Origin of the sequence: Absiella sp. AM29-15 (assembly GCF_003434225.1) — a bacterium.
Classification (GTDB): Bacteria; Bacillota_I; Bacilli_A; order Erysipelotrichales; family Erysipelotrichaceae; genus Hoskinsella; species Hoskinsella hominis.
Map to the genome: position 1 here is coordinate 115,344 of NZ_QVFL01000001.1, position 57,671 is coordinate 173,014.

General features: G+C 33.9%; 65 protein-coding genes and 1 riboswitch (2 of these 66 cut by a window edge). Of the genes, 25 read left to right on the forward strand and 40 right to left on the reverse strand.

From position 1 onward, the window contains the following. A protein-coding gene (locus tag DW761_RS00565; protein WP_117516099.1) for a sugar O-acetyltransferase crosses the window boundary here: on the forward strand, positions 1-337 show its 3' portion. Its footprint begins 248 nt before the window's first position; the window shows 337 of its 585 coding nt (coding positions 249-585); its start codon lies off the left edge, out of view; it ends in the stop codon at positions 335-337. A gap of 115 nt (positions 338-452) precedes the next feature. Here DW761_RS00565 and DW761_RS00570 read toward each other — a convergent pair whose 3' ends face one another. From DW761_RS00570 to DW761_RS00630, 13 genes are all read right to left on the reverse strand, one after another. Continuing rightward, positions 453-1,376: a transketolase family protein gene (locus DW761_RS00570; protein WP_117516100.1), complete on the reverse strand. Its 924-nt coding sequence runs from the start codon at positions 1,374-1,376 to the stop codon at positions 453-455. Next, a complete protein-coding gene (locus tag DW761_RS00575; protein ID WP_394336544.1) occupies positions 1,369-2,133 on the reverse strand; it encodes a transketolase in 765 nt (254 codons plus the stop codon). Before DW761_RS00575 ends, DW761_RS00570 begins: the two co-directional genes overlap by 8 nt. Positions 2,134-2,205: 72 nt before the next feature. After that, positions 2,206-3,210: an aldose epimerase family protein gene (locus DW761_RS00580; RefSeq protein ID WP_117516102.1), complete on the reverse strand. Its 1,005-nt coding sequence runs from the start codon at positions 3,208-3,210 to the stop codon at positions 2,206-2,208. A gap of 21 nt (positions 3,211-3,231) precedes the next feature. Then, positions 3,232-3,924, reverse strand: coding sequence for a D-lyxose/D-mannose family sugar isomerase (locus tag DW761_RS00585; RefSeq protein WP_117516103.1), 693 nt, complete (start codon positions 3,922-3,924; stop codon positions 3,232-3,234). Continuing rightward, complete coding sequence (locus DW761_RS00590; protein WP_117516104.1) at positions 3,921-4,988, reverse strand: aldose 1-epimerase family protein; 1,068 nt, start codon at positions 4,986-4,988, stop codon at positions 3,921-3,923. The genes DW761_RS00585 and DW761_RS00590 overlap by 4 nt, the downstream gene beginning before the upstream one ends. Positions 4,989-4,992: 4 nt before the next feature. Continuing rightward, positions 4,993-6,471 carry a xylulokinase gene (gene xylB, locus DW761_RS00595; RefSeq protein ID WP_117516105.1) on the reverse strand — a complete coding sequence of 493 codons (1,479 nt, stop codon included), beginning with the start codon at positions 6,469-6,471 and terminating at the stop codon, positions 4,993-4,995. Beyond that, on the reverse strand, positions 6,471-7,955 hold the full coding sequence (locus DW761_RS00600) for an L-fucose/L-arabinose isomerase family protein (protein WP_117516106.1): 1,485 nt from the start codon (positions 7,953-7,955) through the stop codon (positions 6,471-6,473). Before DW761_RS00600 ends, xylB begins: the two co-directional genes overlap by 1 nt. Positions 7,956-8,141: 186 nt before the next feature. Further along, the gene (locus tag DW761_RS00605) at positions 8,142-9,008 is read right to left on the reverse strand and encodes a ketose-bisphosphate aldolase (RefSeq protein ID WP_117516107.1); all 867 of its coding nucleotides are present in this window, start codon (positions 9,006-9,008) and stop codon (positions 8,142-8,144) included. A 4-nt stretch (positions 9,009-9,012) separates the two neighbouring features. Further along, positions 9,013-10,059 carry a zinc-dependent alcohol dehydrogenase gene (locus DW761_RS00610; RefSeq protein ID WP_117516108.1) on the reverse strand — a complete coding sequence of 349 codons (1,047 nt, stop codon included), beginning with the start codon at positions 10,057-10,059 and terminating at the stop codon, positions 9,013-9,015. A 22-nt stretch (positions 10,060-10,081) separates the two neighbouring features. Further along, positions 10,082-10,912 (reverse strand): PTS system mannose/fructose/sorbose family transporter subunit IID, encoded by an 831-nt coding sequence (locus tag DW761_RS00615; protein ID WP_117516109.1) that lies wholly within the window; start codon positions 10,910-10,912, stop codon positions 10,082-10,084. A gap of 1 nt (position 10,913) precedes the next feature. Then, positions 10,914-11,663 carry a PTS mannose/fructose/sorbose/N-acetylgalactosamine transporter subunit IIC gene (locus DW761_RS00620; RefSeq protein WP_117516110.1) on the reverse strand — a complete coding sequence of 250 codons (750 nt, stop codon included), beginning with the start codon at positions 11,661-11,663 and terminating at the stop codon, positions 10,914-10,916. Positions 11,664-11,675: 12 nt separating this feature from the next. Further along, positions 11,676-12,152 (reverse strand): PTS sugar transporter subunit IIB, encoded by a 477-nt coding sequence (locus DW761_RS00625; protein ID WP_117516111.1) that lies wholly within the window; start codon positions 12,150-12,152, stop codon positions 11,676-11,678. A 17-nt stretch (positions 12,153-12,169) separates the two neighbouring features. Beyond that, positions 12,170-12,574, reverse strand: a complete 405-nt coding sequence (locus DW761_RS00630; protein WP_117516112.1) for a PTS sugar transporter subunit IIA — start codon at positions 12,572-12,574, stop codon at positions 12,170-12,172. A 378-nt stretch (positions 12,575-12,952) separates the two neighbouring features. Here DW761_RS00630 and DW761_RS00635 point away from each other — a divergent pair, with 378 nt between their 5' ends. Continuing rightward, positions 12,953-14,113: an ROK family transcriptional regulator gene (locus DW761_RS00635; RefSeq protein WP_117516113.1), complete on the forward strand. Its 1,161-nt coding sequence runs from the start codon at positions 12,953-12,955 to the stop codon at positions 14,111-14,113. Between the two features lie 40 nt (positions 14,114-14,153). Here DW761_RS00635 and DW761_RS00640 read toward each other — a convergent pair whose 3' ends face one another. The 4 genes from DW761_RS00640 to DW761_RS00655 form a co-directional block, all read right to left on the reverse strand. Further along, positions 14,154-14,639, reverse strand: a complete 486-nt coding sequence (locus DW761_RS00640; protein ID WP_117516114.1) for a PTS sugar transporter subunit IIA — start codon at positions 14,637-14,639, stop codon at positions 14,154-14,156. A gap of 255 nt (positions 14,640-14,894) precedes the next feature. Beyond that, on the reverse strand, positions 14,895-16,118 hold the full coding sequence (locus DW761_RS00645) for an MFS transporter (protein ID WP_117516115.1): 1,224 nt from the start codon (positions 16,116-16,118) through the stop codon (positions 14,895-14,897). Positions 16,119-16,222: 104 nt separating this feature from the next. Then, positions 16,223-17,434 carry a helix-turn-helix domain-containing protein gene (locus DW761_RS00650; protein WP_117516116.1) on the reverse strand — a complete coding sequence of 404 codons (1,212 nt, stop codon included), beginning with the start codon at positions 17,432-17,434 and terminating at the stop codon, positions 16,223-16,225. Further along, positions 17,431-17,661, reverse strand: a complete 231-nt coding sequence (locus DW761_RS00655) for a hypothetical protein (protein ID WP_117516117.1) — start codon at positions 17,659-17,661, stop codon at positions 17,431-17,433. Before DW761_RS00655 ends, DW761_RS00650 begins: the two co-directional genes overlap by 4 nt. Positions 17,662-18,036: 375 nt before the next feature. On the opposite strand from DW761_RS00655, the gene DW761_RS00660 reads away from it, so the two are divergent. Further along, the gene (locus DW761_RS00660) at positions 18,037-19,032 is read left to right on the forward strand and encodes an NAD-dependent epimerase/dehydratase family protein (RefSeq protein WP_117516118.1); all 996 of its coding nucleotides are present in this window, start codon (positions 18,037-18,039) and stop codon (positions 19,030-19,032) included. Positions 19,033-19,081: 49 nt separating this feature from the next. On the opposite strand, the gene DW761_RS00665 is transcribed toward DW761_RS00660, so the two are convergent. From DW761_RS00665 to purD, 3 genes are all read right to left on the reverse strand, one after another. Beyond that, entirely contained in the window at positions 19,082-19,891 is an 810-nt protein-coding gene (locus DW761_RS00665) for an SDR family NAD(P)-dependent oxidoreductase (RefSeq protein ID WP_117516119.1), read from the reverse strand. Positions 19,892-20,092: 201 nt separating this feature from the next. Then, on the reverse strand, positions 20,093-21,763 hold the full coding sequence (locus DW761_RS00670; RefSeq protein ID WP_117451286.1) for a formate--tetrahydrofolate ligase: 1,671 nt from the start codon (positions 21,761-21,763) through the stop codon (positions 20,093-20,095). A gap of 12 nt (positions 21,764-21,775) precedes the next feature. Beyond that, positions 21,776-23,008, reverse strand: a complete 1,233-nt coding sequence (gene purD, locus DW761_RS00675; protein ID WP_117516120.1) for a phosphoribosylamine--glycine ligase — start codon at positions 23,006-23,008, stop codon at positions 21,776-21,778. Positions 23,009-23,063: 55 nt separating this feature from the next. Next, a riboswitch (purine riboswitch) is annotated at positions 23,064-23,166 on the reverse strand. 611 nt (positions 23,167-23,777) lie between these two features. Between purD and DW761_RS00680 the strand changes: the two genes are divergently transcribed. From DW761_RS00680 to DW761_RS21290, 4 genes are all read left to right on the forward strand, one after another. Continuing rightward, positions 23,778-24,056, forward strand: a complete 279-nt coding sequence (locus DW761_RS00680; protein WP_158553719.1) for an AbrB/MazE/SpoVT family DNA-binding domain-containing protein — start codon at positions 23,778-23,780, stop codon at positions 24,054-24,056. A gap of 4 nt (positions 24,057-24,060) precedes the next feature. Next, positions 24,061-24,426, forward strand: a complete 366-nt coding sequence (locus DW761_RS00685; protein WP_117516122.1) for a type II toxin-antitoxin system PemK/MazF family toxin — start codon at positions 24,061-24,063, stop codon at positions 24,424-24,426. Between the two features lie 391 nt (positions 24,427-24,817). Then, positions 24,818-25,000 carry a type II toxin-antitoxin system HicB family antitoxin gene (locus DW761_RS21285; RefSeq protein ID WP_233512989.1) on the forward strand — a complete coding sequence of 61 codons (183 nt, stop codon included), beginning with the start codon at positions 24,818-24,820 and terminating at the stop codon, positions 24,998-25,000. A 43-nt stretch (positions 25,001-25,043) separates the two neighbouring features. Further along, a complete protein-coding gene (locus DW761_RS21290) occupies positions 25,044-25,205 on the forward strand; it encodes a hypothetical protein (protein ID WP_233512990.1) in 162 nt (53 codons plus the stop codon). A 46-nt stretch (positions 25,206-25,251) separates the two neighbouring features. Here DW761_RS21290 and DW761_RS00700 read toward each other — a convergent pair whose 3' ends face one another. The 3 genes from DW761_RS00700 to DW761_RS00710 are packed head-to-tail and all read right to left on the reverse strand — an operon-like array spanning position 25,252 to position 27,122. Further along, complete coding sequence (locus DW761_RS00700; protein WP_117516123.1) at positions 25,252-26,001, reverse strand: hypothetical protein; 750 nt, start codon at positions 25,999-26,001, stop codon at positions 25,252-25,254. Next, positions 25,998-26,663 (reverse strand): hypothetical protein, encoded by a 666-nt coding sequence (locus tag DW761_RS00705; protein ID WP_117516124.1) that lies wholly within the window; start codon positions 26,661-26,663, stop codon positions 25,998-26,000. Before DW761_RS00705 ends, DW761_RS00700 begins: the two co-directional genes overlap by 4 nt. 12 nt (positions 26,664-26,675) lie before the next feature. Continuing rightward, complete coding sequence (locus DW761_RS00710) at positions 26,676-27,122, reverse strand: LytTR family DNA-binding domain-containing protein (RefSeq protein WP_117516125.1); 447 nt, start codon at positions 27,120-27,122, stop codon at positions 26,676-26,678. Positions 27,123-27,356: 234 nt separating this feature from the next. Between DW761_RS00710 and DW761_RS00715 the strand changes: the two genes are divergently transcribed. Both DW761_RS00715 and DW761_RS00720 read left to right on the forward strand, forming a co-directional pair. Beyond that, entirely contained in the window at positions 27,357-27,812 is a 456-nt protein-coding gene (locus DW761_RS00715; protein ID WP_117516126.1) for a hypothetical protein, read from the forward strand. A gap of 191 nt (positions 27,813-28,003) precedes the next feature. Then, on the forward strand, positions 28,004-28,978 hold the full coding sequence (locus tag DW761_RS00720; protein ID WP_233512991.1) for an alpha/beta hydrolase: 975 nt from the start codon (positions 28,004-28,006) through the stop codon (positions 28,976-28,978). A 21-nt stretch (positions 28,979-28,999) separates the two neighbouring features. Here the strand turns inward: DW761_RS00720 and nadE are convergent, their stop codons facing one another. Genes nadE through DW761_RS00740 form a run of 4 tightly spaced genes read right to left on the reverse strand, consistent with a single transcriptional unit; the run spans position 29,000 to position 32,707 of the window. Further along, complete coding sequence (gene nadE, locus DW761_RS00725; protein WP_117516128.1) at positions 29,000-29,803, reverse strand: NAD(+) synthase; 804 nt, start codon at positions 29,801-29,803, stop codon at positions 29,000-29,002. Further along, the gene (locus tag DW761_RS00730; protein WP_117516129.1) at positions 29,803-31,263 is read right to left on the reverse strand and encodes a nicotinate phosphoribosyltransferase; all 1,461 of its coding nucleotides are present in this window, start codon (positions 31,261-31,263) and stop codon (positions 29,803-29,805) included. The genes nadE and DW761_RS00730 overlap by 1 nt, the downstream gene beginning before the upstream one ends. Before the next feature lie 33 nt (positions 31,264-31,296). Next, the gene (locus DW761_RS00735; protein ID WP_158553720.1) at positions 31,297-31,869 is read right to left on the reverse strand and encodes an isochorismatase family cysteine hydrolase; all 573 of its coding nucleotides are present in this window, start codon (positions 31,867-31,869) and stop codon (positions 31,297-31,299) included. Position 31,870: 1 nt separating this feature from the next. Then, positions 31,871-32,707, reverse strand: coding sequence for an NUDIX hydrolase (locus tag DW761_RS00740; protein ID WP_117516131.1), 837 nt, complete (start codon positions 32,705-32,707; stop codon positions 31,871-31,873). A gap of 163 nt (positions 32,708-32,870) precedes the next feature. Here DW761_RS00740 and DW761_RS00745 point away from each other — a divergent pair, with 163 nt between their 5' ends. From DW761_RS00745 to DW761_RS00760, 4 genes are all read left to right on the forward strand, one after another. Next, positions 32,871-33,362: a GNAT family N-acetyltransferase gene (locus tag DW761_RS00745; RefSeq protein ID WP_117516132.1), complete on the forward strand. Its 492-nt coding sequence runs from the start codon at positions 32,871-32,873 to the stop codon at positions 33,360-33,362. A gap of 291 nt (positions 33,363-33,653) precedes the next feature. Further along, positions 33,654-33,845, forward strand: coding sequence for a spore coat associated protein CotJA (locus DW761_RS00750; RefSeq protein WP_233512992.1), 192 nt, complete (start codon positions 33,654-33,656; stop codon positions 33,843-33,845). A gap of 5 nt (positions 33,846-33,850) precedes the next feature. Continuing rightward, on the forward strand, positions 33,851-34,096 hold the full coding sequence (locus tag DW761_RS00755) for a spore coat protein CotJB (protein WP_233512993.1): 246 nt from the start codon (positions 33,851-33,853) through the stop codon (positions 34,094-34,096). A gap of 3 nt (positions 34,097-34,099) precedes the next feature. Beyond that, the gene (locus DW761_RS00760) at positions 34,100-34,696 is read left to right on the forward strand and encodes a manganese catalase family protein (RefSeq protein ID WP_117451269.1); all 597 of its coding nucleotides are present in this window, start codon (positions 34,100-34,102) and stop codon (positions 34,694-34,696) included. A gap of 150 nt (positions 34,697-34,846) precedes the next feature. Here the strand turns inward: DW761_RS00760 and DW761_RS00765 are convergent, their stop codons facing one another. Continuing rightward, positions 34,847-35,518: an ATP-binding protein gene (locus tag DW761_RS00765; RefSeq protein WP_117516134.1), complete on the reverse strand. Its 672-nt coding sequence runs from the start codon at positions 35,516-35,518 to the stop codon at positions 34,847-34,849. A gap of 106 nt (positions 35,519-35,624) precedes the next feature. Between DW761_RS00765 and DW761_RS00770 the strand changes: the two genes are divergently transcribed. Next, positions 35,625-36,278: a Crp/Fnr family transcriptional regulator gene (locus DW761_RS00770; protein ID WP_158553721.1), complete on the forward strand. Its 654-nt coding sequence runs from the start codon at positions 35,625-35,627 to the stop codon at positions 36,276-36,278. 298 nt (positions 36,279-36,576) lie between these two features. Here DW761_RS00770 and DW761_RS00775 read toward each other — a convergent pair whose 3' ends face one another. Next, a complete protein-coding gene (locus tag DW761_RS00775) occupies positions 36,577-37,977 on the reverse strand; it encodes a PTS transporter subunit EIIC (protein WP_117516136.1) in 1,401 nt (466 codons plus the stop codon). Between the two features lie 18 nt (positions 37,978-37,995). Further along, the gene (locus DW761_RS00780) at positions 37,996-39,456 is read right to left on the reverse strand and encodes a glycoside hydrolase family 1 protein (protein WP_117516137.1); all 1,461 of its coding nucleotides are present in this window, start codon (positions 39,454-39,456) and stop codon (positions 37,996-37,998) included. A 134-nt stretch (positions 39,457-39,590) separates the two neighbouring features. Between DW761_RS00780 and DW761_RS00785 the strand changes: the two genes are divergently transcribed. Continuing rightward, complete coding sequence (locus DW761_RS00785; protein ID WP_117516138.1) at positions 39,591-41,045, forward strand: BglG family transcription antiterminator; 1,455 nt, start codon at positions 39,591-39,593, stop codon at positions 41,043-41,045. 42 nt (positions 41,046-41,087) lie between these two features. Here the strand turns inward: DW761_RS00785 and DW761_RS00790 are convergent, their stop codons facing one another. The 4 genes from DW761_RS00790 to treR all read right to left on the reverse strand — a co-directional run bounded on the left by DW761_RS00790 (position 41,088) and on the right by treR (position 45,369). Then, complete coding sequence (locus DW761_RS00790; protein WP_117516139.1) at positions 41,088-42,713, reverse strand: glycoside hydrolase family 13 protein; 1,626 nt, start codon at positions 42,711-42,713, stop codon at positions 41,088-41,090. Further along, positions 42,700-44,136 (reverse strand): PTS trehalose transporter subunit IIBC, encoded by a 1,437-nt coding sequence (gene treB, locus DW761_RS00795; protein ID WP_117516140.1) that lies wholly within the window; start codon positions 44,134-44,136, stop codon positions 42,700-42,702. Before treB ends, DW761_RS00790 begins: the two co-directional genes overlap by 14 nt. Positions 44,137-44,335: 199 nt before the next feature. Beyond that, positions 44,336-44,668 (reverse strand): hypothetical protein, encoded by a 333-nt coding sequence (locus DW761_RS00800; protein WP_117516141.1) that lies wholly within the window; start codon positions 44,666-44,668, stop codon positions 44,336-44,338. 2 nt (positions 44,669-44,670) lie between these two features. After that, on the reverse strand, positions 44,671-45,369 hold the full coding sequence (gene treR / locus DW761_RS00805) for a trehalose operon repressor (RefSeq protein ID WP_158553722.1): 699 nt from the start codon (positions 45,367-45,369) through the stop codon (positions 44,671-44,673). Positions 45,370-45,596: 227 nt separating this feature from the next. Between treR and DW761_RS00810 the strand changes: the two genes are divergently transcribed. The 4 genes from DW761_RS00810 to DW761_RS00825 are packed head-to-tail and all read left to right on the forward strand — an operon-like array spanning position 45,597 to position 48,309. Then, on the forward strand, positions 45,597-46,532 hold the full coding sequence (locus DW761_RS00810; RefSeq protein WP_117516143.1) for an ABC transporter ATP-binding protein: 936 nt from the start codon (positions 45,597-45,599) through the stop codon (positions 46,530-46,532). Next, complete coding sequence (locus DW761_RS00815; RefSeq protein WP_117516144.1) at positions 46,519-47,421, forward strand: ABC transporter permease; 903 nt, start codon at positions 46,519-46,521, stop codon at positions 47,419-47,421. The genes DW761_RS00810 and DW761_RS00815 overlap by 14 nt, the downstream gene beginning before the upstream one ends. 9 nt (positions 47,422-47,430) lie before the next feature. Continuing rightward, positions 47,431-47,871 (forward strand): LytTR family DNA-binding domain-containing protein, encoded by a 441-nt coding sequence (locus DW761_RS00820; protein WP_117516145.1) that lies wholly within the window; start codon positions 47,431-47,433, stop codon positions 47,869-47,871. Positions 47,872-47,880: 9 nt separating this feature from the next. After that, entirely contained in the window at positions 47,881-48,309 is a 429-nt protein-coding gene (locus DW761_RS00825; RefSeq protein ID WP_117516146.1) for a DUF3021 family protein, read from the forward strand. Positions 48,310-48,338: 29 nt separating this feature from the next. On the opposite strand, the gene recQ is transcribed toward DW761_RS00825, so the two are convergent. From recQ to DW761_RS00845, 4 genes are all read right to left on the reverse strand, one after another. Beyond that, a complete protein-coding gene (recQ, locus tag DW761_RS00830; RefSeq protein WP_117516147.1) occupies positions 48,339-50,150 on the reverse strand; it encodes a DNA helicase RecQ in 1,812 nt (603 codons plus the stop codon). Further along, a complete protein-coding gene (locus tag DW761_RS00835) occupies positions 50,147-50,950 on the reverse strand; it encodes an HAD-IIB family hydrolase (protein ID WP_117516148.1) in 804 nt (267 codons plus the stop codon). The genes recQ and DW761_RS00835 overlap by 4 nt, the downstream gene beginning before the upstream one ends. Before the next feature lie 69 nt (positions 50,951-51,019). Next, a complete protein-coding gene (locus DW761_RS00840) occupies positions 51,020-51,361 on the reverse strand; it encodes a PTS lactose/cellobiose transporter subunit IIA (protein WP_117451238.1) in 342 nt (113 codons plus the stop codon). 363 nt (positions 51,362-51,724) lie between these two features. Next, entirely contained in the window at positions 51,725-52,228 is a 504-nt protein-coding gene (locus DW761_RS00845; protein WP_117516149.1) for a hypothetical protein, read from the reverse strand. Positions 52,229-52,289: 61 nt separating this feature from the next. Here DW761_RS00845 and DW761_RS00850 point away from each other — a divergent pair, with 61 nt between their 5' ends. Then, entirely contained in the window at positions 52,290-52,565 is a 276-nt protein-coding gene (locus DW761_RS00850; protein ID WP_233512994.1) for a helix-turn-helix domain-containing protein, read from the forward strand. A 159-nt stretch (positions 52,566-52,724) separates the two neighbouring features. Here the strand turns inward: DW761_RS00850 and DW761_RS00855 are convergent, their stop codons facing one another. Next, on the reverse strand, positions 52,725-53,141 hold the full coding sequence (locus DW761_RS00855; RefSeq protein ID WP_233512995.1) for a helix-turn-helix domain-containing protein: 417 nt from the start codon (positions 53,139-53,141) through the stop codon (positions 52,725-52,727). Between the two features lie 194 nt (positions 53,142-53,335). On the opposite strand from DW761_RS00855, the gene DW761_RS00860 reads away from it, so the two are divergent. Genes DW761_RS00860 through DW761_RS00870 form a run of 3 tightly spaced genes read left to right on the forward strand, consistent with a single transcriptional unit; the run spans position 53,336 to position 54,891 of the window. Then, entirely contained in the window at positions 53,336-53,581 is a 246-nt protein-coding gene (locus tag DW761_RS00860; RefSeq protein ID WP_117516150.1) for a helix-turn-helix transcriptional regulator, read from the forward strand. Beyond that, positions 53,578-53,991, forward strand: a complete 414-nt coding sequence (locus DW761_RS00865) for a hypothetical protein (RefSeq protein WP_117516151.1) — start codon at positions 53,578-53,580, stop codon at positions 53,989-53,991. The genes DW761_RS00860 and DW761_RS00865 overlap by 4 nt, the downstream gene beginning before the upstream one ends. A gap of 45 nt (positions 53,992-54,036) precedes the next feature. Next, a complete protein-coding gene (locus DW761_RS00870; protein ID WP_199485567.1) occupies positions 54,037-54,891 on the forward strand; it encodes a S66 family peptidase in 855 nt (284 codons plus the stop codon). Between the two features lie 114 nt (positions 54,892-55,005). Here the strand turns inward: DW761_RS00870 and DW761_RS00875 are convergent, their stop codons facing one another. Continuing rightward, on the reverse strand, positions 55,006-56,436 hold the full coding sequence (locus DW761_RS00875) for an RNA-binding domain-containing protein (RefSeq protein ID WP_117516152.1): 1,431 nt from the start codon (positions 56,434-56,436) through the stop codon (positions 55,006-55,008). A 291-nt stretch (positions 56,437-56,727) separates the two neighbouring features. Between DW761_RS00875 and DW761_RS00880 the strand changes: the two genes are divergently transcribed. Both DW761_RS00880 and DW761_RS00885 read left to right on the forward strand, forming a co-directional pair. Further along, positions 56,728-57,267 carry an RNA polymerase sigma factor gene (locus DW761_RS00880; RefSeq protein WP_117516153.1) on the forward strand — a complete coding sequence of 180 codons (540 nt, stop codon included), beginning with the start codon at positions 56,728-56,730 and terminating at the stop codon, positions 57,265-57,267. Then, positions 57,264-57,671 carry the 5' portion of a hypothetical protein gene (locus DW761_RS00885; protein ID WP_117516154.1) on the forward strand. 306 nt of this gene lie beyond the right edge of the window, so 408 of the gene's 714 nt are visible here — the first part of the coding sequence; the start codon lies at positions 57,264-57,266; its stop codon lies beyond the right edge, outside the window. Before DW761_RS00880 ends, DW761_RS00885 begins: the two co-directional genes overlap by 4 nt.

Consider the following 57,671-nt stretch of genomic DNA (forward strand, 5'->3'; position numbering starts at 1 on the left):
GAATTATAATGGTGTCATTCTGGATTGCGCAAAAGTTACCTTTGGGGATAACGTATTTGTGGCACCTAACTGTGGTTTTTATTGTGCTGGACATCCTTTAGATGTTGAACAAAGAAACCAAGGATTAGAATATGCTTATCCTATCACAATTGGAAATAATGTATGGATTGGCGCAAATGTTGCAGTACTCGCTGGTGTTACCATTGGTGATGATACTGTGATTGGCGCTGGCAGTGTTGTAAATAAGGATATTCCATCTGGTGTGATTGCGGCTGGTAATCCTTGTAAAGTGATTCGTAAGATTACAGAAGAAGACAAGAAAAAATATTGGAAATAAAATACAGCAATACAAAAAATCACCTCATTTTGGGGTGATTTTTTTAACTATAATAAGTAAATACTGTCTATCAAAAAGATTTATATTATGTTATGCAAGGAAAATTTGATAATAACTAAATCTCTTTAATTTTTTTCACAATTGCTTTTGCGTCTAGTTCGTATTTTCCTAATAAAGCATCTGGTGTTCCACTTTCTCCAAAGCAGTCCTGCATACCGATCATGACCATCTTCACTGGTTCATTCTTCACCAATACTTCTGCAATCGCACTACCTAAGCCACCAATCACACTATGTTCTTCACAGCTGACGATGACTTCATGTTCTTTTGCCAGTTCTTTGATCAGTTCTTCATCGATTGGCTTGATACATGGCATATCTACCACTGTGACTTCTTTGCCTTCAGCTTTCAATGTTTCATATGCACTTAATGCTTCCTGTACCATCAAACCTGTGGCTACGATTGCGACTTTCTGGCCTTTTCTTAAGACATTGCCTTTGCCATATGTGAACGCTGTATCATCTTGATATACATCTTCCACATTGCCTCGTCCAAGTCTTACATAACATGGGCCTTCGATATCTGCGACTGCTTTGACGATCATCTCTGCCTGCTTAGCATCACATGGATTGAATACCTTCATGTTTGGCATTGCACGCATCAATGCGATATCTTCTACACTTTGATGACTTGCGCCATCTTCACCTACCGTAATTCCTGCATGTGTGGCACATACTTTTACGTTTAACTTAGGATATGCAATACTGTTTCTTACCTGTTCATAAGCTCTTCCTGCCGCAAACATTGCAAAGCTGGATGCATAGACAACCTTGCCACTTGCGGCTAATCCTGCAGCGACACCCATCATATTGCCTTCTGCGATTCCCATATTGAAATGGTGTTCTGGTCTTGCTTTTTTCGCATCACATGTCTTGGTTGATTTGGTCAGGTCGGCATCTAGTACGATCACATCATCACGTTCTACGATCAGTTCAGCCAGTGCTTTTCCATATGCTGTTCTTGTCGCTACTTTACTCATTGCCTTCACCTTCCAATTCTTTTACTGCTTGTGCACACTGTTCTGCATTTGGTGCACTTCCATGCCATGCGGCGTTGTTTTCCATAAAGGATACACCTTTGCCTTTGATCGTATGTGCTAGGATCATCGTTGGTTTTTCCTTTTCTTTCTTCGCTTCATCGAATGCGAAACGAATATCTTCATAATCATGTCCTTTGATGTTAATGACATTCCATCCAAATGCTTTAAATTTTTCATCAATTGGTGTAGGGTTCATGACATCACGGATGTTACCATCAATCTGTAAAGAGTTGAAATCTACGATCGCACATAGATTATTCAAACGATAATGAGCAGCAGCCATAGCAGCTTCCCATACTTCGCCTTCTTCACATTCTCCATCACCTAATAAGGTATAGACTCTATGATCATTTCCATCTACTTTGTTTGCTAATGCCATACCAACAGCGGCAGAGATACCTTGACCAAGGGAACCTGTGGACATATCGACACCATCGACATAGTTCATATTAGGGTGTCCCTGTAGTTTACTGTTGATCTTTCTGAAAGTATTCAGATCTTCCTTTAATAAACCTTTTTCAAATAAAGTGGCATACAGTAAAGGTGACGCATGACCTTTTGATAATACAAAACGATCACGATCGATACCTTTGACATTGTCTTCATTGATATCCATGACTTCAAAATATAATACCGTTAATATATCAGCTGCGGATAAAGATCCACCTGGATGACCACTATTTGCGTTAGCGACCATACGGACGATATTCTCACGAATATGTGCAGCATGTTGCTTTAGTTCTTCTGTTTTCAAATGATATTCCTCCTGTCACTTAAACGTATATTTCGTTATACTATGGAATTCTTCATTCGCTTTTAATAACGTTTCCGGATTCGTTTGTGAATTAATCGCATCTGGCAGGAAAGAAGTTTCTAAACATACAGCACAATGTCCTTCATATGGCTTTTTATTTTTACCTATATGAGCTGGAGTATAACATGGTACATAAAAGTGAAATCCTGGTAAGTCTGTTTCTACAATCAGCTCATGTTTACTATTTTCATCTTTTAAATGAATTCTATGATCTCCATCCTTTGCGAAACGCATATAATGATCGTATCCATTAGCAAAACGGATTTGTTCAATTTCCATATGATCGATATCCGCTCCAATTGTTTTACCCTGACGGAAATCAAAAGGAGTGTTCTCTACTGATAATAATTTACCAGTAGCTAATCTGTTTTCATCATTTTCACCATAATATGTAGCATTACAAGTCAAGATTTGATGTTCCACATTGCCTTTTCCTTCTCCCTGTAATGCAAAATAGGAATGATTAGTAAAGTTTACAATGGTATCTTTATCACTTTTTGCATAATATATAAAGCTAAGTGTATCATCTTCTAATGCCACGTTTACTTTAAATTCTAAATTACCAGGATATCCTTCTTCCATATCCTTGCTTATATATGTAAAACATATGGTGTCATTGTTTATTTCTGCATCAAATATTTTAGAATGAAAACCTGAAGGACCTCCGTGTAATGCGTTATTACCATCATTTTTGGCTAATGCATACTGTTTATTATTTAAACAAAATTGTGCATCAGCGATACGATTTGCACATCGACCAATTGTCGCCCCAAAATAATTCTCAAAACGTTTATATTCATCTAATGTGTCATATCCCAAGACCACATCATCACCACTATCATTATAAACTACAGAAGTAATTGTAACTCCCAGATTTAATATTTTAACAGTAAGTGACTTAGATGTTAGTGTGTATTCTTTTACATGTTTATCGCCTTGATATTGTTCACAAGTTATCATTTTATTATTCCTTTCTGACTTTTATTCAAAAGAAACATAGTCTTTATAATCATTAAAAATCAGATATTTTGGTTCTACATCCTCTTCGACTTCAGGTATTCTTTCCTTTGCCTCATAGAAGCGATTATCTGAGCGATCATCATTTGTCGTGGATACTTCAAAAAGCATGATATCTCCTGTTCCAGGTACCCCCTGCCATTGATGATATTGTCCCTGTTTTAGCGTTACGCTTTGCCCAGGATGCAATACAATCTTATTACCTGCTTTAACAGTTACATATTTCCCATCTAAACTTACAGTTACATCACTATCATCAAAAGATCCATCCTCTTTAGAATTATAAAGGGTTATTTCTAAATCTCCACCACCACGGTTGATAATATCCTCCATTTTCTTCCAGTGAAAATGAAATGGAAGAATCTGACCATCTCGTACAAATAATAACTTCTCGCAATATGGTTTTGAATATGTATCTTGATCAAAAAAGTTTCCATTTCGGAAAGTAAAGATTGTTAAACCAATTCGATTAAAATCTCCACTTCCAAAATCAGTAATATCCCAGCCTAACATATTATCTACGATTTCGCGTTCATCCTGTTCTAGGTTTTTCCAATCTTCTATACTGTATGTTGCAAACGGTGGTAAAGGCAGCATATATTTTTTTGTTGCCTCAATTGTATAATCAATAATTTCATTCATTGTTGAGCGTTTCATAATAAATTTTCCTCCCTTAAATATGTCTTTATTTCTTCATTTCCATTTAATATAGAAACTTCTATTTCATATTCTATTTGTGTTTGTGCTTTCAATACTTTTAAACGGCCTTCATCTCTTTCGATGCTACGGCCATTTACACGGGCATTACATGGTTCTAGTCCTGCCACATAATTTCCTTCTCCAGTAAATTTCCATTGAGTAAAATGATCTAATGTATCCTTTTTATACTTTAAAGTGAATCCGATATTGCGTTTATGATTGATGATGGCAGCCTTACACCATCCATTTGTTTCCTGGATATTATGATAATAAACAGTATCAGGATAATGTGGTGTAGGTCCTAAATAAATGTTATAGGCATCCTCTCTGTTTTTTGCGATATCATCTCTGGGTTCTACGTTTAATGAATTAGCGTAAAATCGGGTATCGCGATCAAGTATAGGATAGCCGATATTAAAGTGATAAAGCATCATATGTTCCATATCTTCAAATCCATCATTTCGGATAATATCATGAATGGTAAATTTGTTTTCTCCAGCTTTTACAAGTATGTGGCGATCTAAAGTAAGATGATAAGATAATGCTTTTGTTTCTTTTACAATCCCATGTATATCAAAATATAAATCATCATCTCTCCACTTTTCACTAACGTGAAACTGTTGTGCAGGTATATTAGAAATTCGACCATGTAATGGTAGTATTTCACCTTTATCTTTTTGGGCAGACCCCATGGATGTTAAGCCGCCACACACTAATAAGCCACCACTAAATGAACGAAGCCAGCCATCTTCATACGCCTCATAATAGGATGGGTGTACATCTTGATTATATGAACGATAGGAAATTGGTAATTCTTTGAAATAGCAACAACCTATATCCATACCGCGACTTTCAATTACTTCAAAACGTAAGCCACTTCCAGAGTTAATTTCACAGATTTTTATTTGTTCCCCACGTCCATCACGTAATGTATAAGATTTGTATCCTGCTGCTACTTTATAATCACCAAAATGACGCATTAATTCTTTTCGAGTAAATTCTTCTCCCAGTATTTTTACCATTTGATCAATCCTCTTTATTCATTTCAGTATATAATGGACGTAGCATTGGATACATTTTTTTGAAATACCGATAGTGTTCTTCATAATTCTTTGCGGATTCTTTATCAGGATGTATAACGTCTTTCACATGTAAAAGTTTTGTACATGCTTCTTCTACATTTTTAAATTGTCCACATCCTACAGATGCCAATATAGCTGCACCATAGCCTGGCCCTTCTTCAATCTGTGGGACTTCAATATCAATATTCAGCACATTCGCCATAATTTGTTTCCAAAGTCTGCTTTTGGCACCTCCACCACATATTTTGGATGTTTTAATATGAATTCCTTGTGATTTTGCGATTTCAAAAGAGTCTTTAATCGCGAATGCAACACCCTCTAATACCGCTAATGTCATATCTTCTCTTTTGGTATCCATAGATATATTTAAAAATGTTCCACGCACAAATGCATCATTATGTGGAGAACGTTCTCCCATTAAATATGGAAGGAAATACACACGATTTGTTCCTGAAGATAATAAATTCATTTGTTCGTTTGTATAATCTGTCGTTTTTAAAATATCGTCCATCCACCATTTATTACAGGAAGCAGCAGATAGAATACAGCCCATTAGATGGTATCTTCCATTCGCATGAGCAAAGGAATGAAGAGCATTTTTTGCATCTACACAAAAGTTGTCGGAGGCAATAAAAATCGTACCACTTGTACCTAAGGATATATTACAAGAACCATTTTGAATGGTACCAGTGCCGATGGCGGCTGCCGCATTATCTCCAGCTCCTGCAATAATACATACATCTTCTGATAATCCTAATTCTTGTGCAAGTTTTGGTAAAATCTTACCCGTTACTTCATAACTTTCATAAATTTTTGGAAGCTGTTCTTCTTTGATTCCACAAATCTCTAACATTTCTTTTGACCAGCATTTATGTTCCACATCAAAGAATAATGTTCCACTTGCATCTGATACATCTGTTGAAAAGATACCTGAAAAGCGATATGCAATATAATCTTTTGGCAACATAATTTTCTTTATGCGAGCAAAATTATCTGGCTCATTTTTTTTCATCCAAAGCAGTTTAGGAGCTGTAAATCCAGCATAAGCAATATTTGCGCAATGGGATGATAATACATCTTTTCCTATGACCTCATTTAAATATTGGCACTCTTTTTCACTTCTTCCATCATTCCATAAAATAGCTGGACGTATTACCTGATCTTGATCATCTAATACAACAAGACCATGCATCTGTCCTCCAAAACTAATCCCTTTTATCTTTTCTCCATCTATTTGATTTATGATTTCTTTACAACCTTTGATAACACCTTCCCACCAATCCTGTGGTTCCTGCTGTGACCAGCCAGGTTGAGGAAAGCTGATAGGGTACTCTTGTGTATTTATGGATATAATATTTCCATTTTCATCTATACATACAATTTTTACACTTGAAGTACCCAGATCAATTCCCAGATAATACATTATTGAAATGGATTTTCACTAGGATACAACATTCCAGCAGGCTGATTGAATCCTATTTCATTCAATTCTACTCCAATATACTTAAAGATTTCAAATAATGCTTTGCCATAGTGTCCAAATGCTACTGCACCATGATGTGGATAATTCTTTTCAATCAATACGTGACGATAAAAGCGTCCCATTTCAGGAATAGCAAATACTCCAATAGATCCAAATGAACGTGTTGCGACAGGCAATACTTCACCCTGTGCGATATAAGCACGCAGTTTATTATCTGCAGTACTTTGCAAACGATAGAATGTGATATCTCCTGGCACAATGTCCCCTTCTAAGGTCCCTTGCGTTACTTCTATAGGCAATGCACGTGCCATAATCATCTGGTAATTCATATTACAAGAAACAAGTTTTTGTGAACATGTATTTCCACAATGAAATCCCATGAAGGTATCTTTGTGTGTATATGGGAATTTATCCTTAATACTTTCTTCATACATATCTGCAGGAACAGAGTTATTGATATCTAAAAGTGTAACAGCATCCTGGCTTACACATGTACCTATAAATTCACTTAGTGCTCCATAAATATCTACTTCACAACTTACTGGAATTCCTTTTCCTGTTAAACGTGAATTTACATAACATGGTACAAAACCAAATTGTGTTTGGAATGCAGGCCAGCATTTGCCAGCAATTGCTACATATTTGCGACTTCCTTTATGTTCTTCCACCCAGTCCAATAAGGTTAATTCATATTGTGCCAGTTTTGGCAAGATATCTTTTCGTGGACTATCCTTTCCTATTTCATTTTCCATATCTTCCATCACTTTTGGTATTCGTGGATCATTTTCATGCTTATGGAATGCTTCAAATAAATCTAGTTCTGAATTTTCTTCAATTTCTACACCAAGATTAAATAATTGTTTAATTGGTGCATTGCAAGCAAGAAAATTCAATGGACGCGGTCCAAAACTGATGATTTTTAATTGGGATAATCCAATAATTGCTCTGGCAATCGGTAAAAATTCATGAATCATATCTGCACATTCCTGTGCTGTTCCTACTGGATATTCTGGGATATATGCTTTCACATTACGTAATGCCAGATTATAACTAGCATTTAACATTCCACAATATGCATCGCCTCGTCCCCCTTTTAAATCATTCTGTGTTTCTTCTGCGGCAGCAATGAACATTTTAGGGCCGTCAAAATATTTTGCCAGCATAGTTTCTGAAATTTCAGGGCCAAAGTTTCCTAAATAAACTGCCAATGCATTACATCCTGCTTCTTTAATATCTGCCAATGCTTGTTCCATATGTATTTCACTTTCAACAATACAAATTGGGCATTCATAAACATCAGCATCATTGTATTTATTTTTATAAGCCTGTATTAATGCCTCTCGTCTTGTTACGGCAAGTGATTCTGGAAAACAATCACGGCTTACAGCAACAATTCCCACTTTTACTACTGGTATATTTTCCATAATAAATTTCCTCCTGATTTAAAGTTAAAATAAAAGGATAGAAACATAACGTTCTATCCTTTAGCGTCGATAATTGAAGTTCGTGGAGTGAACATCTTTTTTATTTGATGACCACGTTAACCCATATGCCTTGTATTCGATAAAGAATGAGTTATGTATTGTTTATATTTCCGACGAGCATCAAAATTAGTATAAGTCAGCTTTTCCTGATGAATTGAATAAACGCATCTTGTGACGTACAACTTTTTTCGCTTCTTCCATTGGTGTTGCGAACATTTTGAATGGTTCAAGAATCTCTGGATTATCATTCATAACTTTTCGTAATTCATTTGCAAATGCAAGTTTCATGTCACTTGAAATATTGATTTTTCCAATACCATGTTTTGTAGCTTCATGGATTTCATCGTCTGGATTACTTGAACCACCATGTAATACAAGAGGAATATTGGTTTTTGCTTTAATTTCTTTCAATAATTCAATTTTCAATTCTGGTTTAAAGTTTTTTGGATAGATTCCATGAGATGTTCCAATCGCGATTGCAAGTGAGTCTACACCTGTTTTTTCAATGAAATCTGCGGCTTGTTCAGGACTAGTATAAATAACTTCTGATACAGATCCTGCTTCAAAGCTTCCTTCTATTGCACCGATTGTTCCTAATTCTGCTTCAACTGATACTCCAGCATCATGAGCAACTGCAACTACTTCTTTTGTAACAGCGATATTTTCTTCGTATGGATAATGTGAGCCATCAATCATAACAGAAGTAAAGCCACATTTGATAGCACGCATTACCTGATGGATATCAGCACCGTGATCTAAGTGAATCACAACAGGCACTTTGGCATTTTTAGCCATTTCACGACAATATACTACGAAATCATCACCTAAGAATTCTAATTCATCTGGATGGATTTCCAAAATAACTGGAGATTTTTCTTCCTCTGCTGTTTCTAAAACCAAACGCAGGATTTCTCCACTTCCAATATTGAATGCACCGATTGAAAACTGATTTTCGTAAGCAACTGCCAATAATTCTTTCATTGTCATTAACATAAGTTTATTCCTCCTCTAACAGAACGCTGACACGATAACGTCCTGGTTCACTTGCATATGCGAATGCTTCATCAATTTTTGATAGTGGGAATGTGGTTTCCACTAATGCTTCTGTATTAACTAGACCATATTCTAATAAGCGTGCAGCTAAATAGAAATTATCAATATATGCTTCAAATGCACCAATTAATTTAAGTCTGCGATAATGAATATCATTACCATTTACATCTAGTACTGGTGCTGGATAACCTGCTGAGAAGAACATGATTTCGCCATCTTTTTCTTTTACAAGATCAAATGCCTGTTCAGCTGCAGCTTTTGCTCCTACGCCCAAAATAACAGTATCTACACGATCAACACCAAGGATTGCTTCAATCTGTGGTTTGATATCCCCTTTTGCAGGATTTACTACATCAAATCCTAAAGATTTCGCCTTTTCAATTTTATTATCCATTAGTTCAGAGATAATAACCTTTCCACCATGTAATCTAGCAACTTGTGCGTTTAAGATACCCATGGTACCTGCACCAATTACCAGAACAGTTTTACCAAGACGGTGTTCCACACGCTCATGTGCACTTATGACAGTAGCTAATGGTTCAATAAATGCAGCAGCACTTGGATTTAAATCTTTACCAGTTTTCACTAAGAATTTTGCCTGACGAATCGCATATGTTGCAAATCCAAAATCACCTTTTACACCTGGAATTACCTGGAATGTATTTCTTTCAACACATAAATCTGTACGTCCTGTTTTACAATATTGGCATTCGCCACAATATGCATAGCAATAGCTTACTCGATCTCCAACTTTAAATTCTTTTACATCATCAGCAACTGCTTCTACAATACCACTGCTTTCATGACCGCCTGCCATAGGATATCCCTGATGCTCACGAAGTCCCATCCATTGTTGATAATCTGTAGTACAAATGTTACATGCCTGTTGGCGTACTAATACTTCACCACTTTTTAATTCCCTTAATTCCATTTCTCTTACTTCTGCATGATGTGCTTTCGTAAGCAAACCATATTTTACAATTTTACTCATAACCCAATTTCCTTTCCTTTTCCTAGAATAAACCGATAAATGAACCGCCGATAGAGATAACTAAGATGATAATTGTAATAATCGCAAAGTTTTGATTTTTCTTACTTAACCACCAATAGATACCAAATACAGCTAATAATGGTAATAAGCCAGGAATAATATTATCTAAAACGTTCTGTAATACAAATGGCTCAGTTTCAGAACTAATCACGAATTGAAGTGGCGTTGTTAGTTTTACATATGATGATGACAATGCACCCATCATGAATAAACCAATTGTACTAGCAGCCATAATCAACTCATTGATTTTTCCAGATTTCAATATAGAACGAATAGATTCTTTACCAGCTTTATAACCAAATACTGATAATTTACATCCAACAATAATCTGAATCAAAGGCAATAACAATAGTACAAAGCATCCAATTGGACTACCACTTGCTGATAATGTTGCAGCTAAGCCAAAGATAATTGGTTTTAAAGTTGCCCAGTCAATGGAATCTCCAATACCAGCCATTGGTCCCATCAAACCAGTTTTCATACCAGTGATGACATCATCATTGATATCTTCACCATTTGCACGCTGTTGTTCCATTGCAATTGTAATACCATTAATGACACTACCATAAACAGCTTCTGTGTTGAAGAATACCAAATGTCTTGTAAGTGCTTCTGATAAATCTTCTTTGTCTGGATATAATTTCTTTAAAATTGGAATCATTGCTGTACAGAAACCTAATGCCTGTAGACGTTCATATGAGATTCCCATTTCCGCAATGATATAATATGTCAACCATTCTTTTCTGACGTCTTTTTCAGTAATGACAACTTCATTTTTTACATTTTCACTCATCTTAGGCACCTCCGTGTTCTTTAGATTTTGATGTATAGTAAGTGATCAACAATACTGCACAGATACCAAATACTGCCGCACCAAATACAGGGATTTTACCAAACTGTACCATAAAGTAACCAATAAAGAACCAAGGTAACAATTGCTTCTTACCAATGACGAAGATTGTCAAGGCAAATCCTAATGCCGGTAGAATACCGCCTGCAACAGCAAAGCCATTTGTTAACCATGCTGGAATCATAGCCATAAATTCTGTTACTGCATCTGCACCATAAGTAATTGCTAAGAATGGTATTGGGAAACGAATGAAGAAACTTAAAATTGTAGGATAAACAACTGCTGCCATTTTAATTTTTTTCACATCTCCCTGTTCTGCATATTTATCTGCCATATGTACAAATACAACGTTGATTGTTTTACGTAACTGGTCAACGAATGCTCCCATAATACCTACAGGTACAGCAATCGCGATTGCTAATTCTGTACTTAAACCTGTCTGTACTGCAATTGGAATCGCAATCAACCCAGCTAGACAGTCATCTGCTGGAAGGTTAGATCCAGCGGCAACAAGTCCGATGTATAATAACTGGATAGCAGCTCCAATTTGTATAGCTAATGAAACATTTCCCATCATAATTCCGATTGGTAAAGCAACGAATAGTGGTTGTCGGATAGCATGTGTAATAGCATATCCGATGTCTGTTTTCATAATCCACCAGTAAATACCAGCGAATATAGCAACTGATGTCATTTTTTATTCCTCCTATAAAAATTTATCAAAGCTTACTTTGTTTTCTTCAGGTGTTACCTGGAAATAAATATTGATGCCTTCTTTTGCGACTTCTTTTAAATCCTCTAGTTCAGCATCGCTGATTGTGATACCTGTAACGATCTGTTTACGACCTTTACCGCCACCAAGTCCACCAATTTGAACTTCTTGAAACTTAACTCCCTTTTTCATTAGATCTTTTAATGTTTGAACTTTTTTCAACAGTACTAGAATATTTCCTGTATCAAATGCTCCATTTGCATTTTTTTCAATAAATTGATCTACTGTATAAACATGAACATCTACTCCTGGAGGGCTGGCCATTGTATAGATATCAACCATAAAATCATCATTTACCAACGCATCATCCACGATAATAATGTCTGTCGCATGTACGATGTTATTCCATTTTGTAATGACTTGTCCATGAATAAGACGATAATCCATTCTCACAAGTTTTACAGCTTTCATATAGAATTTCTCCTTTTCTATTTCTTCTCAATTCTTTCATTAACGTTTACAATACTGTCTTTACCAATTTGTGTCAGGTATTCAACCACATGCTCCCAATCATCTCTAGCCCGATACATTTCAGCTTCTAATAATATTGGAAGATTCGTCCCAGTCATAACGTAGTATCCTTTTTTCGCAAACAGAGCACTAACATTAGAAGGTGTCCCACCAAATAAATCAGTTAAAATTAATGAATTACCTGGTATACCATCTAATTCTTTTGCAACAACGCCTGCTAATTCTTCTGGTGACTCTTCTGGAAGTAAAGAAATGGATTTTATATTTTTAATTTTTCCCATCAACATTTCTGCACTTTTTACCATCTCTTCACCTAAGTGCCCATGAGTAATCGTTATGATCCATGGTGTCTGATCTTGCATTTTTACTAACTCCTTTCTTTTCAAATTCTTTCGCCATGTCAACTGCCGTCGCAGTCATGGAACGTAAGATGCTGTCGAATACGACTGTAAATCTAAGTTATTAGGATCCAAATTCGGGGGCGATTTAATTCGTTCGTTTCCCGAACTAACTTATTACATCTCCTATTATACCCAGAAAAATACCATTGTCAATAGTATTTTTGTAAACGATTTCAATTTTCGTATAGAAAATTTATTTTTAGGAATTATTGTTATTTTATCGTGTTTTCTAGCATTCACATGAAATTGTGTTATAATAATTATGTTTTAATATAAAATGAACAATTAGTTTGTTCGATATTAGAACTAATTATTTGATTCAAAGGGGGCTTATATTATATGCCAGTAAATAATACATTTGTTCGGGAAATGAATGAACATACAATTTTAGAAATGATTATATTACACAATGAAATATCACGCGCTGATTTATCCAAGTTGAGCGGTCTTACAAAATCAACTGTAACTGAAATCACAAAGCGACTACTTGATAAAGCTTTAATTATAGAAACTAGAAGTGGTGACAGCTCTACCCTTGGAGGAAGAAAACCAATATACCTACGTTTAAATCCTTATCATGCGGCTGTATTAAGTCTTGATTTAGAATGTGATGGTATCAATGCCGTAGCTGCATTGCTTAATGGAAATATCGTAAAAAGCTATAATAAAAAAATCGAGATAAATAAAGCAAATGCAATGGTCGAAATCAATAACGCTGTAGAATCATTAACAAAACAGATACCCTTTACAGTAGAAGGTATCTGTTCTATGACAATTGCAATCCATGGTATAGTACGCACTGATTGCATTGAATTTACACCTAATTATGATATTGATGAATTTGATCTAATGAATCAGGTACAAAATGAATATGAATTCCCTGTTTTCTTTGCAAATGAGGCTAATTTAGCAGCATTAGCAGAATTCTCTACTTCTGAAAATTATGATCATAAAACATTAGCTAGTGTATCAATACACCGTGGTGTTGGCGCTGGCATTATACTTAACAATAGTATTTATGAAGGCTCTAATGGCTTTGGTGGAGAATTTGGACATAATATTTTATATCCTAATGGGTTGCCTTGTTCATGTGGAAATCATGGATGCGTAGAAAGATATTGTTCTGTGGATGCTTTAATCCACGCTTATGAAATAGAAACTGATAAACGGGGATTAACTTTACAGGATTTATCTAAGTCATATTATGCAGGAAATAAATCCGCTGTAAAAGTGATCACAAAGTATTGTAATGATCTTTCTATTGTCATTAATAATATATATACTTCTATTGATCCGGATATCATCATTTTGAATGGTCCAATTTTCTTTGAATTTCCTCATATCATTCACATTATCAAAAGTAACTTATGTGAACGTATTTCAAAAAACATTAATATTCAGATGTCGCAATTAAAAGAAAAGTCAATCTTATTAGGTGGCGCAGTAAATAGTATTATGAATTATTTAGATATTTCTAATTTTCATTTAATCGCAAAATAAGCCTAACAAAAAGTGCATCCAACATGAATGCACTTTTTCTTTATCCTTCTATTAAAATCAATTCATCTTTTACCTGTACCAGATTATCCTTTAAAACTTTGATATCCTGATAATCAGAACTGTTCGTGATAATCAACAAGATTGTAGGGTCATAATCGTTAGAAAGCATCATTTCACGATCAATTTCTAACATACGTTTTCCTACTGTAATCTTATCATCCTTATGTATATGACTGATAAAACCTGTTCCATTTAATAAATGTGTATTCACACCGATATGCAGAAGAATATTCTGCCCGCTGTCAGATACGATACTAATGGACTGACATGTTGGAAAAATACCTTTCACAACACCATTCACAGGTGCATAAATCGTATTTTCCAATGGTTCTATCGCCACTGTTTTCCCCATCTTTTCACTGCGAAATGCCTCGTCATCAACTTCTGACAAATCTTTCAATTTCCCTCTTACCGGACTATAGATAAAGCTCTTTTTATCCATCGGTTTTTTCAAAAAGTTAAACATATATTTCTCCTGCCTCAACCAAGAACGATTGCTTTCCCATTTCAATACCCTAATATTATACTCAGCCGGTATACGAAAAGCAATCACAATATGCAAAGAAAATAATTACATTTCAAACAGGCATTTGAAAGTTTTACAATTTCCTGTAAATTATGTCATAGAAAATTTCTATGATATTTTTACATATTCTGCCACATCTCTTGCGCATTGTGAAATTGAACCACAGCAAGAAAGGTTTTATGATCTTCAACAAATTTAAATATCTTTATTATAAATTGGTGCAATATGTTTTTTATTACGCACTACAATGTAAAAGATTGCGACCATAGACAGTATCGCAAAACATAAAGCAACATAGCGATACTCCACAAATTCTCCCAACACACCGGCAATAAGTTTCGTGAAAATCGTTACGATAGCGACGATGACAGAAAAGAAGGCATTCACTCTGGCTCGCATATGAGATGGAATATAATTTTGGGTACTGGATTCACGAATATTTAAAGAATTAATACCTAAAAAGCCGGCAATAAAGCGATTGATCAACATGAGTGGATAAGCAATAAACAACAGTATCATATCCAATCCTTCATATGTCACATAGACACTTACTGCGATTTTATAGCGTTTTTCATAGGGTATCTTTACAAAATAATGAAAGATGGAACCACAGAAACGTCCAATCATCTCCGCTGTGGATAAAAAGCCATACATCGTCGTTGATAGGCTCGCATTAGATTGAAACATTGCCATTGTCATTAAGGAAATTCCTTCTCCACTGCCATTTGTTAACGCCATATAAGAATAAATGTTTTTTATTCCCTTTTCTTTTTTTACATAGTCTAAACCTTCTTTGATTTCTTTGCCATAAGCAACAAATGAAAAGGATGAGGTTTTGGTACGTTGTTCTTCATAGCGAATGAAATGTTCTCCAAAAGAAGCACAAAGTAACAGCACACCTTCTAATAAACATATGCTGATAATACCATATTTCACATACATAAAGGATGCGACAGGTGCCATAATGGCAGTAATGGATGGATAAATAATGGAGGATATCGAATATCCCTTTTGCATAAAACCTTTGGTAATAAGTTCAGGATAAAGAGAGGTATACGCAAGATTGTAAACAGCACCAATGGAGCCAATCACCAGTGAAAATATCATATAAATGGAATAAGAAAAAGTGTGATGTAGCAAGTAATAGCTAAAGATTAAATAAAGCAAACCACTTACAGCGTCAAGTCGTACGATGATATGCTTTCGTATATGGGTATCTACATATGGTGCACACAATAACGGAATCAGCGTGGATGGTAAAAAGGACACTGCCGCAAAGATACCGGTTGCTAAGGTGGATGATGTTTGATCAAATACCACCAAGGATAAGGCAAAATTCATGGCCACTGAGCCAATAGCAGATATAATAGTTCCCAGTGTGATTATGGTAAAATCAAATGTCCATAAGGTATGTTTCATAAAACCACCTCCTTCTGTTATTTATTGTACAAAAGATATAAGCAAATAAAAACCCCTTATATTTGAGAAAATCTATACCAAATATAAGGGTTTAATCATATAAATCAGCATTTATCAGGAAAATCAAAACGAAATTTTACAGAGAGTGCCAATGCATCTTTATATCGTCGTCTTTTCATATAAGCCTCAAAAAGATACAGCGCATAAAACTTTTGAAAGCCATATGGAAAGCTTGTATCACTGCTGAGTTTTTCTAACAGCTTCAAATAATGTTCCTCTTGGATATTGTTACTGCAATAACAATGTACAAAATCATTCATATCGGAAAGTGAAGGTTCTTTATCGATCAATTGGTCTGCTTGTTCAAGATAATGCTTCATTTCCTTATGTTCGTTTAATTCAAAGCTTACAAGGGCAAGCTTTTGATAGGTTAGAATCTGATCAAAAATTTCATTATGAAGAGAAGCCAATAGATATGCCTTTGCTTTATCATATTGTTTCCATTGCAGATAGGTACTGCCAAGATTGTATTGTATAGTGTAATGGATATCCTGCTTTTTTAACGAGCGTGCGATTCGATCGGCAATACGGTAATAATGACACATCAGTTTTTCATTATAATTATTACAATAACAATTACCGATGATCAAGACAGCATCCATCATGACATGCACGTTGCCTTCTTCACAGGCTAGGCTATACGCTTGATTCATATATTCCAATGCTTCATCATGAAATCCTTTTTCATAGTAACGATAACCCAGCATATAGCGCTGTGGACTGCAGCTGATATAATTCCCTGCTTTTTTTAAATGCATCAAGCGGGTTTCAAAATCGGGATGAATGGAACACACATAATGATACAAAAAATGCTGTTCATCACTCATCATAGGTTCAAATACCGTAAGCTCCTGTTGTTCTTTCTCAATTGCGGTAGGATCAAAATGGTGGACAATAAACTTCATAAACGCACATGCCAATAAAGTTTCGACACATAAAGGAGAACATAACAATTCTTCTCTATGTTTTTGTATTTCATTAGCCTCTTGTATATTTTCTTCCTGCATAAAGTATTTTTCAAAATAATCATAAAGTGTTTGTTTGGCTTGCGCTAAAAAGTCAGCATCATCATGATATGTTAGCTTTAAAGCGTGGAAGAGCTGATGAATGATCTCATCACTGGCACATACAATTCCCTGTTCGATCTTTGAAAGATAGGATACGACACAAATGCCTTTGCATAAGCCTTCTTGTGAAATGTTTTGTTTAAGGCGATGATAGCGAATTAAAAAGCCTGTAATTGTAGAAGGTTTCATACAACAACTGCTTCTCCAATCAACGCTTTGTTTTTTGTTTTGAATACGTCACCTAAGAAATGAATATCACAATTCTCATACTTCAACATCTGTTTTATGGCTTTTTTCATCCTTTCACAATAGGCATCCATATATCTGACACTTTGTATTCGATTGCCTTCGTATAAAGCCTTAAGGATTGATGGATGTGTACCTTCACTGTAATCATTATAAAAACTATACTTCATATCATACCCTCCGTTTGTTATCACATTATAACGCATAAACTCAAAAAAATACAGCAGACGTTTTCTTTGGATATCTAAATTATCTAGGGATAAACGATACCTTCTATTTAACCACTGAACAAATTCAAATGATATTAAATTAAATAATTTCGCACCATTATTTCAATTTTACTTCTAAAGTCAGGGTATACAAAAAGCAATCATCATATACAATTACATTCAAACAGGCATTTGAAAGTTTTACAATTTCCTGTAAATTCTGTCATAGAAAATTTCTATGATATTTTTACATATTCTGCCACATCTCTTGCGCATTGTGAAATTGCACATTATAATGCAGGTGAAGAAGCCACAACAAGAAAGGTGGTGTGCTTTATGAAACGTTTATATATCATCACAGGCGCAAACGGTCATCTGGGAAATACAATCATATCATTATTACCAAATACCGCATGTGAAATCAGAGGTCTTATTTTACCACAAGAAACATGTATTGATCATGACAATGTCCATTATATCAAAGGAGATGTTTGTGATATGGACAGTCTTGAACCTTTATTTTCTAATATAGAAGATAAAGAAGTCTATGTGATACATACTGCTGGAATCATCAATATTCAACCACATGTATCTCCTAAATTGTATCAGGTTAATGTCAATGGCACAAAAAATATGCTAGAATTATCCAAACGATACCATGTGAAAAGGTTTTTATACACCAGTTCCGTACATGCAATACCTGAGAAAAATAATTTAACTTTAATTAAAGAAGTGAACCACTTTTCCCAGAGTTCCGTGGAAGGTGGTTATGCGAAAACCAAAGCTGAAGCAAGCCAGGCTGTATTAGAAGCTTCTAATAATGGTTTGTGTACAATGATCGTTCATCCTTCCGGTATCCTTGGTCCAAATGGAAATTCAAGTAATCATCTAGTACAGATGGTTGTGGATTATATTCAGGGAAAACTTCCAGCATGTGTAAATGGTGGATATGATTTTGTGGATGTTCGTGATGTTGCGAACGGATGTCTTTTGGCTCTTGAAAAGGGTAGTTGTGGCAACTGTTATATTTTGTCTAATCGTTATTATGAAATTAAAGATGTACTGGCGATGGCACATCAAATTACAGGCAGGCGTAAACTTCCTGTCTTGCCTCTATGGCTTGCGAAAGCTGCATCTCCAATCATGTGTAAATATGCGAAGATTCGTCATCAACGCCCTTTATATACGCCTTATACCTTATCTACTTTACAAAGCAATTCTCGTTTTTCACATGATAAAGCCACAAAGGAATTAGGCTATTATCCTCGTGATTTATATGATACAATCAAGGATACGATTGATTGGTATTATAATCATTTAAACAAACACTAAAAAAGGGTCTTTACTGATCATACAGTGAAGACTCTTTTCTTATATGATATTAATATGTAGTAAATCCACCATCACTGGCGACGATAGAACCTGTGATATGTTTTGCTTCATCACTTGCGAAATAAAGAATTGTTGCGGCTTGTTCTTCAGGGGTAGCATTGCGTTTCTGTAATGTTTCAGTTTTACCTGACATCATAGAATTCTTCAGCCATTCCATAGGATCTTTTCCCTGTGCAGCTAAAGCAGCCATGTGTTCTTGGATATCCGCTGAACTTCTTTCTGTAAGTGGTGTGTTAGTACCTGCAGGACATACTGCATTACAAGTAATTCCCTTTGTCGCATAATCTACGGCAACTGCTTTTGTAAGTCCGCTTACTCCATGTTTACTAGCAACATATGCTGCCGCAGATGGGAAGCCACGCATACCAGCAACACTTGATACATTTACAATAGCACCACCTGTTTCCTTCATCAGTTTTACTTCTTCACGACAACAATAGAAACAAGAATTCAAGTTTGCGTCAATAACATTTGACCAATCTTCATCTTCTAATTCTTCCACTGTTTTTGAAGCACCAACGATACCTGCATTATTAATGGCAACGTCCAGTCTTCCATAAGATTCTTTGATTTTTGCGAATAATTCTTTTACCTGTTCCTTATCACTGACATCACATTTCATGAATTCAGCTTTTCCATTTGCACTTGTGATTGCTTCAACGACACCATGACCTCTTTCTTCATTACGTCCTACGGCAATTACTGTTGCTCCCTCTGATGCTGCGCGCAGTGCTACTGCTTTTCCGATTCCTGAAGTTGCTCCAGTAACCAGCATGATTTTGTTTTCAAAACGATCCATATAGTTTTTATTCCTCCTATTATATAGTTTTATGATACCATGAAAAAAATATAAAGCAATGCTTGTAATTTTACCAATCTATGCTAGTACCATGATTTTGTGAAATCGCTAACAAAAATAACTTTATATGTATATTTTATATATAAATGCAAAAAAAAGCATGGATTTTATTTAGAGAGTTCCATGCTTAAAAACCTTTGTTTAGAATAATCCTACAATATGTCCTTCTTCATTGATATCCATATTGTTTGCGGCTGGTGTCTTAGGCAAGCCTGGCATTGTTAAAATCTTACCAGTTAATGCAACGATAAAACCAGCTCCTAAACTTGGACGTAATTCACGTACTGTGATTGTGAAATCTTTTGGTGCGCCATACAGCTTATCATTATCGGATAATGACATCTGTGTTTTTGCCATACAAATTGGCATTTTATTCCAACCAAGTTCGTTGTATAACTTGATCTGTTCTTTTGCTTCATCGCTAAATTCAACATTAGCTGCACCATAAACCTTTGTGGCGATTGCTGTAATCTTATCTTCGATAGTTTCATTGACATCATATAAAGGTGCGTAAGTATTTGGCTGATCACATAATTCTACCAACTGATTTGCTAAGTCAATTGCGCCTTCTCCACCTTTTGCCCATACCTGAGATAAGCTCATTGGATGTCCATGTTCTTTACACCAGTTCTGCAATGCTTCTACTTCTGCAGGTGTATCTGTTGCGAATTCATTGATAGCTACAATATAAGGCAAGCCAAACTGCTGAATTGTATCAATGTGTTTTGCTAAGTTTTCACATCCCGCAAGCATTGCTTCTACATTTTCTTCTTTTAAGTCTTCTAATGCTACATTACCATGCTGTTTCAATGCACGAATCGTTGCGACAATCACAACAGCACTTGGTTTTAATCCACCAAAACGGCATTTGATATCCAAGAATTTTTCAGCACCTAAATCAGCACCGAATCCTGCTTCTGTTACAGTATAATCTGCAAGTTTTAAACATGTTTTTGTTGCTAAAATAGAGTTACATCCATGCGCAATATTAGCGAATGGTCCACCGTGAATCAATACTGGATTGTGTTCTAATGTCTGTACCATATTAGGTTTGATGGCATCTTTCATAACCATCGCAAGTGCACCTTCAATACCTAAATCTTTCACATAAATTGGTTCATTTTTTGTATTATAGGCAATCAGCATATTGCCTAAACGTTCTTTCAAATCCATTAAAGAAGTTGATAAACACAATACTGCCATGACTTCACTTGCTACTGTGATATTGAAACCATCTTCACGTTCTACACCGTTTGCTTTTGGACCTTTTCCAATTTCAATACGACGAAGGGTACGATCATTCATATCCATACAACGTTTCCATGTTACATGATTGATATCGATATCCAACGCATTTCCTTGGTGAATGTGGTTATCTAAACATGCACTGATCAGATTGTTTGCTGTTGTGATGGCGTGCATATCGCCTGTAAAGTGAAGGTTGATATCTTCCATAGGAACAACCTGTGCATATCCACCACCTGCAGCACCACCTTTTAATCCAAATACAGGACCAAGGCTTGGCTCACGTAACGCAATCATTGTTTTCTTTCCAATACGATTTAATGCATCACCTAATCCAACCGTTGTTGTTGATTTTCCTTCACCGGCTTTTGTAGGATTGATAGCAGTCACAAGAATCAGTTTACCATCTTCTTTGTTTTCATTTCTATGTAATAAATCTAAAGAAACTTTTGCTTTATAGTTTCCATAATATTCTAAATCTTTTTCTTCAATACCAATCTTTGCAGCTACATCTTTGATGTGTTCCATTTTGCATTCTTGCGCAATCTCTAAGTCTGTCTTAAACATTTTCTTTTCCTCCTACATATCTTTCTTTCCGATATCGTGACGATAGAACAGTTTATCACATGTAATCTTTTCTACATCTGCATAAGCTTTATCATATGCTTCCTGTAGTGTATCTTCTTTTGAAACCACAATCAATACACGTCCACCTGCAGTTACCAGGTTTCCATCTTTTTCAGCTGTACCCATATGGAAGATCATAGAATCTACATCATCTAAGCCTTCAATAACAGCATCTTTGGTACTGGATGCAGGATAGCCATCACTTGCCATAACCACACCAAGTGTTACCTGATCATCCCATTCTAATTCAGTTTTAGAATGATTCATAATATTTTCAATGATATCACAGAAATCTGTTTTCAAACGTGGCAGGATAACTTCTGCTTCTGGATCTCCAAAACGGGCATTGAATTCAATTGTTTTAATACCATGTTCTGTTAACATCAAACCACCATACAGGAAGCCTGTAAATGGATGGCCTTCTTTTACCATTGCTTTTGCCATAGGTATCATAATGGAATGCATGGCTTCATCAATAATTTCTGGCGTAATTTTACGTACTGGAGAATATACACCCATACCACCTGTATTAGGTCCTTTATCTCCATCATAAGCACATTTATGATCCTGCGCAACCTGCATTGGCAATACGATATCATCACATACAAAGCAGATCAATGAGAACTCAAATCCAACCAGGCATTCTTCGATAACAACTTTATTTCCCGGGATATCAAAAGCAATATCTAAAGCATCTAATGCTTCTTTTAGTGTATGTGCAACAGTTACACCTTTTCCTGCTTTTAAGCCATCTTCCTTTATAACGATTGGTGCCCCTTCACTTTTTACATAATGAATGGCATCTTCTTTGTTGTCGAATGTCTGATAATTTGCTGTAGGAATACCATACTTGGCCATAATTGCTTTCGCAAAATCCTTACTGGATTCTACTTGTGCAGCATCCTTTGTTGGTCCAAATATTTTCAGACCTTCTTTCTGGAATGCATCTACCACACCTAAACTCAATGCACTTTCTGGTCCTACGATTGTTAAATCAATTGCATTTTCTTTTGCGAATGCTACCAATCCTTCCACATCACTGTCAGAAATATTAACACATTCTGCCAGATTCTTCATACCTGGATTTCCTGGAGCCGCATAAATTTTCTTAACTCTTGCACTTCTGCTTACTGCATGTACGAGGGCGTGTTCCCTTCCGCCTTTTCCAATTACCAATACTTTCATAGTCACGCTTCCTTTCTCAAATAAAAAACATGAAAAGCTAAGTAAACCTTTCATGTAGCTAAAAAGATTTACTTGTAGTCCGCTGATTTACGGTCAGCAGGTAGAAACGCAATCAGCCATATTCCTGATGCTATACAAGTTTTCATACCATATTTATTTTACTTTATTTTCCCTACTTTTACAATGTTATTTGACGTATTCCAAAACAATCGTATAATTTTTGTTTATCTATTAAATATGATGTGCAATCTTATGGATTTATAGTCCTATATAAAACAAATAATCCGTTTAATATGGTATCTTATCAAAATGCGAAAAGAGCCTCATTTTAGAGCTATGGTGATAAGTGAGCTGAAAAACAATCTAGGAAGCTTCTACGTATGCTATAAACTCATCAAGAGTAAAGCTACCATTTGAAAGCCCTTGTCTTTTCCTTAACTTTTCTCTTCATCTCATTTACGAAATTTCACATAATCTTTGTAAGCATTATTATCCTTTTTATGCTATCATTAGTTTAATTACGAAATGGAAAAAGGAGTGGTGCCTAGTACCTTGCTATTTGAACAATAAAAACAATAGAATACTCTCAATTACTAGATTAAGTGGTTGACTTTAGTATAAACTTTGTTTATACTAAAGGTGTAGTGGTGAGGTAGTGGAAAATAGTTGATTTTATAAAATGGTATAAGGATTATGTGGATTATTAAGGATTATGTTAGAGTATTTAATTAGGTCAAAAAAATTGTTAAGAGTAAAGGTGGACGTTAAAATGAAAGAAATATATGGAAAATATTCCAATATTTCACTTACTACAAAAGTAAAAAAATGGGGTAATGGTAATGGTATTTTATTGCCTAAGGCTCTTTTAGGATTATTATCTCTTAGTGAAAATGATGATCTTTCTATTGAAGTTGAAAATGGAAGTATCATTTTAAAACCGATGAAACCAAAACGGTTAACTTTGGCTGAGAGATTTAAGAATTATGAAGGAGAAACAAAGCAATCAGAATACTGGACAGATAATCCTGTTGGAAAGGAAATTATTTAGCTAGATGAATCAAAAAAGACAAACAGGCAAAAACAAAGTATTCCATCAAGGTGATATCATTATGATGAATTTTGATCCAGTAAAGGGTCATGAACAAGCTGGTCGTAGACCTGCAGTAATCATTAGTAATAACTTTTATAATGAAAAAATGGGTTTAGCAATCGTTTGTCCCATATCAAATCAAATGAAGTTATTTCCAACTCACATCTCATTAGATGACCGTTGTGTTACTACAGGAAAAGTTTTTTGTGAGCATTGCAGAACAGTAGATTTACAAGAACGAAAGGCAGCTTTTGTTGAGAAAATGCCTGATGACATTTTTGAAGAAATTGAATCTTGTGTAATCAGTTGTATCGAAAAGCATCTTTAAGATGCTTTTCTTTTGCTTGAATTGAAAGTAACAATAATAGCGAATTACAAGACAATTTTTTTAAGAGATACATCTATGTTATCTTAATCATGGTACTCAGCATCCAATAAAACACACACTTATACACATTCGTCATTAACATACACACGAATGCACATTACAATTTTATTGTGATAAAGAGAACACTACATGCCAATGACAGCCAAGCAAATGATAAGGCTGCTAAAGAATCATGGCTTTGTAGAAGTAAGGCAAGTAGACTCACATAAATAGTTTAAGAACTTCTCTACAAACCGTTCTGTTACAGTTCCTTATCATACTGGAAGATCCATCCTTAAGCAAGCAGACCTATTACATTAGTCCCTTGCTTAATTATAAGAGGAGGTAGCATATGAAATTATATTATCCTGCAGTTTTTTCAAAAGATGAATCTAGCTTTTCCATCACTTTTCCAGATACTCCAGAAGCAATTACGCAAGGTGATTCATTTGAAAATGCTATTTCCATGGCAAAAGAATGCTTGGGATTATGCTTAGATACCAGAATCAAAAACAAAGAGAAAATTCCTAATTAGTGAATCATCTAAAATCAAGTTAGAAAAAGATTAATTTTTTATCATGATTGAATATGATTCTTTAGAATTTGAAAAGAAATATAATTGCCACGCAATTAGAAAAAATATAACAATTTTAGCATGGTTAAATAAAATTGCAGAAGAAGAAAATATCAATTTCTCCAATGTTTTACAAAATGCACTCATTGAAAAACTAAAATTATAAACACTTCCCATTGGCATGTAAAAGCGAAGGTACCCACCTTCGCCTTTTATTTTTTATAATAAACATCTTTCCCTACGGTATAATCAAGTCCGACCACATTTCCATATAAACGAATACGCCCTACACCATAACGTGTAACTTCCTTGCCGTTTATATCAAGCGTGAACTTCAAACTAGATCCTATGAGTGTATACCCTTCTTTCATAGGCTCAAATGTTAGTGTTATACGATATTTACCTTTTGATAATTCTTTGTAAGTAATCTTATTTGCTTTAAAATCAGGATTGGTTAATTCAATTTTCTTAACTGTTCCTTCATCTAATTCAAAATCTAACAGAACTGTATATTTTTCATCACTTTCCTCAATATTACTAATTGTAATACCCGCTTCTTTTCTAAATTCATAATGATGTCTGCCAATATCTGCGGTTTTTGTTTTCCCATTTTCCTCATAAGACACTTTTGAAAATTCCACAACACTTCCATCTAACAGATTGATTATCATAGGGGTATTAAAATGTTTTTGTAATTTTGTATCATTTGATAAGGAATCATTGATCACATAAGCTGGATTAATTTGAAAATTTGCTTGATAATCTGCCAGTTCTTTTATTTGAATATCCTTAGTTCCTTGATATGTTGTATCGATATGCATTGTTGTACCTGCACGATCTCCACAAAATACAAGGTATTCACTTGCCTTATCAAATATAACACCTTTTTGATAATGTATACCATACCCTATTGCCATTACCACAAGAACAATTGATACCCCAATGATGATTTTCTTTTTCATATCTTGATACCTCCACTTCCTACAATAATCTTTTTCTTTATATGAACTGGATCTTTATTTTCACCTTTACAGAAATTATATATTTCTATTGTTTGTTCTATGGAATCGCAGCCTTTCATTAGATTGCCTTTGATAAATAAAGTGATTTTATCATCCTCTAAATCTTGAGCCGATATATTAGAAGATGCTCCATTTATTGCCAAATGGAAAATTTCATCATCCCCCATTTTCCGGTTTAATTTATATTCAAGGATATATCCAAATTTTTGTGCATTTGCGGCATAATAAACCGTCAAATCATCGTCAATTTTTTTAATTTGCAAGGAATATTGATCACCTTTTTTCTCTGGCTGTATATCTTTAAACATTGCATCTTTTTCTTCCTGTCGAATCATAGACAATGTGACATAATCAATTAAATGACATTCATCCTGATTCATTTTATATGTTGGTGTTGTCACTGCCACAATAATCATCAATACCAAACTTAAGACGAAGTAAACTTTCATGATTGCTCCTGGAGTTACTGCTTTTACTTTTTCGCCTAGCAATACTTTATTGATTTTCTTTTCATAATATTTTTTATAAATCCGATATAGTAAAAATCCAAAGATGATACATATCACACATATAAACACAACATTTTTTACTCTTTGTTCCATATCATTCACCTCCTAGAATCCCATTTCTTCTTTAAAATGATAATAATAGCTACGAGATACTTCTACTGTTTCCTGATTGCTTAAGACTAGTAAAAACTTCATATTCAAACTTGTTTTAATACGTCTGATATCTTTTTTGTTTACGATAAAGGCTTTGTGTATTCGCAAGAAGCCTTTTTCATATAAATTGGCTTCTAACTGATACATGGTTTCCTTTACCTGATAAATCCCATCTTTTGTATGTGCCAATACCTGTGCACCTTTTGCTTCAATATAAATGATATCTTTCACCGCAATGCGGAAATAGTCTTCCTTTTCTCTAACAAGTAGAAATTCATGTTCATGATGTAGTTCATATAATACAAAGGAAGCATCATCACTATATTGTATATCTTGTTCTTTGATGGCTTGTTTTATTTTATCTTTTACTTCTTTTGTGGCAACAAGTTTTAATTTCATTGCTGATCACCCCTCGTTCAATTATAGTTTATCTTAGACGATAGAAAATAGAAAGCAAATATCAATATCTTGCAATATAGAATAATAACTTTCATTTATTCGTCATTCAAGCACGCACTTTATTCATATTTTTAAATGATCTGCATATACTGAACCCATGAGTGAAAACGAAAAAATTCACTTATTTGAAACTTTTCAGAGGTTTCATCCGTTATATAAATGAAGGTGATCAAAATGAAAGAAATCAATAAACCAACCAAACGCTTTTGTATCGCATGGATTTTTTGCACACTCACATACTTGTGCATGGCGCTGTTTCGTAGTGAATTGTATACATCAATGATACAAAATGATCATATTGAAGAACAAATCATTCAACGAATCGATCTTTTGGATAAAACGATTGTTATGCTACGTTATGGGATTATCTTTTTAATCACAGGCATGATACTCTATCTTTTGCTACATTTACTACATGCGACCTTACAAAAAGATTGCCGTTTTATCCTTGTGGTATATGCACTTTGCTTTACCATTTCCTATGTTTGCGTTTTTTTATTCCACATCCCAAAAACGACAGCTTTTGCGCCATTTGCTTTTCTTCCAGAATTTCTGATGCTGGTTATCTTTTTAGCGTTCGTTAATAAGATGAAAAAACGTTACTTATCTATTCATATATCAAATTCATAAAATCTTCATCTTTGTATTATGGAAACTAAAAAACAAAAGAATTATAATAGTATTAAAGGAAAGGAAGTTTTTGTATGCTGATACAGATCATTTGTATTTCCATTCTTATGCTGCTGTTACAATTCTTTTTTTATAAGCAAAATTTTCATAAACTTGTTTTATATATTTTACCCGTTTTATCTCTTTGTTATATGGTTTATAGTATCTTTAAAATCGTTCGTGCCCAAGCACTTGTGAATACCAGTTTCCCTTTAGCAGTAAAAGTCATAGGAATGCTGCTTCCCATCATGATTTCCTTAATTGGCATAATTGTATGTATCGTAATAAAATATCGTCATGTGGAACGACCAGAGCTTAAAAAAGTTGTTTTACGACAGTTTTTAGGCTTTATTGTTGTCATGTTTGTGATACTTTCTGTGACAATTTATTCCGCTCAGGAATACGTTATCTTTTTCCCAAATGATAGTGAACAAGATCGTGAAACGCTTCAACAAAGTCATATATATAAACAGGTAACCATCTCACAGAAATATAAAGGCTGGTTAAAGGAAAATGATACTAGTGATACCATCATTGTATATTTTGGTGGAAATGCGCAGAATACTGCCAGCACGTTTCTACAGTTTGAATCCGATGGTATCTTTGATGTGATGAAGAACTATTCGTTCTTAAGTATTGATTATCCATCTTATGGAGAAAGTGAAGGTTCCTTATCACAGGATTCTTTATTTGAGATGGCAGATGATGTTATGGATTATGTAGAGAATCATTTCCCTGATAAAAAAATTGATTTGATAGGATATAGTATTGGCACAGGAATTGCCAGCTATGTGTCAGCGCATCATGCTTTACATAAGTTTGTATTGGTTGCTCCATATAATAATGGTAAAGATTTATTTAATACATATTTCTCTATTTTTTATGGCCCATTAACCAATCTGATTCAATACCCACTTGAAAGTGATCAATATGTAAAACAAGTCACTTGTGAATCTTTGGTTGTTATGTCAAAAGCTGATAGTATCGTGCCTATGAGGTTATCAAAAAAACTAATCAAAGCATTTGAAAAAGAGCCAAGCACTGTGGTATATGAAAAGGATACACATGCGGATTTAATTACTGAAATAAAACCATGGCAGGATATCATCAATTTCCTGGATAAGTAAAATAGTGTAAGACAAGTAGTCCTACACTATTTTTAATCGTTTTCTTGAAAACATTGGAATTGGTTTACGTTTATGTTCGCTTACCATTATTTTATGTTCTATCTTATCTTTGATTGTATCTTCTACAACTCCTGTTAATAGATATCGATCAATTTCTTCAATCTTGATACCCATTTCTTCTTCATCACTTTGACCTTCCCATAAATCTGCGGAAGGGGCTTTTTCAATAATGCGTGCAGGAACACCAATATGCTTGGCGATGATGCGTACTTCAGATTTTGTAAGTTCTCCCAAAGGGTTAAAATCACTTAATCCATCACCACGTTTTGTAAAATATCCCATCATTCTTTCAGTTAGATTTCCAGTGCCAATCATGACATAATTCATATATTGACCTAATGTTGATAAAATACTCATTCTGACAATAGGTCCTAAATTCGCATTTGCCATTGTGACATCGCCCTTGCATTTGTTTTGCAGCTGGGTATTTTTGATTTGTGTACAAGTGGTTTCTAATACACCACAGCATTCTTGAACAGGTACTTCTATCATTTGGAGATCAAATGTTTCTGCCAATAATTTTGCGTCATTCATTTGTCCATATTGCATACTGTTTCCTCTGGGCATCGTGACTAATTGTACAGGAATCCCTGAGCGTTTACATAAACCGGCTACAACACTACAATCTAATCCACCACTCATTCCAAGAATCACACCATCTGCGTGGGTCTTTTTGAATTCTTCCTTCATCCAAGTGATGATTGTTTGAATATGTTCTTCAACATGATCTTCAAATGTTTTTAAATATGTTCCATATGCATCCATTAGTTTTCTCCCATATGTTCTGCTTTTGCTAATAAGTCCATTTTTAACTGATATTGTTTCTTAGATTGATTAACATAGTGTACATGAGGGTTTTCAAAGCGCAATTCTTCAACCCATAATTCATGCTCCAATTGTTGTTTTACATAAGCACGGATTTCTTCAATCGTTGGTAATTCATATACCAGTTTTCCATTTTCGATGATTGTTTTCTGTAATTCTACTGCAGTAAAATCAGTTGTGAGTTTTTCTGACCATGGTTTTAATGGATCCACAAACCAATATTCTTTTGCTTCATTGATCACTTCATCACGTGTTGTTAGTACATCACAAATGCTGTTTCCTGTTGATTTACTGTATAATCTCCACAGCTTTTTAAATCCTGGGTTTGTGATTTTTTCTATATTTTCACTCTTTTTGATTTTTGGTATCAGCACTCCATCTTTTTCAATTGCTACTAACTTATAAACACCACCAAATACCGGTGTTGATTTTGATGTGATCAAACGTTCTCCTACACCAAAAGAATCAATAGGAGCACCCTGATCTAATAGTGATGTAATTAAATATTCATCCATACTATTAGAAATTACAATATTACAATCACTCATAAATGCTTCATCTAAAGCTTTTCTTACTTTTTTAGACAGATAAGCTAAATCACCTGAATCGATACGTACACTTTTTAGGCGGTGGCCATTTGGTTCTAAAACTTCTTTTGCGACACGAATTGCATTTTTAATACCGCTTTCCAATACATCATAGGTATCAATTAATAAATGACAATTATCAGGATATACCTGTGCAAAAGCTTCAAATGCTTCATATTCATTATCGAAGGCCTGAATAAAAGAATGTGCGATGGTTCCAGTGGCAGGTACCTTGTAATCCTGTTCTGCGGCAACAGTTGCAGTAGCATCTACGCCTCCAATATATGCAGCTCTTGCGCCAATAATTGCGGCATCATAACTGTGTGCACGTCTTGCGCCAAATTCCATAATGGTTCTGCCCTTCGCCGCACGTACGATTCTTGAAGCTTTTGTGGCAATCAGTGTTTGGTGATTGACAGTCAGTAACAACATTGTTTCAATAAGCTGTGCTTCAATGATATTTGCTTTTACAGTAACGATGGGTGTATTAGGATATACAATGGTACCTTCTTTTACAGCATAGATGGTTCCACGAAATGCAAAGTCTTTTAGATAATCCAGAAAATCTTCATCAAAATGATATTTATTACGAAAGAATGTGATATCATCTTCTGAAAAATGCATATTCAAGATATAATCAACCAACTGCTCCAGACCGGCTGCAATACAATATCCGCCTTTATCAGGATTCATGCGGTAGAAACAATCAAATACTGCTTCTTTATCTTTCATTCCTTTTTTAAAGTATGCATATGCCATGGTTAATTCATAAGAGTCCATCAGCATAGATAGATTTCTTTGATTATTGATCATAATTTTGTCCTCGTTTTCTTTTTTATATTTATATTAATTTAATTCATCTACTACGATAATTCCAGCTGCTTTCATTAAGTTATATGATACTTCATTCATTTGTTTGGCGTCATGTCCTGGTGCATTATAGGTTTCTATGGCGTTCTTTGGTACGATTACTTTTTTATCTATATTCTGTGCGTTCAGATATGTTTTCAATGTTAATGCAAACTGGAGAACACAGATATCACTACAGCATCCTGTGATAATATATGCATCTGTTTCGCTATCTTTCAAAGCTGGATGATCTTTCATCGCATGAAAAGCATTAGTAGAATTTTTCTCAATGATAGGTGTTTGGATATATGGTTTTAATTCATCAATGACTTCACTTTCTACTTCACCTTTTACACAGTGTTGAGGGAAAGCTGTGAATTCTATATCGTTAACTCCATGTGTATCTGCGATAAAATAGCGGTTTTCAGGTTTTATTTTTTCACAAAGCTCCTGAATTGGTTTTACAATGTGCATGATGCTTTGATCAGCCATAGCTCCTTCTTTACAAAAACCATTGACCATATCCACAACGAATAATATTGGGTTCATGTTATTTAAATTTGTTTTCATCTTATTTTCCTTTCTTCTTGTTGCTCCAACAAGGATTAAATCGATATAATTGTGATTTCTTATAATCATCCGCATATTGATCAGTTTCTATTACTTTTTTCTTGATTTCACGTCTGAAATTCGCTTTATCAATTTGTTTACCAAGTAAGATTTCATACACGTTTCTAGCTTCTGTAATGGTAAACAACTCTGGCAATAATGAGAAAGCAACATCGGTGTAATCTACTTTATTTTTCAATCGGTCAAGTCCCATTAACAGGATATCCAAATGATCAAATGCAAGTGCACTGCCATCTTTTAAACTATCTTTTTTGGTTGTTTTATCGTAACAGATCACATCTTTACCATCTTCTGATACAAGTTTTAAGTATTGTTCCCCATTTTGTACGATAAACCACTTGGCTTCTTTTGCATCATCTCCGGCTACCGGTTCAATATCTTCTTGCGATGTTAAGGCAAGATATGCCGTTGAGATCACACGCATTCTTGGATCTCTGCCAACATTTCCAAACGTATATAGCTGTTCCAGATATACATCTTCTACATTCGTTTCTTCTTTTAATTCACGATATGCGGCAGTTTCAAGATTTTCATCCATATTCACAAATCCACCCGGAATTGCCCAGCAATGCATGAAAGGATGATCTTTTCGTTTAATCAATAATACGCGAAGTTCTTTTTGCGATACCGTGCGCTTGGTTTCAGCCTTTTTATCAATTAATGAAAATATCAGAATATCGACAGTGACAGATGGGCGCTCATAATTGCCAGGTTTGTATGCTTCTAAAAACTCTTGTTCATTTTGACCTTTTGCATTTCTTAATTCTTTATCTCTCATAGCTCTCCTCCAATCATGATGTCATTTTGACTTCATATTTATTTGTTGTCTATATTATAGTGTCATTTTAACCTCATATCAACCTTTTATTTTATTTTTTTGTAGAATTTATAAAATGCCTATGCTATGATGTTAACGAAATTTTTATAGGAAGGATGATAGAATGAAATTAGATATTCGTAAGTTTCAAAAAGAAGATATAGAGGAAGCAATTGCTATATGGAATGATATTGTAATAGATGGTGTTGCTTTTCCTCAGATAGAGCCATTAGATATAAAGAGTGGTATTGACTTCTTTGCATCTCAATCATTTACTGGAATTGCATATGATGAAGATACAAAGCAAATCGTCGGTTTGTATATCCTGCATCCAAATAATGTTGGTCGATGTGGTCATATTTGTAATGCAAGCTATGCGGTAAAAAAAGATGTTCGCGGATATCATATCGGTGAAGCATTGGTATTACATTGTATGAAAACCGCAAAAGATTTACAGTACCGTATTTTACAATTCAATGCTGTTGTGAAAACAAACACGCCTGCATTACAGCTATATCGTAAACTTGGATTTACACAACTAGGCGTTATTCCAAATGGTTTTTTGATGAAGAATGGCTCTTATGAAGACATTATACCTCATTATATAACATTATAAAAATTATACTTCCTTTTATTCACATGTTACCTGCGCCACAAAAAAACAACGCTATGTAGATATTTCAGCGTTGTTTTTATATACAGAATATTGCATAAAGTGGTACTGTCTTTCACAATAGTTTGTCATAAGATATGGGATAAAATCGGTATAAGATGATAAACTACATAAATACTTTATCACACACTATTTTTCACCTTTTTTCACATCCTTTTCATATCGGCCTAAGCTCAGCACCCTCCCTTCTCATAAGATACCATGAGCATAAAGCTCAAAGAAAAGAGGGATATTGTGAATAATTATGATATGAATACATGTAGAAATGACAATCATACATGTAATCAAAATTCACCAAGATTCACAGTCGGTATGACCTATGTTCCTATGCAAGAGTGGACAAACCCTATGCGTATAGAAGATGGTTTTATGAAAGGTACAATTTTTTATGACCTGGATAAACCATTTTGTCCACAGGGAAGGTGATGTATATGAACAGAGTGGAACAGTTACGAAGATTACAAATGATTGATTTTGCGTTACAGGAGGCTGCTTTATTTTTAAATTCACATCCAGATGATGAGAATGCTTTACAGTATTACAAAAAATTCCAACAGTTTAGAACACAGGCGGCATGTGATTATCAAGAGTGCTTTGGACCATTAACAAACAGGGATAATAACGCAAATACCTGGCAATATATTGATGGGCCATGGCCTTGGGAAAGTGAGGCTTAAGATATGTGGACGTATGAAAAGAAATTACAGTTTCCTGTGAATATTAAAAACCCTGATCCTAGTTTTGCGAAAATCGTAATATCACAGGTAGGTGGTCCTGATGGTGAATTAAGTGCATCTATGCGTTATTTAAATCAACGTTATGCAATGCCTTATGATCGTGTTCGTGCCATGTTGACGGATATTGGCACGGAAGAACTTGCACACCTTGAGATGGTTGCGGCTATCGTTTATCAATTAACAAGAAATCTATCCATGGAAGAAATTAAAGCCAGTGGTTTTGATGTTTACTACGTTGATCATACGACTGGTGTATGGCCACAAGCTGCAAGCGGTGCACCATTTACGTCATCTTATTTTCAATCAAAAGGCGATCCAATCGCAGATTTAGTAGAAGATATGGCTGCAGAACAGAAAGCCAGAGTCACGTATGATAATCTATTACGTGCAACAAATGATCCTGATATCATTCAGCCTTTAACCTTTCTAAGAGAACGAGAAATTGTCCATTTCCAGCGATTTGGAGAGGCTTTGGATTATGTTCAAAGTCAATTGGATAGTTGTAACTATTATCAATATAATCCTGCTTTTGATAAGTAGAAAAAATGACAGTAAGCATCTTTTGTTTACTGTCATTTTCTTTTTTGAACACTTAATTAAAGTATACTTATCAAAACTCGACTACTTTCTATAAGTATACTTATCATTTTTCCATAACATTTCCATAGTATACTTTATAAAAAGCATCTTTTACAAAATCCTGCCATCATTACTTATCACAACAACTTCCAACGGAATCTGTTTCCCACTGTTTTTGATTGCTGTTTCTACAGCATATTCCATACCGCCACAACAAGGCACTTCCATACGTACAACTGTGATGCTGCGAATATCATTGTATGTAAAAATCTCTGTGAATTTATCCGCATATTGTACTTGATCTAATTTCGTACATCCAATCAACGTCACTTTATTTTTCATAAACTTTTGATGGAAATTTCCATAAGCATAAGCTGTACAATCTGCCGCAATTAAAATATCTGCTTGATGAAAGAAAGGTGCATTCACTGGTACCAGCTTAATTTGTACTGGCCATTGGCGCAGTTGTGATTCCACATTTGCCACAACACCAATACCCGGCTGCATGGTTTTCATCTGTGATCCAGGACAACCGCTTCCTGTTTTTGCTTTTTGTGCTGCCATAACTGCCGCATGATCATATGCGGGTGCTTCTCTTACCTCAAAAGATATCGCATTGACAGGACATGATGGTAAACAATCACCTAATCCATCACAATAATGTTCATGCATCAATGTCGCTTTTCCATTAACCAAAGCAATTGCACCTTCATGACATGCATCTACACACAAACCACAACCATTACATTTTTCCTGATCTATTTTAATAATTTTTCTTTCCATTGTATCATCCTCCAATTTACATGATGATTATATGAAATTCTTTTGGGCATGTATGTTGTAAAAACAACGAATGAAGTCTAAACTAAAACTATATGGAGGAATGATGATGAATGATCAATTACGAAAAAGTTGTCGATTATTTCAAGGGATAGATACATCTATTTTTACGCAGCTATTAAATGATGCACAGGCTTTTGAAAAAACGTACAAAGAAGGCAGTTATCTTTATACTTATGGGGATGAATTAAATCATATTGGTATCGTTCTTGATGGTGTTGTGCAAATTATCAAGCATGATTACCTGGGAAATATCACAATATTGGGACATTTCTCTACATATGATTTATTTGGAGAATCCTTTGCTTTTAGTAGTCAAAAACTTCAAGTTGATATTTATGCAGAACAAGATTGTCATATCTTATGGCTGCCTATTAAACAGCTGTTGGCACTACCTCAAAAATCTGATGAATATCAAATCATTTTAAAAAATCTCATGATGATTTTATCAAATAAAAACCTTTATCTAACGAGGCGAATTGATGTCATATCACAAAGAAGTACAAAAGAAAAATTATTAACTTATTTATACCAGCAAAAACAGCTTCAACAGCAAAACATCATCACGATTCCACTGAATCGTCAACAACTTGCGGATTATTTATGTGTAGACCGCAGTGCATTATCTTATGTGCTCAGCCAAATGAAAAAAGAAGGAATATTAGATTACCAAAAGAATCAATTTCATCTTTTACAATACTAAGTTTCCTTCTATAACAATCATCAGAAATACTACTGGCTATTTTAAAGCTTCTTTTTCATACCCGTTTCTTGCATTAGAATCGTTCACTTGTATAGGGACTTGATAATGTGTCCATGAAAGTATTCCATTACCGAATTTTCCAGACAGTGTTTAGAAAATATTTGGATATAATTTATAAAGAAAGGAGAGCTTTCGCTCTATATCATTTTATTACCCTATATTTCATTTTTAAAAACGTTTTTTAGAAATTTTTACAATCGTATAAAAAGGGTATAACATACGATACCCTTCTTCATATTTATTTAATTTTTATTGCTTTCTTTTCCGCCTCTATTGCTTTTTTATCTTTTTCCAAACTTTCATCTAATCCGAAAATATAAGCACATACTGCTGATATTACAAATGAAATCAATAATCCGATAAGCATAATCGGAATTGATCCTGTATAAGCTGGTAAAGAAATGATTGCGGGCATTGCATATGTAATTGCTTTTGCATTCATCATCGCTACAAATGCGCCTGATACTCCACCACCGATAATACAAGCAAGTAAAGGTTTTTTAAATCTAAATGCTACACCGTATAATGCTGGTTCTGTAATTCCAATAAATGCTGAAATGAATGCAGAGAATGTAGAAGATTTATTTTCAGCTTTTCTTGCTTTTAAGAATACGCCAAAACACATACCCGCAGCAGCCATTGTCGCTACACAATCTACTGGAGATAACATATCGTAACCAAGTGTACTGAAATTACTTAACTTAATTGGTGTCATTGCCATATGCATACCTGTTAAAATAACAAATGGTCTAGTTGCTCCATCAATTAATCCACCAAGCCATGGTGCAACACCAAACAGCCATTTAAAGCATTCCCCTACACCTATACCTGCATAGTATCCTAATGGGCCAAACAACATAATACTTAATGGTGCCATAATTACTAATGTGATAATTGGAACTACCACAACTCTTAAGTAAGATACTGTATGTTTATAGATAAAACTATATACATAACTCATAATCCATACAGATAACAAAATTGGTATAACCGTTGAAGAATATTTTATTAATGTAACATCAATTCCTAAAATTTTAATAGTTGTACCTGCAGCACCTAAAATTGATGGATACATATACATACCAGCTAATACTACAGCTAAAGTTGTATCCGTTTTGAATTTCTTTGCAGCTGTCACTGCTAACAAAAATGGTAAGAAGTAGAATGTTGCATCACTTGCAGCATTTAGTAAAAGATATAATCCTGACTCATTGCTCATAAAGCCATAAGTTGTGAAAAGTGTTAATAATCCTTTCATAACACCGGCACCAGCAAAGGCTGGAATTAAAGGATTAAAGCAACTAGATAAAACATCAAAGACTGCATTCATTGAAAACCGCTTTTTCTTTGGTTCTTCATCTAAATTTTCATCAATTGCTTCACTTTTTTCTAAATCTGCAAGTTTGCAAATTTCATCATATACTTCAGTTACTGTCTGCCCAATAATTACTTGTAACTGTCCACTGTTTATATTAACTCCCCAAACTCCGTCTAATTGCTGAATATTATCTTTATTCGCTTTATCAAAATCTTTCAAATTAAAACGAAGTCTTGTAGCACAATGCAAGAAATTGGCGATATTTTCTTTCCCTCCGACTTCTTTTAAAATCTGTTCTGCTAATTGTTTATGAGTATTCATACTTTCTCCTCCAATAGATTACTCTAGATCTTTTCCATTAGATTCTATACATTTTTTATACCATGCAAAAGAATCTTTTTTATAACGTGCTAAAGTTCCATTACCAAAATCATCTTGATCTACATAAATCACACCATAACGTTTACTCATTTCATGTGTACCTGATGAAATTATATCAATAATTCCCCATATATAATATCCCTTAATTCCTACACCATCTTTTACCGCTTCTCTCATTTGCTCAATATGAGATTTTAAATAATCAATACGATATGTATCTTTAATTGTGTTATCTTCTTCCAAAGTATCTACAGCACCTAAGCCATTTTCAAGAATAAAAATTGGTTTATGATAACGATCCCACATTTGGTTTAATGAATAGCGTAATCCAATTGGATCCTTTTGCCATCCCCATTCACTAGCTTCTAAATATGGATTTTTACCTGCAATAATCAAATTAGAATTTGTTTTCTCTAATTCATCTGTATTTGCACTTGTAACCAAAGACATATAATAACTGTATGCAACCCAATCACAAGTATTTTCTCTTAAAATTTGTTTTTCTTCTTCTGTAATCTTAATATCTAAGTTGTTTTCTTCATAGAAACGATCCATATATGCAGGAATTTCTCCTAACATAAGCGTATCTGTATAGTAATAGTTTTCATAATTTTCATCTAATACTACCTGCATAACATCTTCTGGTTTACATGTAGCTGGATACGTAGTAAATCTAGCAATCATACAACCAATTTCAGCACTTGGGTCAATCTCTTTTGCACATTTTTTAGCAATGGCATTCGCTACTAATTGATAATGCACACATTGATAACAACTTTGTTTGAAATTTTCTTTTTCTACATCTGGTAACAATCCTGCTCCCATATAAGGAATAAAGATTGTGGCATTAATTTCATTAAATGGCAGCCAATATTTTACACGACCTTTATATCTGGTTAATATTGTACGCACATAACGTTCCCAATATTTTAATATTTCAGGTGTTTTCCAGCCATCTTTATTTTCAATTAGATATAATGGTGTATCATAATGATTCATCGTCACCATTGGTTCTATTCCATATTTTTCTAATTCTGTAAATACATCATCATAGAATTTTAAGCCTTCTTCGTTTGGTTCTTCTTCAATACCAGTTGGATAAATTCTAGGCCATGAAATTGACATTCTGAAACTTTTTAATCCAAGTTCTGCAAATAATTTAATATCTTCTTTATATCTGTGATAAAAGTCAATACCATATCTTTTTGGATATAATCCTGTACCTTTTTCTGCATGAGCTTCTTTCAGCATATCTAAGCTTACAGTTCTTTGTTCATGTAAATCTGTACGTTTTAAATGTGGACGATATGGTTTCATATCACCTAGTGATAAACCTTTTCCTCCTTCTTTCCATGCACCTTCACATTGGCATGCAGCTGTAGCACCGCCCCATAAAAAATCTTGTGGAAAATCTCTCATATTTCATACCTCCTAATGGTTTTTATTTCCTGATTACAGTATAAATGGTATAATAAAAACAGTCCATTCAATGAATTTCCGCTTATTTAGGCATAAAAGTTAATACTTAAAAATTCTAAAATAGAGGTACCCTTATGCAAATGAACAATCGTCAAAGAAAATTAATACAATTATTGTTAAATCATTACTCCCCTATGCATGGTAATGAAATAGCAAGTTATTTGGGATCAACTACAAGAACATTACGCCAGGATATTTTTTATATCAATGATATATTAAAAAAACAAAGCGTAAAAATCAATTCCAGTTCCAGTAAAGGATACTGGATTAATGAATCTGATAAGCATACGATTTCATCTTATATACATATGCAAAAAGATGACTTAATTCCAGCCAATCAAAGTCAAAGAGAAATTGCTACTTGCTTTTATCTTTTAGAGCATGATGAAGATTATGTTAGTATGGGGTTATTAGCGGATTTATTTTATGTTTCAAAAACAACAATCTCAAACACAATAAAAAACATTGAAGATATCATTTCTGCATCAAAAGGTTTAACTTTAAATATTTCATTAAAAAAAGGTTTGTTGCTTACTGGTTCAGAATTTTATAAAAGAAATTTATTTTCTTCTATAATCCTTTTATTTTATGAATTGGAAGGTTCTTTTATCAATCGATATATTCAACAAAAATATGATATCTATCACTGCTTAAATACGCTTTATGAAACTTTGAAGGAATATTATTCCCGCCAAAAAATAATGCTTACAAATAAAAGTTTAATGATTACCATTTATGAATTAATTATTGTTTCACATAGAATACAAGAAAAAAAGTATCTTCATTCTTTAGAACATATTCATACTGGCCCTGATATGTTTCCATTTCATGAAATAGAAATTCAATTAAATATGTCTTTATCAGAAAATGATCGTATGTATTTAAATCAATTATTAAGCAAGAAAAGAACGTATTCTCTCGATGATAAACTAAATACATCAAATGATAAACCTGATATGGTCACACAAGAATTTTATGCAGAAGTATTAAAGAAATTTCATTTAGATTTAAATCCTCAGAAAAAGCTAACAGAGCATATCAATACAATGATTTATTATCATCAAACAACACATGCTGAAAATTTCAATAATAATGATATTAAAGTAAGTCATCCTTATGCTTATGAAATTGCCTGTCTTATGAATCCCATTATAGAAAAATATACACAGCTTCCTTTATCATTAAGTGAATTAAATTCATTAACAGCTCGTATTTCTGTTATTTTAGACAATAATATTGAAAAATTCAATGTTATCATTCTTACAAATCAAAGCACAAGTATGACTGAACTATTAGAATCTAAACTTCAATTATATTTCAGCCAGCTTTTAAACATTATTGGCATTTATCCGCTCTATCAAATATCCACATTAAATATCAATTCCACAATAGATTTTATTTTATCAACATCCCGAGAATACACTTCTGATTGTTGTGATATCATATATATCAGCTCTGTACTAAGTACAGAAGATCTTACACAAATCGTAAAACACATTAATCATCATCTGCCTTCTGTATGTGGATGAAAAAACGGTATGATTCTATTTTCTAAATCATACCGTTTTAATTTATTTTTTATATAATATCATAGCTTCATAAGCCCTTAACTGCTTACCATCCATCGCCTCATAATTATGTAATAACACCTGCATTCCTTCTATATCCATATCTGGAAATGCACAAGGTTTCTCAAAGAAATTCGCAATCACCACGAGCTTTTGATTATTCCAGTTTCGCTCATATGCAAAGATTTGATCACTAGTATCCAATAAATGATAATCTCCCTGTGAAAATATTTCCATTTCTTTACGCATCTGGATTAATTTTTGATATGTATAAAATATAGAATGCTTATCCTTTAATGCCTGATCTACATTTATTTCATGGAAATTTGGATTCACACACAACCATGGTTCATGTTTAGAAAAGCCAGCATATTCACAATCACTCCATTGCATTGGGGTTCTTGCATTATCTCTACCCATTAAATGAATAGAGTGTATGATTTCCTCTTGTGTATATCCTTCTTCTAAACGCTCTTTATACATATTCAATGTTTCAATATCACGATAATCCTTAATATCCGATAACGCAATATTGGTCATACCGATTTCTTCACCCTGATAAATATATGGAGTGCCTTTCATCCCATGCAATACCATTGCCAGCATTTTTGCGCTTTCTACACGATATTTTCCATCATTTCCCCAGCGTGATACAATTCTTGGTAAATCATGATTATTCCAGAATAATGAATTCCATCCAGTTCCTTCTAGCCCATACTGCCACTTGCTAAGTACCTCTTTTAATTCTTGAAAACGTAAACCCGTTACATCCCATTTTGGTGTCTTTGGCTGCTTATCTAATTTCATATGTTCAAATTGAAATACCATACTCAATTCACTGCCATCAGGATTGCTGTACTGTTGTGCTTTTTCTATATCTGCACGCCAAGCTTCTCCCACCGTTAACAGATTTGCTTTCCCAAAGGTTGCCGCATTCATTTCTTTGATATAAGTATGTAATTTAGGCCCGTTTTCACGAATCATCTGCATTGGCTCTTTTCCAATTAATTCAATCATATCCATGCGGAAACCACTGATTCCTTTATCAATCCAGTTGTTCATCATCGCATAGATTTCCTTTCGCATCTTTGGATTTTTCCAGTTTAAATCCGGCTGTTTCTTACTAAAGAAATGTAGATAATATTGCCCACATGCTGGCACATATTCCCATGCGCTTCCTCCAAAATCACTCTTTAAATCATTAGGCAGTACGCCTTCCTCGCCATCTACCCAGATATAATAATCGTGATATGGATTATCTTTGGACTTCTTTGCTTCTTTGAACCATATATGTTCATCACTGGTATGATTTACGACCAGATCCATAATGATTTTGATATCCATTGCATTTGCCTTTTCTAATAATTCATCCATATCCTGCATGGTACCAAATTCTTTCATGATATCGCAATAATCTGATATATCATATCCATTATCATCGTTAGGTGATGCATAGACCGGGCACAGCCAGATAACATCAGTGCCTAACTTTTTAATATAAGGTAAGCGTGAAATAATCCCTTGAATATCCCCAATGCCATCATCATTACTATCTTGGAAACTGCGTGGATAAATCTGATAGACAACTGCTTTTTTCCACCAGTCTTTTTCTAATTTATTTGTTTTCATCTTCATACTTTCTGGCAAATGCTGTTTTTGATAATATACATGTTACGATAAACACAACAATTACATCTACAATCATCAGAATACCAAAATATAACATACTGGTTGGCTGCATAGAAAGGATTGCAGGCAAGCCACCAACTCCAACACCGTTTGCCAATACACCTAAACTCATGGCGATTAAACCAGTAATACCTGAGCCAATAATGGCACCTACAAATGGATAGAAGTATTTTAAATTAACCCCAAACATTGCTGGTTCTGTGACTCCCAGATAACCAGAAATATATGCAGGCACTGCGATTTCTTGTACGGCTTTGTTTTTCTTATGGATATATGCGAATGCAAATACGGCAGTTGCCTGTGCAATATTACATAAAGCAACGATTGGGAATGTGAATAATCCCTGACCACTTGCGGCAATCTGAATATCAATAGGAAGCATTGCGTGATGCATACCTGTAATAACTAATAATGGATACAACATTCCATAAATACCGCCAAATAACCATCCAAATGAACTATTGAAACCAGCCATAATGACATCACACATAAAGTTACCAATTGCCCAGCCAACTGGTCCTAATACTACATGCGCTATTAATACAGTTGGTACGACTGAACAGAACGGTACGATAATCATAGAAATTGCATCTGGTGCATGTTTCTTAAAGAATCGATAGATATACACAAACGCAAATCCTATTAAAATTGCAGGGATAACTTGTGACTGGTATCCCACCATTCGTACAGTTGTAAATCCAAAATCCCAATAAGGTACATCTTCTGCGGCAGTAGACATCAATGCCCCTGCGCTTAATAATTGTGGTGATACAATCGTGATACCAACAATGATTCCAAGCATTTGATCAACGTGCATTTTTTTACAGATAGACCATACGATACCAACTGGAAGAAAGTTAAAGATGGCATCCCCAATCAGCCATAAAAATGAATCCACACCATTCCAGAATTGTGATATTTCTACTAATGTTTTTGTGCCTTCTTCAAAGAACTTAATAGAATCAATAATGTTACGGAAACCTAAGATCAAACCTCCACAAATAATGGCAGGAATGATTGGCGCAAAGATTTCCGCAAGGTTTGCTAATGCTCTTTGTAGAAGATTCATGTTATTTTTTGCCTGCGCTTTTACTTCTTCTTTTGTGGCTTCACTTAAATGTGTATAGGCAATGAACTCTTCATAGAAGATGGATACTTTGTTGCCGATAATAACCTGAAACTGTCCACCTTGTGTAAAGCTTCCTTTGACAGAAGCAAGTGCTTCAATCTTTTTGACATCAGCTTTTGACTGATCTTTTAACGCAAATCTCATACGAGTTGCACAATGTGTTACGGAAACGATATTTTCTTTTCCTCCGACGTATTCTGTTAAGGATGCGACATCCTTTGTAAATTCTGACATATCTTTTACCTCTCTCTTTTCTACTTGTACGTACATGTTATCTTAAGCGATTACATTATATCTTGTACGTACATGTTTGTCAACACCAATTCTAATTTTTATTTTTTTATGATTTTTCACATAATATTCGCAATATTTTCATTTTACGTATGATAAAAGCACGCTGTTCTCTTGCGTGCTTTTTTATGATAAAACCAATCTATATTATGCAATTTAGCTTTTCCAGTATCTCTTTATAATAATCTACCCAATCCATTCGCCCATTACTTTCAAATATAGATATAAAGTATTGTATCCGACTCATCAATTCATCTTTTGTGATTGACACACGATAATTATCATTTTCAAAGAAATCATCCTCCAGCCAGTTATAAAGTTTATATGGTACCTGATTTTTATCCAAGCCCCATTCATAAACCTCTAATGGGCCAAATGACTTCGCTGATATCAAAACTGTATCGCCATTATTTGAAGGAATGAAATCTGCTTTTGTGATATTCCAGCGATCAATAAATATGTAATCTTTGTTCATAACTAACGTCTTTTTGCGATATCCATATATTCAAATTCTTCTGGATGATGATGTGATTCATTATACTGAAATAATCGCCCATCTTGTAGATATCCATAACTTGTCAAAACGATAACCGTATTATAATCATCTAAATCCAGCATTTCATAATCCCGTGCATCTGCCTTGGCGGCACTTAATTTACGTGATGCGAAACCAATGCTCAAATTTAGTTTTTGTTCAATATAATCATAGACGGAACGCTGTGCATCTTCTTTTGTTAAATCAGGAATTAATGAAATGGGGAAATAATCTTCATCTAAAATCATACGTTTTCCATTGATACTACGCACTCTGATTAAATGATAGATTTCTTCATCCGGGTGTATTTGTAGACATTCCGCAATATCATTGCCTGCTTGGATTTTCTCTAACAGCTTGATATCTGTTTGACTGTCTTTTTCATGTTGTTCTTTAAAAGAATCTAGTGTCATCACTGGAAATTCAAAATCTTTATTGCGCAAAACAGTAGTAGCTTTACCCTGTGCCCTTATGATGAAACCATCTTCACTTAAATGCTGCAGTGCTTTTCTAACTGTATCTCTTGAAACATCATAAATCGCCATTAGTTCTTTTTCAGAAGGCAGTTTATCATCAGGCCATGCTCGATCCTGAATCTTTTTTAATATTTTTTCATATAATATCTGATGCTTTGGCTTCATAATATCTCCTTCCATCTTAAACAAATAAATTCATCGTTTGCTTTTTCATTATACCATAATTCTATATGTATTTCTGAGTTTTTATTTCATCATTATTCTATGCTAACAATGCAACTTACCCCCTGTTTTATACCACTTGCATATTGCACAACCCCACTTAGCAGCTGCCATCTTGTAGCTGCTTTTTTCATGTTGTAAAGTAAGGTCACATAAAGGAGGAAGAAATAATGAACGTTATGGAAGTGAATCATTTAAAGAAAGATTATGGGAAAATACATGCAGTACAGGATATAAGTTTTCATGTGGAAGAGGGTGAATTATTTGGTTTTTTAGGTGTCAACGGAGCTGGTAAATCAACCACGATCCAGATGTTATGTACTCTGTTTACACCAAGTGGTGGAAGTGCGAATATCTGTGGATATTCTCTAGGAAAACATAATCAGGAAATCAGAAAAAGGATTGGCATAGTATCACAACAGAATTGTCTGGACGATGCTTTAACAATTAAGGAAAACCTGATGATTCGTGGATCTCTTTATGAACAAGATTCAAATAAACTAAAGGTACGCCTCCAGGAAGTAAGTGATCTTTTGAAGCTCGATGAAATTCTATATCGACCATTTCAAAAGTTGTCAGGTGGACAGAAAAGAAGATGTGAAATCGCAAGAGCGCTCATGCATTCTCCAAAGATTTTATTTTTGGATGAACCAACCACCGGTCTTGATCCTGCGACCAGACAATCCGTTTGGCACTGTATTGATACCTTGCGCAAACATACCAACATGACTGTTTTTCTTACCACACATTATATGGAAGAAGCCGCACAGGCAGATCATATCGCCTTGATTGATCATGGCTTGTTGATGGAGTATGGCACTCCTTATGAGTTGAAGGAAACCTATGCAAAAGACAGACTTGTTTTGCATTCACATCAAATCAAACAACTGGAAACCATCCTTTCCACACTACCATATCCAAGTCAAAAAGATATCCAGCATATCACGATCTCACTTCCTCATACAAAGGATGCCATAGAAATTCTGGATAAAGTAAAACCATATATCAACGGCTTTGAGGTACTACAAGGAACCATGGATGATGTGTTTCTGCATGTTACAGGGAAAACATTAAAGGAAGAAGGTGAAACAAATGTTTGCATTTAAACAATTAATAAAACGTAATTTATACTTATATTTTCGTGATCGTTCTGCCGTACTTTTCTCTTTGTTATCCGTCTTTATCGTAATTCTTTTAATGCTTGTATTTTTAGGTGACATGAACAAGAACGAACTGGTACAATTGATTAATCATCTACATGGTACCATAAGTGATGCTGATGCTAATCATATTATCGTGATGTGGACGATCGCAGGTATCCTAAGTGTGAATGCTTTTACCATACCTGTCACTATGATTGGTATGTATGTGAAAGATAAAGAAGATCATAAACTGGAAAGCCTGTATACAGCACCAATATCCCGAAGTATGATTACCAGCTCTTACCTTGTATCTTCCATCATATGCAGTATGTTAATGAGCCTGTTAATCCTGCTGTTATCTTACCTTTATGTATCCTTCAGCGGTTACTCCTTTCTTACCATATCTTCTTTGTTCACTGTATTATTCTATTTAATAATTGATATCATGGTATCTAGTGCATTGGTACTATTAATTGCCCAATGGGTAAAAAGTGATCGTGCCTGGGGAGCTTTCTCAACTCTTGCAGGTACTTTGATTGGCTTTGTGGGTGGGATATATCTGCCAATGGGCTTACTTCCACAATTTGTACAAAATATTTTAAAAGCGATGCCATTTATTCATGAATCTGCGCTATTGCGAGATGTCTTTACCACTTCTTCGCTTCAACAAGCCTTCCATGGTTTACCAGATGCAGCACTTCAAGGCTATCAAGAGGCCATGGGTATCATCATTTACATTCAGAACCATCAAGTTTCCAATACCATAACAATCTTTGGCTTATGCCTTTGTGGTATAATAGCATTAATCATATCCACATATTTACTACAGAAACGTAGTCGCTTTGATTGTTAGGAGGAGCATATGAAAATCATCATTGAGGAGAAAGCATCAAAAGATGAAGAAGATACAATTATTATTCGCTGCGATACATTAGATGATTCGATTATGAAACTGATCCATCAACTAAAATCAAAAGACGAATTATTAATTGGCACAGCAAATGAAAAGATTGCCCGCATACGACCACAGGATGTTTATTATTTTGAATCCGTGGATCATAAAGTATTTCTATATACAGAAAAAGATGTGTATGAAATTAAACAAAAACTGTATGAAATAGAAGATACTTATCAGGGAATGGATTACTTTCGTGTATCAAAGTCTGTGATATTGAATCTTAGTAAAATTCAGCATTTATCCCCTGTTTTAGGAAGCCGGCTGGAGGCAACCTTATTAAATGGGGAAAGAATTATGATATCCAGACAATATGTTGCGGCATTAAAAGTGCTGTTGGGAATATAGGAGGTCATCATGGAAAAAATCAAAGAGATATTATTTACCTTTGCCTGTGTCACAACCATGGTTTTAATTGGTTCTGCGACATATATTACAATATTTTGGAAGGATGCCGTTCTTGATTCTAATATCTTATGGCAGTTGATCTTTACTGATATTTTATGCAGTGTTGGCAATGTACTTTATCCTAAAGAATGCAAGAGTAAAAAACAATTGTATATATTAATAGGCATTCATTATCTTTATATCAATGTGATTGTATTAGGTGCAGGTTTCTTTTTTGAATGGTTTTCACCAGACAATCTTTATATGATATGCAGCTTGTTATTTATGATTGCGGTAATCTTCCTTACCGTTAGCCTTTTATTGCAGTATTATTATAAGAAAAAAGCAGAGGTCATGAATGAGCGGCTTCAGGAATATATAAAAAAGAAAAACAAATGAAAAAGCAGGTGCCTTTTGAGGTTTTCATATCAAGGTACCTGCTTGGTTTTATATTGTTGAATAACTCCTAAAAAAGCCTTTCCATATCGTTGATATTTCACTTCCCCAACGCCGCTGACCATCAACATTTCTTCCTTGTTTACGGGCTGTTTCACACTCATATCATGAAGCGTTTTATCAGAGAAAATGATATATGGTGGCACATGTGCTTTCTTTGCTAATTCCATTCGACATTCCCGCAAGCTTTCAAATAAAGTCTGATCCACAATTGTTTCTTGTTTCTTAGTAATGCTGTGTTTTTGTTCCTTCATAATTTTCATCAAATATGGTCTATCTTGATGTAGTATAGAATCATCCCCCACACTTATGATTGCATATCCATCCTGACTTTGTTTCAGAACCCCCTGATATAATAAATCATCCATCATTTGATAAATATAAGCTTTGGAATGTTTTTTCAATGATCTATAGCTTTCATTATGATCCAGATGATAGCTTTTTATTTTCGCATTTGCACTGCCTCTTAATATATCAGTGATCATAGTTCTCCCAAAACGTTCTCCACTGCTTTTGATACACGCCACAACCTGTAGTGCATCCTGTTTGATATCCTGTTCCTCATACTGACTCAAACAATTGGAACAATTCCCACAATACCCTTCGCTTTGTTCACCAAAATACTTCAACATATAGTGGCGTAAACATCCAGAAATCGTACAATAAAACGTCATAGATTTTAATCGCTCTTTTTCCTTTGCCTGAAGTTTCGCACGCATATCTTCATCCATATCTTCCTGCATATGACTTTGTTCAATTAAAAACAAATTGGTATGCACATCCTTTGCGCCATAAAGTAAGATACAATCTGCACGTTCTCCATCACGTCCTGCACGACCTGCCTCCTGATAATAGCTTTCCATGTTTTTCGGCATATGATAATGCATAACGTAACGAACATTTGATTTATCGATACCCATACCAAAAGCATTGGTCGCCACCATTATGGTTTTACGATCATATTGAAAATCATCCTGATTCTTGGAACGTTCTGATTCACTTAATCCCGCATGATATCGTGTTGCCTGAAAGCCATCCTTGTTTAAACGTTCGCAAACTTCTTCTACACTTTTTCTTGTTAGACAATAAACAATTCCACTTTGATTTTTATTCTCTTTGACATAAGACAACAATGCCTGATACTTATCTTTTGGCTTTTCTACCGCAAAGTAAAGATTTTTTCGATCAAATCCTGTTGTAATTTCAAATGGCTGTTTCATATCCAATAACCGAATGATATCTGCTTTTACCTCTGATGTGGCTGTGGCAGTAAAGGCGGATACAATTGGGCGTTTTGGCAGTTGTTTTAAAAAGCTTTGTATCTGAAGATAATGTGGGCGGAAATCCTGTCCCCACTGACTGACACAATGTGCTTCATCTACACATACCATGGCGATATTCATCTGTTTTGCGAATGCTAAAAATTCATCATTTAGTAATCGCTCTGGTGCCACATAAATGATTTTATAGGTATATTGCTTTGCCAGTTGTAACGCTTTCTGATATTGAGCAAATGTTAACGAGCTATTGAAAAAAGCTGCACGTATGCCGTTTTCATTTAATGTCCCAACCTGATCTTTCATTAAGGAGATCAATGGTGATATCACCAAAGTAATACCTTCCATCATTGCCGCAGGTACCTGATAACAGATAGATTTACCTGCACCTGTTGGCATAATTCCCAATACATCTTTTCCCTGCAGAATGTTTGTGATCAACTCTTTTTGTCCTTCTCGAAAGGCGTCATATCCAAAATATTTCTTTAACGTTTCTATTTCATTCATTTGACACATTCCTGTTTGATGAACCCTAACGCAATCAGTGCTTTTTCCACACCATCTTCTAATGCCTCACAGCTGGTGTACATCACATGTTTTGATAACTCTGGATTCTCTCCACCAATCAACACACTGTTAGAAATATATTCAAACATTGGCATATCATTATTACTATCGCCAAATACGAAACAATCTTCTTTATCTACACCAAGCTTTTCACAAACAAATTGAATACCTGTCGCTTTGGAATAACCTTTTGGCACAAACTCACAGCGATCAATTCCTCGATTGATATACGTAAAATAAGCACCCATTTCATCTACAAATGCCTCTTTTTGAGATATATCTGGCATACAAACGAATAATTTACTAAACGATTTATGCTCTGTAGTATCCGGTAATATAGTTATCCCGTTTTCTTTATATCTTGTTATCATGTTTATCAAATCTTTATGTTGAATATGATCACTTATGTATAGGCAGTCTTTACCTTCATAAAATGCTTCACTATGATATTTATTCATAATATTTTGTATTGTTTCATGGTCTTTCTCATCCACAGCTTCATCTAACCAGATTTCATCATGATAGGTAATATAGGTTCCACAACCTAAAATCATGCCATCAAAAGGCCAGTCATAGATTTCTGGATCCACAATACCTTTTGTACGTCCGGTATTCACAAATAATATATGTCCTTGTTTTTTTAATTCCTGTAATGCACGCATGGCACTTTCAGGAATTTGTTTTGTTGTATTATGTACCAATGTCCCATCATAATCAAAAAAGAAAATTTTTTTCTGCATATCCTTTTCCTCCCGTTTTCCGCTTTATTATATCTGATATTGAAGCCAAAAGAAAGGACTAAGAAAAACTTAGCCCTGTAGCATATCCAAACGATTATTTACTTCATCGAATTTACGATAAACATCCACAAATTCATCACAAAGTATTTTAAATGCCTCTGCACTCATCAACTGGTCTTGTGCATGTGTAAGTAAAAGATTTAACTCTACACGTTCTCCACCTGCTTCTGTTTGTACCATTAACTGGTGAATACGATGCCCCTTCGCATACATTTCATTTCCTTTTTTTAACAGCTCGTTGCAGGCTTCATAATTCCCGCTTTTTGCTTCCTGAATTGCTTCAATATAATAATTTCTTGCCTGCCCAACACTTGAAATGATTTCCAAAATATCCAGCTCTGATTGACTCATACAAATGCATCTCCTTCACATGAAATAATTGTAACATATATGAAGCATTAAGGCACCCAGGATTTCAAAAACTTTTTTACTTTTTGTGTTTACTTATAAAATCCGTACACTTAGTAGGTATCATTATTTTCTTAATAGAAGATATAAATTATCCCCAACTCTTCTAGAAAAAAAGTTAGAATTCAGATATTTCATACCATTATTCTAACTCATTTATTAATTAAGAACTAAAAACTTTTTTTACTTATTAAGTCTTTACACCTCATATGCACCATTTTTTCTCAGTAGTAGAACTTTATAGTATAGTTATAAGCATAAATAGCTTAAGTTATATTCCCTTGATAGTTAATACAAATCATTTTTTTATAGTTTTGATTCAATAATTTTTTTAGCCTTTTCTGGCTGATCAATCCAACATATATAATTCTTTCCATCATTTGTAAATATTGATAATGACGGATTCAATCCTTCAGATTTAATATTAATCTCCTTAATATCATTAAATGATAAGGTGAAATCTACAATGCCTCGTTTTACTAACATTCCTTTACCCATTAAATTTTCATCATTAATTTTTAAATACCAAGTTTTTCTCTTATTTATAAAGCTAAATAGTATTGCCGCAAACAATATAGCTATGAAACCAATTCCAAATAATATCATTTTTTGACTACTACTTATTCCACTCGGCCCACTAACATACAGACTACTTCCAATTGCTGTACTAGTAAATCCCTGTCTTGTCTTTACCATTAATGCAATCCCTATACAAACGATACCTAAAATCAATAATACTAAACTTAATAATAAATAAACCATTCTCATTTTCTTTGGTGCACCCTTATGCTGAAATAAAACATCTTTCATACTTATAATCTCCTTTTCCCTGAATACATTCGTATATTTAAGCTTTATGATCACAAACTATATGCAACCATATGGTAGCTTTTTCAATATGATTATACTTCCAAATGGTAGCATTAGTCAAGAGGTGATTTTATTGTATTTTAAAAGAATAGAAGATTTAAGAATTGATAATGACCTAACACAACAAGATATTGCAGATATGTTACAAATCCAGCGTGAAGTTTATCGAAGATATGAAAAAGGTTATCGAACGATTCCTATAGATTATTTAATGAAATTAGCTGATTTTTATCATACTAGCATAGACTATCTCGTTGGGCGAATTAACAAAAAATGATATAGTTATTTTTTAATTATATCTATTCTTGCTACTATTTTCATAAATTTTTATTGCGATTTATAATCATGTTTATAATGAAGATTCTGAAAATGTTATCAAATTATAGAAAAAAAGCTAAAATTATCCTAAATCTTAGCTTTTTTATGATACTATTCATTATTCCTTTATCTCTTGCACCTCCGCATGCGTATTGGAATTATACGAATTAAATGATATCATACCAACCACCATCAAAATTAAATTTACTACAAGAAATCCAATCAATATTCCAATAATGATTTTCAATATCAATTTAGACCTTCTATTTTTTATCGCAAATTGTTCATTGATACGAATCAACTGCTCTGTTATTTCATTTTTATCTTTTTCATCATACATCCTTTGCCCTAATAATTCACCAATGGATACTTCCAAAACTTCTGCTATTTTCACTAGCATATCTGAATCAGGCACGGATAAACCTTTCTCCCATTTTGACACTGTTTGTCTTACAACATGTAATCGTATTGCTAATTCTTCTTGTGAAAGACCTCTTTGTTTTCTTATTGCTTTTATATTTTCATTTAACATCATTATTATCTCCTCTTTCTCGAATTTATTATATATATCTTTCTTAAATGTCACAAGCAACAAAAATTAACATATGTGAAACAACTCTCGCAACATGAAGTGTACTTCATATTTTTGTTGACAAAAATGATTTTCAGAAGTAATATAGAAGCAGTTCAACATGAAGCTAGCTTCACATCAAAAGAAAGGGGATAGATATGAAAACAAAAATCAAAGAAATGCGAATCAACGCTAAAATGACACAAAAACAATTAGCCGATCTCGTTAATGTTTCATCGAGAACAATCATTTCTATTGAAAAAGAGCAATACAGCCCTTCACTTATGCTTGCTTATCGATTAGCACAAGTTTTCAATACAAGTGTTGAGGAATTATGTTGTTTAGAAGAAAATAAAAGAATAGAAGATCGAGAGATTATGTATAATCAGGAGGATATCATATGAAAATTAGAAATCAAAAACATTTTGTAACTGCTATTATTATGGAAATAATTGCGATAGTTTGTCTTATCACTTTTTTATACAACCAAGAAACTCGTTATATCTTAGCATTTCTATTAACTTTTATATATGGAATAATTAGCTTTTATAATTCATCAAATAGAAAAGGAAGCATAGAAGTGGCTTCAAGAAACATGGATGAGCGAGATATTTTACTTGTGATGAAAACTGATAAAACCACTTTGCGAATTTTAAATTATATACTACTTGCCGGAAGCTTAATATCCATTGTACTTTATAGTTTATATCATTCAATTATTTATATTACTTTGATTATTACTTTTACTGCCATTATGTTTATACAGTTAGCAATTTTATTTTTTGTAAATATCTATTATGAGAAACACGCATAACAGTTTTGATTTTCAATTAATATAAAAGATAAAGAGGTGATATCCATGTTAAAAGAAAATGATAAAATTGGTATCGTCGCATGCTCTAATGCATTACCAATACAAGCAAAAAGCAGCATTCATGAATTAGAAAAAATACTGAAACGCCATCAGCTAGAACCAGTATTTTCTCAATATATTTACCAAACAAAAGATTTATACAGTGGCACTGGTCAACAAAAGGCGATGGCACTTATGGACTTCTATATGGATCAGGATATAAAAGCAATTTTTGATATATCAGGCGGGGATATGGCAAATGAAGTATTAAGCTACCTTGATTTTGATATAATCAAAGAAAATCCTAAACCTTTTTTTGGATACAGCGATTTAACTACGATAATCAATGCTATATATACAAAGACGAATCAGTCTGCTTATTTGTATCAATTAAAAAATTTGATAAAAGAAAACAAGATTAATCAACAGAAAGATTTCTTTTCTACCATGCTAGAAGAAACTGACAATCTAATGGATATCCCCTGGACATTCCATCAAGGAAGTGAAATTAATGGAATTGTTGTTGGTGGCAATATACGATGCTTCTTAAAACTTGCCGGTACGCCATATTTTCCTGATCTGCAAGATAAGGTTTTGTTTCTAGAAAGCTTTGGTGGTGAAGCACCTCAGATGATTACTTATTTCCATCAGCTGAAACAGATGGGAGCATTTGATAAAATATCTGGTCTATTACTTGGTACTTTCACAAAGTTTGAGGAAAATAATCATTCTGATATCGTAAAACTGATTCAGCCGATTATTCATAATTCCAACTTACCGATTGCGAAAACAAATCTTGTAGGGCATCATAGTGACTCTAAATGTTTGATTATAGGCAAAGAAATTCATATAAAAAACTGAATGATTATTATATAAAAGAATTAAGAGAACATAAATCGCCTTTTTACTTGAAAGATAAAAGAGGAAGCATGCCTGATTTACATATCAAATCATCAAGCATGCTTCCTTTTTCTACTATTTTTTCAACATGTACATTCTATTCCTATTAGCACCTATTGTTATAACGATATCCTCGTTTACCATTTCCTTCAATAACTGCCGAGCCCGCGCATCTTTAACATTTAGCAGTTCTGCAATATCTTTACTTTTCACTTTATCATGAGCCAACATATAATCATAAATCTTAGCTATATATGGATTTTCAATCATTTCTTTTTCTGTTTTCTTCAAAACTGGTAATATTTCCAATTCTAAAGTTGTTCTATCATGATTGAATTCTTGAATTATTTTTGGTTCTGGCCATCCATTCTCTTTCCAAACTGCATAAATTTGTGGTATACCACTTCCCGCACGTTCACTATACCCTATTAAAGAAAACATTTTCATGATAGCTTTATTTCGTGCGTCTGAGTATCCACCTTTAATTACTTTTTCAACTGGAACGCGTAATACACCAGAATTTGTAAAAATGATCTTTTTAGGATATCTTCTAATCACTACACCATATGCATCATAAAAGTTTGCGTTACATATGCAATTGATTAGACCTTCTCTTACTGCTATACTTGCTTTTGATTCAGATATTCGTTCGCCATACTTATCCAATTCAAATTTTACAGGAAATGCTTCGTTTATCAAAGGTATAATCCGAAAGAAGAAATCATAAATATTTCCACTCCAAGTCATATCATCACTTTTTATTCTATTAGTCCATCTGATAGAGTCATCTAAGATTTCTTCATAATCTAAAATATAATCTGCGAATTTTTTAACAATTTCATATTCATATCCAAACATTAATAATCCAGCTTCTGTCAATCTTAAATCACCATTTTTATCTCGATCCATACCATTTATTCTATATAAAAATTCTTCATCATCTAATTCTGACCAAGTATGATTTTTCATTCTTTTATCAAATCTTGCGCGATAAGAAGCAAGAGATTCTTTATCAATTTGTCTTATCGAACTATTTTCTACAATTTTAAAATCTTGTGTTCTATCGCTTTGGTCACGCAACATATTGCTAATTTCAAGCTTGCTACAATGATAATCTCCATCACCATCTCTACGATAAGTACCTGATAATAAATTATTATTTATATAAACTGGCTTATATTGTCGTGGAGCCATTGGTACATGTATCACTATAATATCTTTATCATTATATTTTTGTATAATGACATCTTCATCTGTTAATAAATTCATACTAATCTTTTGTACATTATTAATTATACTCCAAAAATCTTTTATTATTGATTGAACATTATCAACACCTGTAGGTATCAACTGTCCATTTTCATTCTCTTCAACACCTAAAATAATATAGCCTCCAAGCGTATTACAGAAAGCAGAATATGTTTCCCAAATAGATTTTGGTAATGTATTAGAGGCTTTTTTCCCCTCAATATTGACTGATTCTCTAAGATTTTCTAAATCCAACATAAAATCACCTCCATTGTTATTATATCACTTAAATTCAAATTATAAAGCATTTTATCGCTGATTTATCGCTATTTATCGCTGATTTATCGTCGTTTATCGCTGATTTATCACTACTTATCGCTGATTTATCGTCATTTATCGCTGATTTTAATTGAATTATCGCTGATATTCTAAAGATAAAAAGCAATTAAAAACCAAAAACAACATGATATAATGCTACCTATAGAAAAAAATTAAAAATATTTCGTCTTTTTTCAAACACAAACGTTAAATGTATGAAGGGAGGATTGTATGAAAGAGAAAGAAATCATAAGAAAACTTCAAGCCGGCGATGAAAATGAAGTAGAACACATTGTGAAAGAAAACTACCCTTTCGTCTATTCCTACCTTTATCGACGCTGTGGCAATCAGGATATCGCAAAAGAACTAACACAAGAAACCTTTTATAAATTTTTTCAAAATATTCATAGCTATGAACCAAAAGGAAAATTGCTGAATTATCTATACCGCATAGCGTTACATCTATTTTATGATGAAACAAGAAAAAGAAAGTTTTATACAGATGAAGAAATTGACTTTAATCAATTAAAAGATGAAAAAGAAAGTGTACAGGAAACCATCAATCGCAAACAAAAGATCAAGGATGTAAGAGAAATATTGAAAAAGTTACCAAGTCAGCATCAGGATATCTTAATTTTCCGATTTTATCAGGAATTGAAATTTAAAGATATATCAACGATTACAGGGCTTCCTGTATCAACTTTGAAAAGTCGTTATCAAGCAGCCTTAAAACTTGTGGAACAATATTGGAAGGAAGGTGAAGGATCATGAAAACAAAAGATATATTAGATGATTATATGATGGTTGATATTCCAAAAGATGATATCAATGAAACCATTTTACAAAGTAAAAAAATATTAAGACAGGCTCCAATACAAAAGCATGAAACTAATACCATTCGTCAAATGAAATTAATCATGCATTATCATTTCCCAAAACTATTTATCTTACAGGCTATATTAACAGTTATCATACTAAGCATGAGTCTTTCGGTATTATCTGAGGATTATGGAAAACTATATTTCATTCTAATCATTGGAAGTGTACTATTCTCCATGATATCTGCCGTGGAAATCATACGAAATCGTATGAACGATATGTGGGAAACAGAGCGTGTATGTACGATACGTATAGAAAAAATTATTGCCTATAAATTATTTGTTTTATCTATCACT

Excerpts from the sequence above, each read along its gene's own strand:
- DW761_RS00570 (WP_117516100.1), bottom strand. The coding sequence starts at position 1,376 with ATGAGTAAAGTAGCGACAAGAACAGCATATGGAAAAGCACTGGCTGAA.
- DW761_RS00575 (WP_394336544.1), bottom strand. The coding sequence starts at position 2,133 with ATGGTCGCTAACGCAAATAGTGGTCATCCAGGTGGATCTTTATCCGCA.
- DW761_RS00580 (WP_117516102.1), bottom strand. The coding sequence starts at position 3,210 with ATGATAACTTGTGAACAATATCAAGGCGATAAACATGTAAAAGAATAC.
- DW761_RS00585 (WP_117516103.1), bottom strand. The coding sequence starts at position 3,924 with ATGAAACGCTCAACAATGAATGAAATTATTGATTATACAATTGAGGCA.
- DW761_RS00590 (WP_117516104.1), bottom strand. The coding sequence starts at position 4,988 with ATGGTAAAAATACTGGGAGAAGAATTTACTCGAAAAGAATTAATGCGT.
- xylB (WP_117516105.1), bottom strand. The coding sequence starts at position 6,471 with ATGTATTATCTGGGAATTGATCTGGGTACTTCAAGTGTAAAAATTGTA.
- DW761_RS00600 (WP_117516106.1), bottom strand. The coding sequence starts at position 7,955 with ATGGAAAATATACCAGTAGTAAAAGTGGGAATTGTTGCTGTAAGCCGT.
- DW761_RS00605 (WP_117516107.1), bottom strand. The coding sequence starts at position 9,008 with ATGTTAATGACAATGAAAGAATTATTGGCAGTTGCTTACGAAAATCAG.
- DW761_RS00610 (WP_117516108.1), bottom strand. The coding sequence starts at position 10,059 with ATGAGTAAAATTGTAAAATATGGTTTGCTTACGAAAGCACATCATGCA.
- DW761_RS00615 (WP_117516109.1), bottom strand. The coding sequence starts at position 10,912 with ATGAGTGAAAATGTAAAAAATGAAGTTGTCATTACTGAAAAAGACGTC.
- DW761_RS00620 (WP_117516110.1), bottom strand. The coding sequence starts at position 11,663 with ATGACATCAGTTGCTATATTCGCTGGTATTTACTGGTGGATTATGAAA.
- DW761_RS00625 (WP_117516111.1), bottom strand. The coding sequence starts at position 12,152 with ATGAAAGCTGTAAAACTTGTGAGAATGGATTATCGTCTTATTCATGGA.
- DW761_RS00630 (WP_117516112.1), bottom strand. The coding sequence starts at position 12,574 with ATGCAAGATCAGACACCATGGATCATAACGATTACTCATGGGCACTTA.
- DW761_RS00635 (WP_117516113.1), top strand. The coding sequence starts at position 12,953 with ATGCCAGTAAATAATACATTTGTTCGGGAAATGAATGAACATACAATT.
- DW761_RS00640 (WP_117516114.1), bottom strand. The coding sequence starts at position 14,639 with ATGTTTAACTTTTTGAAAAAACCGATGGATAAAAAGAGCTTTATCTAT.
- DW761_RS00645 (WP_117516115.1), bottom strand. The coding sequence starts at position 16,118 with ATGAAACATACCTTATGGACATTTGATTTTACCATAATCACACTGGGA.
- DW761_RS00650 (WP_117516116.1), bottom strand. The coding sequence starts at position 17,434 with ATGAAACCTTCTACAATTACAGGCTTTTTAATTCGCTATCATCGCCTT.
- DW761_RS00655 (WP_117516117.1), bottom strand. The coding sequence starts at position 17,661 with ATGAAGTATAGTTTTTATAATGATTACAGTGAAGGTACACATCCATCA.
- DW761_RS00660 (WP_117516118.1), top strand. The coding sequence starts at position 18,037 with ATGAAACGTTTATATATCATCACAGGCGCAAACGGTCATCTGGGAAAT.
- DW761_RS00665 (WP_117516119.1), bottom strand. The coding sequence starts at position 19,891 with ATGGATCGTTTTGAAAACAAAATCATGCTGGTTACTGGAGCAACTTCA.
- DW761_RS00670 (WP_117451286.1), bottom strand. The coding sequence starts at position 21,763 with ATGTTTAAGACAGACTTAGAGATTGCGCAAGAATGCAAAATGGAACAC.
- purD (WP_117516120.1), bottom strand. The coding sequence starts at position 23,008 with ATGAAAGTATTGGTAATTGGAAAAGGCGGAAGGGAACACGCCCTCGTA.
- DW761_RS00680 (WP_158553719.1), top strand. The coding sequence starts at position 23,778 with ATGAAAGAAATATATGGAAAATATTCCAATATTTCACTTACTACAAAA.
- DW761_RS00685 (WP_117516122.1), top strand. The coding sequence starts at position 24,061 with ATGAATCAAAAAAGACAAACAGGCAAAAACAAAGTATTCCATCAAGGT.
- DW761_RS21285 (WP_233512989.1), top strand. The coding sequence starts at position 24,818 with ATGAAATTATATTATCCTGCAGTTTTTTCAAAAGATGAATCTAGCTTT.
- DW761_RS21290 (WP_233512990.1), top strand. The coding sequence starts at position 25,044 with ATGATTGAATATGATTCTTTAGAATTTGAAAAGAAATATAATTGCCAC.
- DW761_RS00700 (WP_117516123.1), bottom strand. The coding sequence starts at position 26,001 with ATGAAAAAGAAAATCATCATTGGGGTATCAATTGTTCTTGTGGTAATG.
- DW761_RS00705 (WP_117516124.1), bottom strand. The coding sequence starts at position 26,663 with ATGGAACAAAGAGTAAAAAATGTTGTGTTTATATGTGTGATATGTATC.
- DW761_RS00710 (WP_117516125.1), bottom strand. The coding sequence starts at position 27,122 with ATGAAATTAAAACTTGTTGCCACAAAAGAAGTAAAAGATAAAATAAAA.
- DW761_RS00715 (WP_117516126.1), top strand. The coding sequence starts at position 27,357 with ATGAAAGAAATCAATAAACCAACCAAACGCTTTTGTATCGCATGGATT.
- DW761_RS00720 (WP_233512991.1), top strand. The coding sequence starts at position 28,004 with ATGGTTTATAGTATCTTTAAAATCGTTCGTGCCCAAGCACTTGTGAAT.
- nadE (WP_117516128.1), bottom strand. The coding sequence starts at position 29,803 with ATGGATGCATATGGAACATATTTAAAAACATTTGAAGATCATGTTGAA.
- DW761_RS00730 (WP_117516129.1), bottom strand. The coding sequence starts at position 31,263 with ATGATCAATAATCAAAGAAATCTATCTATGCTGATGGACTCTTATGAA.
- DW761_RS00735 (WP_158553720.1), bottom strand. The coding sequence starts at position 31,869 with ATGAAAACAAATTTAAATAACATGAACCCAATATTATTCGTTGTGGAT.
- DW761_RS00740 (WP_117516131.1), bottom strand. The coding sequence starts at position 32,707 with ATGAGAGATAAAGAATTAAGAAATGCAAAAGGTCAAAATGAACAAGAG.
- DW761_RS00745 (WP_117516132.1), top strand. The coding sequence starts at position 32,871 with ATGAAATTAGATATTCGTAAGTTTCAAAAAGAAGATATAGAGGAAGCA.
- DW761_RS00755 (WP_233512993.1), top strand. The coding sequence starts at position 33,851 with ATGAACAGAGTGGAACAGTTACGAAGATTACAAATGATTGATTTTGCG.
- DW761_RS00760 (WP_117451269.1), top strand. The coding sequence starts at position 34,100 with ATGTGGACGTATGAAAAGAAATTACAGTTTCCTGTGAATATTAAAAAC.
- DW761_RS00765 (WP_117516134.1), bottom strand. The coding sequence starts at position 35,518 with ATGGAAAGAAAAATTATTAAAATAGATCAGGAAAAATGTAATGGTTGT.
- DW761_RS00770 (WP_158553721.1), top strand. The coding sequence starts at position 35,625 with ATGAATGATCAATTACGAAAAAGTTGTCGATTATTTCAAGGGATAGAT.
- DW761_RS00775 (WP_117516136.1), bottom strand. The coding sequence starts at position 37,977 with ATGAATACTCATAAACAATTAGCAGAACAGATTTTAAAAGAAGTCGGA.
- DW761_RS00780 (WP_117516137.1), bottom strand. The coding sequence starts at position 39,456 with ATGAGAGATTTTCCACAAGATTTTTTATGGGGCGGTGCTACAGCTGCA.
- DW761_RS00785 (WP_117516138.1), top strand. The coding sequence starts at position 39,591 with ATGCAAATGAACAATCGTCAAAGAAAATTAATACAATTATTGTTAAAT.
- DW761_RS00790 (WP_117516139.1), bottom strand. The coding sequence starts at position 42,713 with ATGAAAACAAATAAATTAGAAAAAGACTGGTGGAAAAAAGCAGTTGTC.
- treB (WP_117516140.1), bottom strand. The coding sequence starts at position 44,136 with ATGTCAGAATTTACAAAGGATGTCGCATCCTTAACAGAATACGTCGGA.
- DW761_RS00800 (WP_117516141.1), bottom strand. The coding sequence starts at position 44,668 with ATGAACAAAGATTACATATTTATTGATCGCTGGAATATCACAAAAGCA.
- treR (WP_158553722.1), bottom strand. The coding sequence starts at position 45,369 with ATGAAGCCAAAGCATCAGATATTATATGAAAAAATATTAAAAAAGATT.
- DW761_RS00810 (WP_117516143.1), top strand. The coding sequence starts at position 45,597 with ATGAACGTTATGGAAGTGAATCATTTAAAGAAAGATTATGGGAAAATA.
- DW761_RS00815 (WP_117516144.1), top strand. The coding sequence starts at position 46,519 with ATGTTTGCATTTAAACAATTAATAAAACGTAATTTATACTTATATTTT.
- DW761_RS00820 (WP_117516145.1), top strand. The coding sequence starts at position 47,431 with ATGAAAATCATCATTGAGGAGAAAGCATCAAAAGATGAAGAAGATACA.
- DW761_RS00825 (WP_117516146.1), top strand. The coding sequence starts at position 47,881 with ATGGAAAAAATCAAAGAGATATTATTTACCTTTGCCTGTGTCACAACC.
- recQ (WP_117516147.1), bottom strand. The coding sequence starts at position 50,150 with ATGAATGAAATAGAAACGTTAAAGAAATATTTTGGATATGACGCCTTT.
- DW761_RS00835 (WP_117516148.1), bottom strand. The coding sequence starts at position 50,950 with ATGCAGAAAAAAATTTTCTTTTTTGATTATGATGGGACATTGGTACAT.
- DW761_RS00840 (WP_117451238.1), bottom strand. The coding sequence starts at position 51,361 with ATGAGTCAATCAGAGCTGGATATTTTGGAAATCATTTCAAGTGTTGGG.
- DW761_RS00845 (WP_117516149.1), bottom strand. The coding sequence starts at position 52,228 with ATGAAAGATGTTTTATTTCAGCATAAGGGTGCACCAAAGAAAATGAGA.
- DW761_RS00850 (WP_233512994.1), top strand. The coding sequence starts at position 52,290 with ATGCAACCATATGGTAGCTTTTTCAATATGATTATACTTCCAAATGGT.
- DW761_RS00855 (WP_233512995.1), bottom strand. The coding sequence starts at position 53,141 with ATGATGTTAAATGAAAATATAAAAGCAATAAGAAAACAAAGAGGTCTT.
- DW761_RS00860 (WP_117516150.1), top strand. The coding sequence starts at position 53,336 with ATGAAAACAAAAATCAAAGAAATGCGAATCAACGCTAAAATGACACAA.
- DW761_RS00865 (WP_117516151.1), top strand. The coding sequence starts at position 53,578 with ATGAAAATTAGAAATCAAAAACATTTTGTAACTGCTATTATTATGGAA.
- DW761_RS00870 (WP_199485567.1), top strand. The coding sequence starts at position 54,037 with ATGTTAAAAGAAAATGATAAAATTGGTATCGTCGCATGCTCTAATGCA.
- DW761_RS00875 (WP_117516152.1), bottom strand. The coding sequence starts at position 56,436 with ATGTTGGATTTAGAAAATCTTAGAGAATCAGTCAATATTGAGGGGAAA.
- DW761_RS00880 (WP_117516153.1), top strand. The coding sequence starts at position 56,728 with ATGAAAGAGAAAGAAATCATAAGAAAACTTCAAGCCGGCGATGAAAAT.